Annotated in this window: 54 protein-coding genes and 7 pseudogenes (2 of these 61 cut by a window edge); 24 read left to right on the top strand and 37 right to left on the bottom strand. The window is 63.2% G+C overall.

Translation table 11 applies throughout. The features are described from left to right. Positions 1-614: the final stretch of a citrate synthase gene (gene gltA, locus LK03_RS13855; protein WP_028693897.1), read on the top strand. The gene continues 676 nt to the left of window position 1, outside the view; the window shows 614 of its 1,290 coding nt (coding positions 677-1,290); the start codon falls outside the window, past its left edge; the stop codon is at positions 612-614. 66 nt (positions 615-680) lie between these two features. Here the strand turns inward: gltA and LK03_RS13850 are convergent, their stop codons facing one another. The 4 genes from LK03_RS13850 to LK03_RS13835 all read right to left on the bottom strand — a co-directional run bounded on the left by LK03_RS13850 (position 681) and on the right by LK03_RS13835 (position 3,697). Continuing rightward, on the bottom strand, positions 681-1,289 hold the full coding sequence (locus tag LK03_RS13850) for an START domain-containing protein (protein WP_038412947.1): 609 nt from the start codon (positions 1,287-1,289) through the stop codon (positions 681-683). Between the two features lie 33 nt (positions 1,290-1,322). After that, entirely contained in the window at positions 1,323-1,577 is a 255-nt protein-coding gene (locus LK03_RS13845) for a YkgJ family cysteine cluster protein (RefSeq protein ID WP_038412946.1), read from the bottom strand. A 130-nt stretch (positions 1,578-1,707) separates the two neighbouring features. Continuing rightward, a complete protein-coding gene (locus LK03_RS13840) occupies positions 1,708-2,193 on the bottom strand; it encodes a hypothetical protein (RefSeq protein WP_038412945.1) in 486 nt (161 codons plus the stop codon). Between the two features lie 61 nt (positions 2,194-2,254). Continuing rightward, a complete protein-coding gene (locus tag LK03_RS13835) occupies positions 2,255-3,697 on the bottom strand; it encodes a PLP-dependent aminotransferase family protein (RefSeq protein ID WP_028693901.1) in 1,443 nt (480 codons plus the stop codon). Positions 3,698-3,926: 229 nt separating this feature from the next. Between LK03_RS13835 and LK03_RS22890 the strand changes: the two are divergent. The 5 genes and pseudogenes from LK03_RS22890 to LK03_RS22875 form a co-directional block, all read left to right on the top strand. Then, positions 3,927-5,006 (top strand): annotated as a pseudogene (locus tag LK03_RS22890) (HAMP domain-containing protein); the annotation flags it as partial. A gap of 117 nt (positions 5,007-5,123) precedes the next feature. Continuing rightward, positions 5,124-5,864 (top strand): methyl-accepting chemotaxis protein, encoded by a 741-nt coding sequence (locus LK03_RS22885; protein WP_430962082.1) that lies wholly within the window; start codon positions 5,124-5,126, stop codon positions 5,862-5,864. A 162-nt stretch (positions 5,865-6,026) separates the two neighbouring features. Further along, on the top strand, positions 6,027-6,812 hold the full coding sequence (locus tag LK03_RS13825; RefSeq protein WP_038412942.1) for a sulfite exporter TauE/SafE family protein: 786 nt from the start codon (positions 6,027-6,029) through the stop codon (positions 6,810-6,812). A 184-nt stretch (positions 6,813-6,996) separates the two neighbouring features. Next, positions 6,997-8,082: pseudogene (locus LK03_RS22880) on the top strand (cache domain-containing protein); the annotation flags it as partial. Between the two features lie 75 nt (positions 8,083-8,157). Then, positions 8,158-8,937 carry a methyl-accepting chemotaxis protein gene (locus LK03_RS22875; RefSeq protein WP_430962081.1) on the top strand — a complete coding sequence of 260 codons (780 nt, stop codon included), beginning with the start codon at positions 8,158-8,160 and terminating at the stop codon, positions 8,935-8,937. 54 nt (positions 8,938-8,991) lie between these two features. Here LK03_RS22875 and LK03_RS13815 read toward each other — a convergent pair whose 3' ends face one another. The 8 genes and pseudogenes from LK03_RS13815 to LK03_RS13780 form a co-directional block, all read right to left on the bottom strand. Continuing rightward, complete coding sequence (locus LK03_RS13815) at positions 8,992-9,204, bottom strand: formate dehydrogenase subunit delta (protein ID WP_038412940.1); 213 nt, start codon at positions 9,202-9,204, stop codon at positions 8,992-8,994. Beyond that, positions 9,201-12,086 (bottom strand): formate dehydrogenase subunit alpha, encoded by a 2,886-nt coding sequence (gene fdhF, locus LK03_RS13810; RefSeq protein ID WP_038412939.1) that lies wholly within the window; start codon positions 12,084-12,086, stop codon positions 9,201-9,203. Before fdhF ends, LK03_RS13815 begins: the two co-directional genes overlap by 4 nt. Further along, on the bottom strand, positions 12,083-13,633 hold the full coding sequence (locus LK03_RS13805) for a formate dehydrogenase beta subunit (RefSeq protein WP_038412938.1): 1,551 nt from the start codon (positions 13,631-13,633) through the stop codon (positions 12,083-12,085). The genes fdhF and LK03_RS13805 overlap by 4 nt, the downstream gene beginning before the upstream one ends. Then, positions 13,630-14,111: pseudogene (locus LK03_RS13800) on the bottom strand (formate dehydrogenase subunit gamma). Before LK03_RS13800 ends, LK03_RS13805 begins: the two are co-directional and overlap by 4 nt. Positions 14,112-14,541: 430 nt before the next feature. Next, positions 14,542-14,979 (bottom strand): GNAT family N-acetyltransferase, encoded by a 438-nt coding sequence (locus tag LK03_RS13795; RefSeq protein ID WP_038412937.1) that lies wholly within the window; start codon positions 14,977-14,979, stop codon positions 14,542-14,544. Between the two features lie 206 nt (positions 14,980-15,185). Continuing rightward, complete coding sequence (gene hchA / locus LK03_RS13790) at positions 15,186-16,064, bottom strand: glyoxalase III HchA (RefSeq protein ID WP_038412935.1); 879 nt, start codon at positions 16,062-16,064, stop codon at positions 15,186-15,188. Between the two features lie 111 nt (positions 16,065-16,175). Continuing rightward, a complete protein-coding gene (umuC, locus tag LK03_RS13785) occupies positions 16,176-17,447 on the bottom strand; it encodes a translesion error-prone DNA polymerase V subunit UmuC (RefSeq protein WP_038412933.1) in 1,272 nt (423 codons plus the stop codon). Then, complete coding sequence (locus LK03_RS13780; protein ID WP_038412932.1) at positions 17,437-17,865, bottom strand: LexA family protein; 429 nt, start codon at positions 17,863-17,865, stop codon at positions 17,437-17,439. Before LK03_RS13780 ends, umuC begins: the two co-directional genes overlap by 11 nt. A gap of 104 nt (positions 17,866-17,969) precedes the next feature. Between LK03_RS13780 and LK03_RS13775 the strand changes: the two genes are divergently transcribed. Further along, the gene (locus tag LK03_RS13775) at positions 17,970-18,665 is read left to right on the top strand and encodes an SOS response-associated peptidase family protein (protein ID WP_038412931.1); all 696 of its coding nucleotides are present in this window, start codon (positions 17,970-17,972) and stop codon (positions 18,663-18,665) included. 174 nt (positions 18,666-18,839) lie between these two features. Further along, positions 18,840-19,127 (top strand): hypothetical protein, encoded by a 288-nt coding sequence (locus LK03_RS13770; protein ID WP_049870489.1) that lies wholly within the window; start codon positions 18,840-18,842, stop codon positions 19,125-19,127. 75 nt (positions 19,128-19,202) lie between these two features. Here LK03_RS13770 and LK03_RS13765 read toward each other — a convergent pair whose 3' ends face one another. The 4 genes from LK03_RS13765 to LK03_RS22315 all read right to left on the bottom strand — a co-directional run bounded on the left by LK03_RS13765 (position 19,203) and on the right by LK03_RS22315 (position 21,250). After that, positions 19,203-20,000: an SDR family NAD(P)-dependent oxidoreductase gene (locus LK03_RS13765; RefSeq protein ID WP_038412930.1), complete on the bottom strand. Its 798-nt coding sequence runs from the start codon at positions 19,998-20,000 to the stop codon at positions 19,203-19,205. Beyond that, positions 20,000-20,776, bottom strand: coding sequence for an alpha/beta fold hydrolase (locus LK03_RS13760; protein ID WP_038412929.1), 777 nt, complete (start codon positions 20,774-20,776; stop codon positions 20,000-20,002). Before LK03_RS13760 ends, LK03_RS13765 begins: the two co-directional genes overlap by 1 nt. 154 nt (positions 20,777-20,930) lie before the next feature. Then, positions 20,931-21,071, bottom strand: a complete 141-nt coding sequence (locus LK03_RS21970) for a DUF2256 domain-containing protein (protein ID WP_081951602.1) — start codon at positions 21,069-21,071, stop codon at positions 20,931-20,933. A gap of 41 nt (positions 21,072-21,112) precedes the next feature. After that, positions 21,113-21,250: a hypothetical protein gene (locus LK03_RS22315; RefSeq protein ID WP_167334496.1), complete on the bottom strand. Its 138-nt coding sequence runs from the start codon at positions 21,248-21,250 to the stop codon at positions 21,113-21,115. A gap of 159 nt (positions 21,251-21,409) precedes the next feature. On the opposite strand from LK03_RS22315, the gene LK03_RS13755 reads away from it, so the two are divergent. Then, a complete protein-coding gene (locus LK03_RS13755) occupies positions 21,410-22,177 on the top strand; it encodes an SDR family oxidoreductase (protein WP_038412928.1) in 768 nt (255 codons plus the stop codon). A gap of 69 nt (positions 22,178-22,246) precedes the next feature. On the opposite strand, the gene LK03_RS13750 is transcribed toward LK03_RS13755, so the two are convergent. After that, a complete protein-coding gene (locus tag LK03_RS13750; protein WP_028693919.1) occupies positions 22,247-22,576 on the bottom strand; it encodes a hypothetical protein in 330 nt (109 codons plus the stop codon). A 347-nt stretch (positions 22,577-22,923) separates the two neighbouring features. Between LK03_RS13750 and LK03_RS13745 the strand changes: the two genes are divergently transcribed. From LK03_RS13745 to LK03_RS22865, 5 genes and pseudogenes are all read left to right on the top strand, one after another. After that, on the top strand, positions 22,924-24,474 hold the full coding sequence (locus LK03_RS13745; RefSeq protein WP_038412927.1) for a sensor histidine kinase: 1,551 nt from the start codon (positions 22,924-22,926) through the stop codon (positions 24,472-24,474). A 48-nt stretch (positions 24,475-24,522) separates the two neighbouring features. Then, complete coding sequence (locus LK03_RS13740; protein ID WP_038414725.1) at positions 24,523-25,026, top strand: GNAT family N-acetyltransferase; 504 nt, start codon at positions 24,523-24,525, stop codon at positions 25,024-25,026. Between the two features lie 143 nt (positions 25,027-25,169). Beyond that, positions 25,170-25,415, top strand: a complete 246-nt coding sequence (gene trbK, locus LK03_RS13735; protein WP_038412926.1) for an entry exclusion lipoprotein TrbK — start codon at positions 25,170-25,172, stop codon at positions 25,413-25,415. A 203-nt stretch (positions 25,416-25,618) separates the two neighbouring features. Next, positions 25,619-26,500 (top strand): annotated as a pseudogene (locus LK03_RS22870) (cache domain-containing protein); the annotation flags it as partial. Next, complete coding sequence (locus tag LK03_RS22865; RefSeq protein WP_430962080.1) at positions 26,486-27,619, top strand: methyl-accepting chemotaxis protein; 1,134 nt, start codon at positions 26,486-26,488, stop codon at positions 27,617-27,619. The pseudogene LK03_RS22870 and the gene LK03_RS22865, both read left to right, overlap by 15 nt. Positions 27,620-27,700: 81 nt before the next feature. Here the strand turns inward: LK03_RS22865 and LK03_RS13725 are convergent, their stop codons facing one another. Together LK03_RS13725 and LK03_RS22185 are read right to left on the bottom strand one after the other, a co-directional pair. Next, positions 27,701-28,129: an MAPEG family protein gene (locus LK03_RS13725; RefSeq protein WP_038412924.1), complete on the bottom strand. Its 429-nt coding sequence runs from the start codon at positions 28,127-28,129 to the stop codon at positions 27,701-27,703. 5 nt (positions 28,130-28,134) lie between these two features. Beyond that, positions 28,135-28,227: pseudogene (locus LK03_RS22185) on the bottom strand (DUF2834 domain-containing protein); the annotation flags it as partial. Positions 28,228-28,323: 96 nt separating this feature from the next. On the opposite strand from LK03_RS22185, the gene LK03_RS13720 reads away from it, so the two are divergent. Then, positions 28,324-29,145: a helix-turn-helix domain-containing protein gene (locus LK03_RS13720; RefSeq protein WP_038412923.1), complete on the top strand. Its 822-nt coding sequence runs from the start codon at positions 28,324-28,326 to the stop codon at positions 29,143-29,145. A gap of 10 nt (positions 29,146-29,155) precedes the next feature. On the opposite strand, the gene LK03_RS13715 is transcribed toward LK03_RS13720, so the two are convergent. After that, on the bottom strand, positions 29,156-30,025 hold the full coding sequence (locus tag LK03_RS13715) for a DMT family transporter (RefSeq protein WP_038412922.1): 870 nt from the start codon (positions 30,023-30,025) through the stop codon (positions 29,156-29,158). 121 nt (positions 30,026-30,146) lie between these two features. On the opposite strand from LK03_RS13715, the gene LK03_RS13710 reads away from it, so the two are divergent. Next, positions 30,147-31,541 carry a PLP-dependent aminotransferase family protein gene (locus LK03_RS13710; protein WP_038412921.1) on the top strand — a complete coding sequence of 465 codons (1,395 nt, stop codon included), beginning with the start codon at positions 30,147-30,149 and terminating at the stop codon, positions 31,539-31,541. Here the strand turns inward: LK03_RS13710 and LK03_RS13705 are convergent. Next, positions 31,531-32,091 (bottom strand): GNAT family N-acetyltransferase, encoded by a 561-nt coding sequence (locus LK03_RS13705; RefSeq protein WP_038412920.1) that lies wholly within the window; start codon positions 32,089-32,091, stop codon positions 31,531-31,533. The genes LK03_RS13710 and LK03_RS13705 overlap by 11 nt on opposite strands. 125 nt (positions 32,092-32,216) lie before the next feature. On the opposite strand from LK03_RS13705, the gene LK03_RS13700 reads away from it, so the two are divergent. Then, a complete protein-coding gene (locus LK03_RS13700) occupies positions 32,217-33,224 on the top strand; it encodes an alpha/beta hydrolase (RefSeq protein WP_038412919.1) in 1,008 nt (335 codons plus the stop codon). 38 nt (positions 33,225-33,262) lie between these two features. Here the strand turns inward: LK03_RS13700 and LK03_RS13695 are convergent, their stop codons facing one another. The 5 genes and pseudogenes from LK03_RS13695 to LK03_RS22860 all read right to left on the bottom strand — a co-directional run. Further along, entirely contained in the window at positions 33,263-34,291 is a 1,029-nt protein-coding gene (locus LK03_RS13695) for an alpha/beta fold hydrolase (RefSeq protein ID WP_038412918.1), read from the bottom strand. Positions 34,292-34,460: 169 nt separating this feature from the next. Next, complete coding sequence (locus LK03_RS13690) at positions 34,461-34,811, bottom strand: DUF596 domain-containing protein (RefSeq protein ID WP_049870488.1); 351 nt, start codon at positions 34,809-34,811, stop codon at positions 34,461-34,463. 1,024 nt (positions 34,812-35,835) lie between these two features. Beyond that, complete coding sequence (locus LK03_RS13685) at positions 35,836-36,237, bottom strand: type II toxin-antitoxin system PemK/MazF family toxin (RefSeq protein ID WP_038412917.1); 402 nt, start codon at positions 36,235-36,237, stop codon at positions 35,836-35,838. 3 nt (positions 36,238-36,240) lie between these two features. After that, positions 36,241-36,420 carry a hypothetical protein gene (locus tag LK03_RS13680; protein ID WP_240478613.1) on the bottom strand — a complete coding sequence of 60 codons (180 nt, stop codon included), beginning with the start codon at positions 36,418-36,420 and terminating at the stop codon, positions 36,241-36,243. A 290-nt stretch (positions 36,421-36,710) separates the two neighbouring features. Next, positions 36,711-36,792, bottom strand: a pseudogene (locus tag LK03_RS22860) (lysis protein); the annotation flags it as partial. A 140-nt stretch (positions 36,793-36,932) separates the two neighbouring features. Here LK03_RS22860 and LK03_RS13675 point away from each other — a divergent pair. From LK03_RS13675 to LK03_RS13655, 4 genes are all read left to right on the top strand, one after another. Continuing rightward, entirely contained in the window at positions 36,933-37,406 is a 474-nt protein-coding gene (locus LK03_RS13675; protein ID WP_240478612.1) for a hypothetical protein, read from the top strand. Further along, positions 37,403-39,232: a DNA cytosine methyltransferase gene (locus LK03_RS13670; RefSeq protein WP_049870487.1), complete on the top strand. Its 1,830-nt coding sequence runs from the start codon at positions 37,403-37,405 to the stop codon at positions 39,230-39,232. Before LK03_RS13675 ends, LK03_RS13670 begins: the two co-directional genes overlap by 4 nt. Next, entirely contained in the window at positions 39,229-39,525 is a 297-nt protein-coding gene (locus tag LK03_RS22530) for a hypothetical protein (protein ID WP_240478611.1), read from the top strand. The genes LK03_RS13670 and LK03_RS22530 overlap by 4 nt, the downstream gene beginning before the upstream one ends. A 374-nt stretch (positions 39,526-39,899) precedes the next feature. Then, entirely contained in the window at positions 39,900-40,175 is a 276-nt protein-coding gene (locus tag LK03_RS13655; protein ID WP_038412913.1) for a pyocin activator PrtN family protein, read from the top strand. A gap of 139 nt (positions 40,176-40,314) precedes the next feature. Here the strand turns inward: LK03_RS13655 and LK03_RS13650 are convergent, their stop codons facing one another. After that, the gene (locus LK03_RS13650; protein WP_038412912.1) at positions 40,315-41,307 is read right to left on the bottom strand and encodes a hypothetical protein; all 993 of its coding nucleotides are present in this window, start codon (positions 41,305-41,307) and stop codon (positions 40,315-40,317) included. Between the two features lie 91 nt (positions 41,308-41,398). Between LK03_RS13650 and LK03_RS13645 the strand changes: the two genes are divergently transcribed. Then, entirely contained in the window at positions 41,399-41,683 is a 285-nt protein-coding gene (locus LK03_RS13645) for a hypothetical protein (protein ID WP_049870486.1), read from the top strand. Positions 41,684-41,909: 226 nt separating this feature from the next. On the opposite strand, the gene LK03_RS13640 is transcribed toward LK03_RS13645, so the two are convergent. Then, a complete protein-coding gene (locus LK03_RS13640; RefSeq protein ID WP_038412911.1) occupies positions 41,910-43,031 on the bottom strand; it encodes a site-specific integrase in 1,122 nt (373 codons plus the stop codon). A gap of 104 nt (positions 43,032-43,135) precedes the next feature. Here LK03_RS13640 and dusA point away from each other — a divergent pair, with 104 nt between their 5' ends. Both dusA and tal read left to right on the top strand, forming a co-directional pair. After that, complete coding sequence (gene dusA, locus LK03_RS13635; RefSeq protein WP_038412910.1) at positions 43,136-44,146, top strand: tRNA dihydrouridine(20/20a) synthase DusA; 1,011 nt, start codon at positions 43,136-43,138, stop codon at positions 44,144-44,146. 121 nt (positions 44,147-44,267) lie between these two features. Further along, positions 44,268-45,188 carry a transaldolase gene (tal, locus tag LK03_RS13630; protein WP_038412909.1) on the top strand — a complete coding sequence of 307 codons (921 nt, stop codon included), beginning with the start codon at positions 44,268-44,270 and terminating at the stop codon, positions 45,186-45,188. 48 nt (positions 45,189-45,236) lie between these two features. Here tal and LK03_RS13625 read toward each other — a convergent pair whose 3' ends face one another. The 9 genes and pseudogenes from LK03_RS13625 to oxdA form a co-directional block, all read right to left on the bottom strand. Continuing rightward, on the bottom strand, positions 45,237-45,806 hold the full coding sequence (locus LK03_RS13625) for a TetR/AcrR family transcriptional regulator (protein ID WP_038412908.1): 570 nt from the start codon (positions 45,804-45,806) through the stop codon (positions 45,237-45,239). A 12-nt stretch (positions 45,807-45,818) separates the two neighbouring features. Further along, the gene (locus tag LK03_RS13620) at positions 45,819-47,459 is read right to left on the bottom strand and encodes an AMP-binding protein (RefSeq protein WP_038412907.1); all 1,641 of its coding nucleotides are present in this window, start codon (positions 47,457-47,459) and stop codon (positions 45,819-45,821) included. A 122-nt stretch (positions 47,460-47,581) separates the two neighbouring features. Continuing rightward, a pseudogene (locus LK03_RS22855) lies at positions 47,582-48,193 on the bottom strand (methyl-accepting chemotaxis protein); the annotation flags it as partial. Positions 48,194-48,959: 766 nt separating this feature from the next. After that, positions 48,960-50,192: a GTP-binding protein gene (locus LK03_RS13610; RefSeq protein ID WP_038412905.1), complete on the bottom strand. Its 1,233-nt coding sequence runs from the start codon at positions 50,190-50,192 to the stop codon at positions 48,960-48,962. Then, on the bottom strand, positions 50,189-50,848 hold the full coding sequence (gene nthB / locus LK03_RS13605) for a nitrile hydratase subunit beta (RefSeq protein ID WP_038412904.1): 660 nt from the start codon (positions 50,846-50,848) through the stop codon (positions 50,189-50,191). Before nthB ends, LK03_RS13610 begins: the two co-directional genes overlap by 4 nt. A gap of 35 nt (positions 50,849-50,883) precedes the next feature. After that, positions 50,884-51,483: a nitrile hydratase subunit alpha gene (nthA, locus tag LK03_RS13600; protein ID WP_038412903.1), complete on the bottom strand. Its 600-nt coding sequence runs from the start codon at positions 51,481-51,483 to the stop codon at positions 50,884-50,886. Between the two features lie 77 nt (positions 51,484-51,560). Continuing rightward, positions 51,561-53,075: an amidase gene (locus LK03_RS13595; protein WP_038412902.1), complete on the bottom strand. Its 1,515-nt coding sequence runs from the start codon at positions 53,073-53,075 to the stop codon at positions 51,561-51,563. A gap of 171 nt (positions 53,076-53,246) precedes the next feature. Continuing rightward, positions 53,247-54,116: a transporter gene (locus LK03_RS13590; RefSeq protein ID WP_038412901.1), complete on the bottom strand. Its 870-nt coding sequence runs from the start codon at positions 54,114-54,116 to the stop codon at positions 53,247-53,249. A gap of 92 nt (positions 54,117-54,208) precedes the next feature. Then, a protein-coding gene (gene oxdA, locus LK03_RS13585) for an aliphatic aldoxime dehydratase (protein ID WP_038412900.1) crosses the window boundary here: on the bottom strand, positions 54,209-55,226 show its 3' portion. Its footprint extends 41 nt past the window's final position; the window shows 1,018 of its 1,059 coding nt (coding positions 42-1,059); its start codon lies beyond the right edge, outside the window — the gene reads right to left on this strand; it ends in the stop codon at positions 54,209-54,211.

Genomic DNA, 55,226 nt, shown 5'->3' with positions numbered 1-55,226 from the left:
TCCACGCCGACCACGAGCAGAACGCCTCAACCTCCACCGTGCGTCTGGCGGGCTCCTCCGGCGCCAATCCGTTCGCCTGTATCGCCGCGGGCATCGCTGCCCTGTGGGGTCCGGCCCACGGCGGCGCCAACGAAGCCGTACTGACCATGCTCGATGAGATTGGCGACGTGTCGAACATCGACACCTACATCGCCAAGGCCAAGGACAAGAACGACCCGTTCAAGCTGATGGGCTTCGGTCACCGCGTCTACAAGAACCGCGACCCGCGCGCCACCGTGATGAAGCAGACCTGCGACGAAGTGCTCGCCGAGCTCGGCATCAAGAACGACCCGCAGCTGCAACTGGCCATGCGCCTGGAAGAGATCGCCCTCACCGATCCGTACTTCATCGAGCGCTCGCTGTACCCGAACGTCGACTTCTACTCGGGGATCATCCTCAAGGCCATCGGCATTCCGACCAGCATGTTCACCGTGATCTTCGCCCTGGCGCGTACCGTCGGCTGGATTTCGCACTGGAAGGAAATGCTCTCCAGCCCGTACAAGATCGGCCGTCCGCGCCAGCTGTACACCGGTGAGCAACAACGCGACATCACCGCACTCAAAGACCGCAAGTAAGCGCTTGTTCGAGACGCAAAAAACCGGCGCCCTGGAGCGCCGGTTTTTTTATGGGCAGTTCGCCGTTTATTTACCGCCTTCGACCTTGGCGCGCAGTTGCTTGAGGGTATTGAACGGCGCATCGACCACGAACTTGTTGGCCACCAGCGCCGGTACACTGCCGCCCGGCTCGGTGTGCACCTGGTAGATCACCTGGGTGTTATCGCCCTGCGGCGCGAACTTCCAGAACCCCTCGACCTCGGCGACACGCACGAAGCCCTTCTCTTCTGGCAGGTAGTCGGACGCTTCCTCGAAGGCGCGCGTGACGCTGCCATCAGCGGCGCGCGAGGTGGTGATGTGCAGCACCGAATCACGCGGGGTCACCGGCCATGGCGTGTTGAACTGGGTGTAGGTCCAGGCCTGATCGCCTTCGTGCTTGAGCAGCTTCTGCAATTTGCACTCGTGAATCCAGGTGCAGGCAGCGGTCACGTTCTCCTGCTCGGCGACGACCTTGGCCAATGGCGCCTTGATCAGCGTTTCGCCTCGATAGGCCTTGTACTTGGAGCCGGCGACATCACTGAGCGACACCTTGATGCCGTCCTCGTCCTTCTTCACCTCCCAGTTCTCGGCCTGGGCCAGGGGTGCCAGCAGTACGCTGACGCTCAGCAGCAGTGCAATGCGTTTCACTGATCTCATCGTGTTGTTCCTTGTTGTCGAAGATCTACCCGCTTACGCCGCGGTCATCCGCTCCAGCCAGCCAATGAGCCTGATCGCCTCGTCTCGATCGCTGCCGCATACGTCCACCTCAGCCTTGAAGCCGCCGCATACCGCCGGCCTTTGCGGCTGACCGAACAACTGACAGAGGTTCTGCGCCGAAAGGTGCAGGCAACGCTCCCCTGCCGGCTTGCCCTCGGGCATGCCGGGGATGGCGGAACTAATGGAAGGGGCGATGCAGCAGGCGCCACAGCCCTCACGGCATTTCATCGAAACCTGAACTCCTGGAGTGGAAACGGGACGTGCGTCCCCGGATAGTAGCTGGGCAAACAGCCGTTTGAAATCGCCTGGGGCAAATGACTGCCAAGTCAGTTCGGCGCCCTGACCTGCGGCCGGTCGATCATTGCTTGAATTCGAACTCGATGGCTGCGCCTTCCAGGTCGCGACGCGACTCGTTGCGCAACTGCAGCTGCATTTCGTTGCTGATCAGACGACCATTGAGCTGGAAGTTGCTGTCGCTGCCGCCCGGGGTATCGGGGAACATGGCAGGCAGCAGCGGGGTGTGCGCCACGGGCGAGGAGTCGAGCTCAGGCTTGAGGTCCTTGACCATGTCCTTGGGCAGGCTCAGGTCGATCTTGGTCGCCGGCACCGGCTGGGTGACCGCCTTGCTGACGGGCTTCTTGGCGACCGGCTTGCGCGAACTATTGCTCTTGCGGGCCGGCGTCTTGGCTGACGCCGCCGGCTTGGCCTTGGACATGCCCGTGGCTGGCGCAGACTGCACAGCCGCACTGCCCCGATCACTGGGCTGCGCGGCCTGCACGAGACCAGCCAGCGAGCTGAACGCCGAAAAACCCACCAGCAAGGCAATGCAACGTAGCGTTTTCATGGTCACCCGCAGCACGATAGCAAAGTGCCTATGCTCCATCTTCGCGCCTCCGCTGGCAAGCCTAGGCGACGGCGCCCGTCGTCTCCTTGCACAGCTGCAATGCAAGCAGCCCCAGCGTGATCAGCGCCCGCTCCGATTCCTTGTTCCACGGAATGCCGCAATTGATGCGAATACAGTGGTTGAACTGCTCGGTATTGCTGAAGATCAGCCCCGGCGCGATGCTGATGCCCTGTTCCAGCGCACGCACATGCAATTCCTGGGTATTGACCCGTCCCGGCAAACTCACCCACAGAATGAAACCGCCCGTTGGCCGGGTCATTTGCGTGCCTTCCGGGAAGTGCTGCTGCACCGCCAGTTGGTAGGCGCTGAGGTTCTTGCGGTATTCCTGGCGGATGTAGCGCAGGTGGCGGTCGTAGCCGCCGTTTTCCAGGTAAGAGGCCACCGCCATCTGCGTGACGCTGCAGGCCGAGTGGGTGGTGAAGGTTTGCAGGCGCTGCACTTCATCCTGATAGCGCCCGGGAATCATCCAGCCCACCCGCACCCCGGGCGACAAGGTCTTGGAGAAACTCGAGCAGTAGATCACCCGGTCGAGCCGGTCGAAGGCCTTGAGCGCCTTGCTGCGACCCTGCTCGAACATCAGCTCGCCGTAGATATCGTCCTCGACGATCTGGATGTCGAAATCCGAGGCCAGGCGCAGCAGCTGCTTCTGCCGCTCTTCCGGGATGGTGCCGCCCAGTGGGTTGCTCAGCCGCGCAGTCAGTACCAGCGCCTTGATCGACCACTGATTGGCCGCCAGCTGCAGCGCTTCCAGGCTGATGCCGGTGGAGGGGTCACTGGGGATTTCGATGACCTTGAGCCCCAGCAGATCGGCCAGTTGCAGCAACCCGTAGTAGGTCGGCGACTCGGCGGCGATCAGGTCGCCCGGACGGGTCAGCACGCGCAAGGCCATCTGCAGGGCGTCGACGCAACCATGGGTAACCACCACCTCGCGGGGGTCGACCAGCACGCCAGCGTCGCGCATGCGAATGGCGATCTGCCGCCGCAAGGGTTCGAACCCGGGGCTGAACATATAGCTGAAGGCCCGCGGACTGTGGAAGCGGGTGACCTTCGCCAACTGCTGGTGCAGTGCCCGCACCGGAAGATAATCGACATTCGGCACCGCCGCGCCGAAGGCATACACGCCGTCGCGCCGAGCTTCGGCCAACACCTGCTGGATAATGCTGGCACGGGTGACCAGGCCGGGGCGTTCGACCCGGGCGATGTCGGGGGTCTGTGCGGTCAGCGCCGGGGTCTGGTGGACGTAGTAGCCCGATTGCGGCCGCGCGCGAATCAGGCCTTGGTCTTCGAGGTTGGCGTAGGCCTGCAACACCGTGGCATGGCTGACATTGAGCTGGGCGCTCATCTTGCGCACTGAAGGCACGCGCTCGCCTGGCTGGTAGACGCCACGGCGAATGTCTTCGGCCAGTTGCTGGGCGATTTTCTGGTACAGCAGCAGGTTGGTCATGGCAGGTTCTCGAAGCGCAGGTGTCGTTGTTCTTGTGACGAAGAGCCTGGAAAGATTACCGGAACAGTTGCGAAGTGTACGGGAACAGATAGGAGATTACCTCTGCTTTGTACGGCATGCCCACCGCTGCTCGGGCGCAGACCGTTCGTCGTCCATTGGGAAAGATTAGTGCGCCAACCTTTTAAAGAAACCCGTCCGGTGCCGATACCTGTTCTGACAGGTTTCGTTCATGCGCCGCGGCGCATGGCAACCTCCCCTTCCCATGGCTAGGTCTGGAAACATGAACCTGAAGTTTCGCCACAAGATTCTCCTGAGCGCCTGCGCAGTGGTCGTGCTCGCATTCGCCTTGTTCACGCTCTACAACGACTACCTGCAACGCAGCACCATCACCCAGAACCTGGAGTCATCCATGCAGCAGTCTGGCGAGCTGACCGCCAGCAGCGTGCAGAACTGGATGAGCGGACGCATTCTGGTGCTGGAAAACCTCGCCCAGGACATCGCCCAGCAGAATGCTGGCGACACCCTGCCGGGCCTGGTCGATCAGCCTTCCTACACCAGCAACTTCCTGTTCACCTACTTTGGTCAGAACAACGGGGTGTTCACCCAGCGTCCCGACGTGTCGATGCCGTCTGACTACGATCCACGCAAGCGGCCGTGGTACAGCGCCGCCGCCAGTGCCGGGCAGACCGTGCTGACGCCGCCCTACATGGGCGCAGTCGGCGGGATGGTGGTGACCATCGCCACCCCGGTGAAGAGCCGCAGCAACGGCGAACTGCTCGGCGTGGTCGGTGGTGACCTGACCCTCGATACCCTGGTGGAAATCATCAATTCGGTGGACTTCGGCGGCATCGGCCACGCCTTCCTGGTCGACCGCGAAGGCCAGGTGATCGTCGCTCCGGACAAGACCCTGGTGATGAAGCAGCTCAAGGACATCTACGCCGGCCAGAACCTGGAACTGACCAGCCGCCTGCAGGACGTCACCCTCGATGGCAGCGAGCGATTGATGTCGTTCGCCCCGGTCAACGGCCTGCCATCGGCGCAGTGGTATATCGGTCTGTCGATCGACAAGGACAAGGCCTACGCTGCGCTGAGCAAGTTCCGCACTTCGGCGATCATTGCCATGCTCGTGGCCGTGGCCGCCATCGCCGCCCTGCTGAGCCTGCTGATTCCGCTGCTGATGCGCCCGCTGACGGTCATGGGCCGCGCCATGCGTGACATCGCCGACGGCGAAGGCGACCTGACCAAGCGCCTGGAAGTACAGCAGCAGGACGAGTTCGGCGAGGTGGCCAATGCCTTCAACCGCTTCGTCGAGCGTATCCACACCTCGATCCGCGAAGTCGCCTCGGCCACCCGCCAGGTGCATGACCTGTCCGAGCAAGTGGTGGGCGCCTCGAACGCCTCGATCACCGGCTCCGAAGAGCAGAGCATGCGCACCAACAGCGTCGCGGCGGCGATCAACCAGCTCGGCGCCGCCACCCAGGAAATCGCCCGCAACGCCGCCGACGCCTCGCAGCATGCCAGCGGTGCCAGCGAGCAGGCCAACGACGGCCGCAAGGTGGTCGACGACGCCATCGGCGCAATGACCAGCCTGTCGCAGAAGATCAGCGAATCGTGCCAGCAGATCGAAGTGCTCAACGCCAGCACCGACGAAATCGGCAAGATTCTCGACGTGATCAAGGGCATCTCCCAGCAGACCAACCTGCTGGCGCTCAACGCCGCCATCGAAGCCGCGCGCGCCGGGGAAGCCGGACGTGGTTTCGCCGTGGTCGCCGATGAAGTGCGCAACCTGGCCCACCGCACCCAGGAATCGGCCGAAGAAATCCACCGCATGATCACCAGCCTGCAAGTCGGCTCACGCGAGGCAGTGCACACCATGCATACCAGCCAAGTGTCCAGCGAGCAGACCGTGCAGGTCGCCAACCAGGCGGGCGAGCGCCTGGCCAGCGTGACCCAGCGCATCGGTGAAATCGACGGCATGAACCAGTCCGTGGCCACCGCCACCGAAGAGCAGACCGCCGTGGTCGAGAGCCTCAACCTGGACATCACCCAGATCAACGCCCTCAATCAGCAAGGGGTGGAAAACCTCAACGAAACCCTGCGCCATTGCGACGCGTTGAGCCAACAGGCGGGGCGCCTCAAGCAACTGGTCGGCAGCTTCGGCATCTGACCGACGACGGGGCTGGCCTGCCAGCCCCGCTTCGGCGGCCGACAAAGACCCCATGGAAAGTACCTGTTATAAGCTCATAACCAACAAGTCTATTTAGCTATAAAAAAATCTATATGCTGGCTGCCATCCGATAACGGGCACAGCTGGACGATTGAGTAGCGTATGGATGTAGGTTCTTTCGGTTTCACCATTGCAGGGCTGATCGTAGGTTTCATCGTCGGCATGACCGGCGTCGGCGGCGGTTCACTGATGACCCCGATCCTGCTCTGGTTCGGCATCAACCCCGCAACCGCAGTGGGCACTGACCTGCTCTACGCCGCCATCACCAAGGCCAGTGGCGTCTGGGTCCATGGCCGCAACAAGAACATCGACTGGAAGATCACCGGCTGGCTGAGCCTGGGCAGCGTGCCTGCCGCAGCCCTGACGCTGTGGTTCCTAAGTACCCTGCACGCCGACACCTCGGCGCTCAACGCCATCATCAAGCAAGGCCTGGCGGTGGTACTGATCCTCACCGCGCTGGCGATCCTGTTCAAATCCCGTCTGCAAGCCTTCGCCAATCGCCACGCCGGCGATCACTACCACCTGAGCGACCGCACCCTGAACATCCTCACCGTGATCACCGGTGTGGTGCTCGGCATCATGGTCACCCTGACCTCCATCGGCGCCGGCGCGCTGGGCACGGTGGCGCTGTTCCTGCTCTATCCATTCCTGGTCACCCGCCGCCTGGTGGGCACGGAAATCGCCCACGCCGTGCCGCTGACCCTGGTCGCAGGCCTAGGCCACGCCAGCATGGGCAACATGGACTGGTCGCTGCTCGGCTATCTGCTGCTCGGCTCGCTGCCGGGTATCTACCTGGGTAGCCACCTCACCGGGCGTATCTCTGACGCGGTGCTGCGCCCGTGCCTGGCCGGCATGCTGTTGCTGATCGGCTGCAAGCTGGCCTTCTGAAGCCGCTTTTGCACTACCCGGCTCGGCGCGGCCGGGTAGCTAGACCGCCCCATGCGCCACAATCGAAATTAAAGTTGTACACACATCCTCGCCTAATGTTTACCAACACGCCGCCGACACAGTGACGATGGCAACGAGCCATCACCCATGGCTCTTTCGCCCACTGCACGGATGACGTGTCACGATGAAAATAAAAAGCAAACTGATCCTCGCCTTCGTCCTTGTCGCCCTAATCCCCGTAAGCCTGGTGGCGGTGATCTCGGTGCTGAACATCCGTAACCAGGCAGTCGAGCAATTCATCGACGGCAGTACCCGCGAGATTCGCCAGATCGATGGCAACATGCGCCAGTTCTTCGACGCCACGGCGCAGAACGTCGAACAGATGGCGGCCGATCCCACCTACACTTCGGTCACCACGCTCAAGGACTACCGCAAGGCTGACGCTGCCAGCCAGCTCCTGCCCGCCGAGGCGCAGCGGGTGATCGAACAGTTCGCCCGCTACGGCGCCAGCCACCCGGCGGCGGCGATCATCTCCATCGGCCTGGAAGATGGCAGCTACGCCAAATGGCCGGACGACCCGCAACTGGCCAGCTACGATCCCCGTGCCCGGCCCTGGTACAAACAGGCCATGGCCAGCCCAGGCAAGACCGTGCGTACCCCGGCCTACTATTACGAGAAAGACGATGTCGCCCTGGTCGGTACCGCGCGCACCTTGCAGGACGCCAACGGCGCCCCCAAGGGCGTGTACGTGGTCAGCGTCTCGCTGAAAAACCTCAGCCAACTGGTCAGCAGCATCAAGCTGGGCGACAGCGGCTACGTCATGCTGATCGAGGACGGTGTGGTGCTGGTCGATCCGCGTGACCCCAGCCACAACTTCAAGCCGCTCAAAAGCCTGGGCGAGCCCTACGCGCAACTGGCCGCCACCGAGCAAGGCTCGACCCAGGTCGACATCGACGGTGTGCGCTACATGGCCAACGTCTGGACTTCGCCAGGCCTGGGCTGGCGCTTCGTCGGCCTGATCGAGGCCAGCGAGGTGATGAGCGCAGCCACCCGCATGACGTGGCTGACGGTGTTCATCGTCGGCGCCCTGGCGCTGTTGTTCGCCGTGCTGGCAGCCGCCTTCGCCCGACTGATCGTGCGGCCCATCGGCCAGGTCAGCAGCGGCCTGCAGGCGATTGCCGAGGGTGAAGGCGACTTGCGTCACGACCTGCACATTCAAGGCAAGGACGAAACTGCCGAACTGGCCGGCTGGTTCAACCAGTTCCTGGCCGCGATCCGCCAGTTGATCCAGCGCATCGGCGCGGCCTCGGACAATCTGCAGGACGCCTCGCGGCTCAACAGCGCAATGGCCGGCAACATGAACGATGCCGCCGGACGCCAGCGCGAGGCCGTCGAGCTGGTGTCCACCGCCTTCAACGAGATGGTCGCCACCGCCAATGAGGTGGCGCGCTCGTGCAGCAGCGCGGCCAATGCCGCAGAGAGCGGCCACCGCCGCGTCGCCGAGGGGCAGCAGCAGATCGATGTCACTACCGACAGCGTCAACCGCCTGGGCGAACGGCTCAGCGAGTCGTCTCAGGCCATGCTTGAGCTGGAAGAAGGCAGCCGCAGCATCAACCAGATACTCGGCACCATCCGTGCCATCGCCGAGCAGACCAACCTGCTCGCGCTGAATGCCGCCATCGAGGCCGCACGGGCCGGCGACCAGGGCCGGGGCTTTGCCGTGGTCGCCGATGAAGTGCGCGCGCTCGCCAAGCGCACGTCTGATTCCACCACTGAAATCGACCAGTTGCTCAACACCCTGGCGAGCAAGACCCACGAAGTATCGAGCAAGATGGACGGCTGCCTGGAGCTGTCGCGCAGCAGCGTCGCCTCCATCGAACGCACCCGCGGCAGTTTCGAGGGCATCCAGCAATCGGTGAACGAGATCCGCGACCAGAACCTGCAGATTTCCGCCGCCGCCGAGCAACAGCACAGCGTCGCCGAAGAGATCAACCGGCACATTCAACAGATCTACGACGAGGCGCAGCAGGTCGAACGCCTGGCCCATGGCGCGCAGAGCGATTCAGGCCGGCTTTCGCAACTGTCCGGCGAACTCGACACCCTGGTCGGGCGTTTCAAGTCCTGACCACGCACAGCACGGGGGCCGCATCAGCGGCCCCCGTGTCGTTCACTCTCCGCCTCAGGCGCTGTGCAGCGCCCTCAGTACCAGCGGATCGAGGTCATTGGCGGCCTCGCCCTTGGCCTTCTCGCTCAACTGCTTGAGCATCGCTGGCGTCCAGAAACTGCGCAGGTGCTGGTTCAGCCCCTGCACCGCCAGCTCGCGATCAGGCTCGCTGTCGAAGTAGTGGGCGATGTGGTTGGCCATCTTCACCAGGTTGTCATGCGTACTCATCGGCGTACCTCGGCTTTTTCCTTGCCTTCGTGTTGACGGCGCTCCTTGAGCAGACGGCGCTGTTCATCGCTGAAGTCCTGATAGCGCTTCTGCCATTCGGAGGGGTGGAAGACTTTCGCCACCTCAACCGCCGTGACTTTGTATTCCGGGCAGTTGGTCGCCCAGTCGGAGTTGTCGGTGGTGATCACGTTAGCCCCTGATTCAGGGAAGTGGAACGTGGTGTAGACCACCCCCGGTGCCACCCGCGGACTGACCATCGCACGCAGCACGGTCTGGCCCGAACGGCTGCCGATGCCCACCCAGTCACCATCATTGATGCCGCGGCTTTCGGCATCGCTTGGGTGGATTTCCAGGCGGTCTTCGGCGTGCCAGGCGTTGTTGCCGGTGCGCCGGGTCTGCGCGCCAACGTTGTACTGGCTCAGAATTCGCCCGGTGGTCAGCAGCAACGGATAGCGGCTGTTGACCTTCTCGTCGGTGGGCACGTAGCCGGTGAGCATGAAGCGGCCCTTGCCGCGCACGAAGTGGTCGATGTGCATGGTCGGGGTGCCGTCCGGCGCCGCCTCGTTGCACGGCCATTGCAGGCTGCCATGGCGCTCCAGCTCGGCATAGCTGACGTTGTGGAAGCTCGGTGTCAGGCGTGCGATCTCATCCATGATTTCAGAGGGATGGCGGTAGTCCATCTTGTAGCCCAGGGCATTGGCCAGGGCCATAGTGCCTTCCCAGTCGGCCTTGCCGGCCATCGGGTCCATCACCTTGCGCACCCGCGAAATGCGCCGCTCGGCGTTGGTGAAGGTGCCGTCCTTCTCGAGGAACGAGCTGCCCGGCAGGAATACGTGGGCGAACTTGGCGGTTTCGTTGAGGAAGATGTCCTGAACGATCACGCACTCCATGGCCAGCAGCGCTGCGGTAACGTGCTGGGTGTTGGGGTCGCTCTGGGCGATGTCCTCACCTTGGCAGTACAGCGCCTTGAAGCTGCCATCGAGGGCCGCCTCGAACATGTTGGGAATGCGCAGGCCCGGATCAGGTTGCAGGGTCACGCCCCAGGCCTGTTCGAACTCGGCGCGCACGCCTTCGTTGGAGATATGCCGGTAGCCTGGCAGTTCATGGGGGAACGAGCCCATGTCGCAGGAACCCTGCACGTTGTTCTGCCCGCGCAGCGGGTTGACCCCTACCCCTTCGCGGCCGATGTTGCCGGTAGCCATGGCCAGGTTGGCGATGCCCATTACCGAGGTACTGCCCTGGCTGTGCTCGGTGACGCCCAGGCCGTAGTAGATCGCCGCGTTGCCACCGGTGGCGTACAGCCGGGCGGCGGCGCGAATTTGCTCGGCCGGCACGCCGCAAGTCGGGCCAAGCACTTCCGGCGCATGCTCAGGCAGCGCAACGAACTCGCGCCAGCGGTCGAAGGCCTCGGTTTCGCAGCGCTGGTCGACGAAGTCCTGGCGCACCAGGCCCTCGGTGACGATGACGTGGGCCAGGGCATTGAGCATGGCCACGTTGGTGCCCGGACGCAGTTGCAGGTGCAGTTCGGCGCGGGCGTGGGGCGAATCGACCAGGTCGATGCGTCGTGGGTCGATGACGATCAGCCGCGCACCCTGACGCAGGCGGCGCTTGAGCTGCGAGCCGAACACCGGGTGGGCGTCGGTGGGGTTGGCGCCGATCACCAGGATCACGTCGGCCTTCATCACCGAGTCGAAGCTCTGGGTGCCAGCCGACTCGCCTAGGGTCTGCTTGAGGCCATAGCCGGTCGGCGAGTGGCACACGCGGGCGCAGGTGTCGACGTTGTTGTTGCCGAAGGCGGTGCGCACCAGCTTCTGCACCAGGTAGGCCTCTTCGTTGGTGCAACGGCTGGAGGTGATGCCGCCGATCGAATCACGCCCGTACTTGAGCTGGATGCGCCGCAGTTCGCTGGCGGCATAGGTCACCGCCTCGTCCCAGCTGACTTCCTGCCATGGGTCTTCCAGGCGCTTGCGGATCATTGGCTTGGTGATGCGGTCGGGGTGGGTGGCGTAGCCCCAGGCGAAACGGCCCTTGACGCAAGCGTGGCCGTGGTTGGCGCCGCCGTTCTTGTCCGGGACCATGCGCACCAGTTGGTCGCCCTTCATCTCGGCGCGGAACGAGCAGCCAACGCCGCAATAGGCGCAGGTGGTGATCACCGCACGCTCGGGTTGGCCCAGTTGCACCAGGCTCTTTTCGGTCAGGGTGGCGGTTGGGCAGGCCTGCACGCAGGCGCCGCAGGACACGCACTCGGAGCTGAGGAAATCGTCACCACCGGCAGGCGCAACGCGCGATTCGAAGCCGCGACCACTGATGGTCAGGGCGAACGTGCCCTGGATGTCTTCGCAGGCGCGCACGCAGCGGCTGCAGACAATGCACTTGCTCGGCTCGTAGTCGAAGTACGGGTTGGAAACGTCCTTGGCCTCGCTCAGGTGGTTCTCACCCTCGTAGCCGTAACGCACCTCACGCAGGCCGACCTGGCCGGCCACGGTCTGCAGTTCACAATTGCCGTTGGCCGAGCAGGTCAGGCAGTCCAGTGGGTGGTCGGAGATGTACAGCTCCATGACGTTGCGACGCAAGTCGGCCAGGCGGCTGGTTTGCGTGCGCACCACCATGCCCTCGTTGACCGGCGTGGTGCACGAGGCCGGATAGCCGCGCATTCCGTCGATTTCGACCATGCACATGCGGCACGAGCCAAAGGCTTCCAGGCTGTCGGTGGCGCACAGTTTGGGAATGGTGGTGCCCATCAGCGCAGCGGCGCGCATCACCGAGGTGCCGGCCGGTACGCTGATGCTGCGACCGTCGATAACCAAAGTGACCTGCACGGCGTTGTCGCGTGCCGGGGTGCCCAGGTCGATATCACTCGCGGGATCGAAGTGGTTGATCATTGCGCGGCCTCCTGAGTGGCCAGACCGAAGTCAGCGGGGAAATGCTTGAGGGCGCTGGCGACCGGGTAGGCGGTCATGCCGCCCATGGCGCACAGCGAGCCGTACTGCATGGTGTCGCACAGATCGCGCAGCAGGTTGGCGTGGTCTTCACGCTCACCGGCATCGGTACTGGCGATGATGCGGTCGACCACCTCGATGCCGCGGGTCGAACCGATCCGGCACGGGGTGCACTTGCCGCAGGATTCCTCGGCGCAGAACTGCATGGCAAAGCGCGCCATGCCCGCCAGGTTGAGGGTGTCGTCCGCCACCACCACCCCGCCGTGCCCCAGCATCGCGCCAATCGCGGCAAAGGCTTCGTAATCGAGCGGGGTGTCGAAGTGTTCCGGCGGCACCCAGGCGCCGAGCGGGCCGCCCACCTGCGCGGCCTTCAGCGGCCGGCCACTGGCGGTGCCGCCGCCATAGCCTTCCACCAGCTCGCGCAGGGTCAGGCCGAAGGCGCGCTCGACCAGCCCGCCCTGGCGCACGTTGCCGGCCAGCTGGAACGGCAAGGTGCCGAGCGAACGGCCCATGCCGAAGTCGCGGTAGTACTGCGCGCCGCGGGCCATGATGATCGGCACCGAGGCCAGGGTGAGCACGTTGTGCACCAGCGTCGGCAGGCCGAACAGGCCCTCCAGCGCTGGCAGCGGCGGCTTGGCGCGAACGATGCCGCGCTTGCCCTCCAGTGATTCGAGCAGTGCGGTTTCTTCACCGCAGATGTAGGCGCCGGCACCGACCCGCACCTCCAGGTCGAAGGCCACGCCACTGCCGGTGCTGTCCAGGTAGCCGGCTTCGCGGGCGATGATGATCGCCTCGTTCAGCGCGGCGATGGCGTCCGGGTACTCCGAGCGCACATAGATGTAGCCCATGCTGGCACCGACGGCCAGGCCGGCGATGAGCATGCCTTCGATCAGCAGGAACGGGTCGCCTTCCATCAGCATGCGGTCGGCGAAGGTGCCGGAGTCGCCTTCATCGGCATTGCAGACGATGTACTTCTGCGCAGCTTGCGCTTCGCGCACGGTGCGCCACTTGATGCCGGCCGGGAACGCCGCGCCGCCACGGCCACGCAGCCCGGAATCGAGCACCTCGGTGACCACCTGCTCGGTGGGCATCAACGCGGCTTTGGCCAGGCCCTCGAAGCCGCCGTTGGCGCGGTAATCGTCCAGCGAAGTGGGCCGGGTGATGCCTGCGCGGGCGAACAGCAGGCGCTGCTGGCTTTTCAGGTAGGGCATTTCTTCGACCAGGCCCAGGGCCTGGGGATGCTCGTTGCCGGCGGCGCCCAAGGCATCGAGCAGGCCGGCAGCATCGCGCGAATCGATCGGACCGAAGCCCAGCCGGCCCTGCTCGCTGTCGATTTCCACCAGCGGCTCGAGCCAGTACAGGCCACGCGAGCTGGTGCGCTGGATGTCCAGCGTCACCTGACGGCGCTCGGCTTCACGCAGCAGCGCCTCGACCAGATCGTCGGCGCCCACCGCGCGGGCCAGGGAATCACAGGAAATGAACAGTTTCATGCCGTCACCTCCGTCATGCAGCCAGCGACCAGCTCGCGCAGGCGCTCGGGGGTCAGCCGCGCATGCAGCTTGCCGTCCAGCTCCAGCGCCGGCGAGCAGGCGCAGGCGCCCAGGCAGTACACCGGACGCAGGCTCAGCGCCCCGTCGGCGGTGGTGCCGTGGTCGTCCACCCCCAACTGCTCGCGCACCTGCGCGGCCAGCGCCTCGGCGCCGCGGCTGCGGCACGATTCGGCCTGGCACAGGCGCAGGGTGTGGCGTGCCGGGGGGTGGTGCGGAAATCGTGATAGAAGCTGATCACCCCACGCACCTCGGCCAGGCTCAGGTTCAGCGCATGGGCGATTTCTGGTACGGCGGTGTCAGGCACATAGCCCAGGCCATTCTGAATGGCATGGAGAATGGGCAGCAGCGCGCCAGGCTTGTGGCGTTCGTGCTCCAGGACTTGATGGATCAACGGCAGGTGGTGCAGTTCATCAGGCATACAGCGGACCTCGGCAACCCAGGCGCGTCCACCTCCCGATGGCCGCACACCTGGCGGTGTTCAGCTGCGGCGTACCGGCCCCGTCACGGTCACGTGGATCACGGTCGCCCTCCGTGCCAGCGGCCGGACATCTTGGCGCGCCCAGTCCGATGGCATCCTGAAAGCATGGCACCTTTCTGCGATTACGGTTGTTCGGTGGCGACCAGAGGTGCACCGAAAGCGACCAGATCCGCCTCCTTCGGCTGAAAGTTTTGTGAGAAAAACCTTCATCGCCCTCGCCAGCAGCCACGCCACTCTGTGGGAGCGGACGGTCCGCCGCTGCGGTTCAGCCGCGATGGCCGGCCCCGCCGGCCCACTGCAGTCCACCGACGCCCTTGGCCATCACACCACCCTGACTTGCGCGAAACCTGCGCCAATCCCAGGCAAACCGCTAGCAGCGCACCTTCTCCAACCGCACATCGCCTTGCGCCAACTGCTCGACCACCTGCCACCCAAGCCGACGGTACACCGCACAGGCACGGCTGTCGGCAGCGGTTTCCAGCCAGATGCGCGCATGACGCTGGAACAACTGCTGCTCGGCGGCAGCGATCAGACAGCGACCCAAGCCCTGGCCTTCATACTCAGGCAGCACGAACGCGGCGAACAGGCAGGCCTCTTCATCGTCGACCATGGAGAACCCCACTGGCACCCCCGACACCTCGGCGACCCAGGCACAGGGCCCGGCTTCGATGGCCTCGGCAATGGCAGCCGGGGTGATACCCATTTGCTCCAGCTCGGCCATGGACAGGTGGTTTTCCACCACCCCGGTGCGGATGGCGAAAATCGCTGCAATATCGTCAAGGCGGGCAAGGCGGATCAGCGCTTCCATGCAAGGTCTCGGCAGAGTACGGAAGCCCGGCACACTACCATCCGCCGCGGCAGCCGTCGCGGCACAGTCCCGAGCGCAAAGGGTGGTACAGGGCCGAGGCATGCCGCGACCTGGATCGCACCCGCCTCTGCACCCTTGAAAGGAGCGGCACCTGCGCGGCACCGCTCTCGAACAGGCCAGTGTGGAGCGTGCTTCAGACCACGACCTCAGGCACTCTTGGCGGCCTCGAGCAATGCCTTGGCGGCCAACTTGCCCAGGTTGTTGCCGGCCAGCGGGCTATCGCCGGTCAGCAGCTTGCGGTCCTGGAGCGTGGCGCCGGAAATGTCTTGATTGACGATCTCCACCCCCAGCGCTTGCAGGCGCTCACCAAACTTCCAGGTCAGATGCCCAGGCATATAACCGATGTCCGGAGTCTGCGCGTCCATGGCGTCGGGGAAGGCGCACAGCTTGTAGCCACTGAACGGGAAGCTGGCGCGATCCTTGCCAATGCCAGCGGCCAGCAGCGCAGCCGGGCCATGGCAAAGGGAAATGATGAACTTGTCGTGGGCCATGGCCCAGTCCAGTACGGCCTTGACCGCTTCGCTTTCCGGCAGGCCGATCAATGCGCCATGGCCGCCGGGAATGAACACGCCGATGTAGTCGGAGTCATCGCCCAGCGCCTTGGCCACCACATCGGCCAGTTTGTGCGGCTGGGCGAACTGCGCCCGATACTGCTCGAAAAAGCCTTTGACCTCAGCATCTTCACTGGGCATGGCCCAGTACTCGAACTTCACCGGATTGCCCGATACCGTCGCCACATCGAGGGCAAAACCAGCCCTGTCGAGGTGATATATCGGCAGCAGGGTTTCCACCGGGTGATTGCCGGTGGAGAACAGCGTGCCGTTGTCGGTCGGCAGATACCGCTCGTCAGCGCCGATCACCAACACCTTCCAACGGCCCCCGGTGTAGGGCGCGGGGTAGTCGGCGCCGCCGAGGTCGGATTTGGGCGAGGTGAACTGACTGAGCGAATACGGAGAAGGGAAAAAGGCGTTGTGCTCTGCCGGATCGGGGGTTGGGCGTTTGTCGTCGCTGCGTGAAGTGCTCATGGGGATCTCCAGTGCGAGGGGACGGTGCCGGGTTCGGGCGCCCAGGCGCAATCGAACACGGCAAGGTGCTTTCGACCTGCGCACGACGATACGCGTTCCCGCCCGTGGGTCTCAGCGCACCCGCCACAACTGATCCATGCGCGTGGTGTACGCCTGGCTCATCAGTTCGCGGCGCATCGCCCAATCGGCCACCTGGGGCACGCTGGCGCTGCGCAGTGTTTCGCGACCATAGCGCGCGTTGACCTGGTCGAGCACCGCCATCAGTTGCTCGCTTCTGGCCGACTGCGCAGGCGCGAACAGATCGCCGCTGAACTGCCCAGCAGGGCACAGATCGAGCAACAGCACCTCGGCCTTGCTGTAGCGAAAGCCCGGACGGTAAAGCCGAGTCAGGGCCTGGGTGGCAGCGCGGGTGAGCAGCAGGGTGTCGTTGGTCGGGTACGGCAGCTCGACCAGAGCCGCCTGGGCGTGGTGTTGCTCGTGGGGATTGAAAATGCCGGTGCGGATGCTCACCCGCAGGCGTTTGCACCACGAACCCTGGGCCCGCAGCTTCTGCGCCGCACGGCCGGTGTAGCTGGCCACCGCCTCGCGAATCGGCGCCAGGTGCTCCAGACGCATGCCGAACATTCGGCTGCAGCAGATCTCCTGTTTCGGCGCCTGGGCATCATCCAGCTCCAGGCACGACAGGCCGGCCAGCTCGCGAGCAGTCTTTTCCACCACCACACTGAACTGCTGGCGTAGCAAGCGTGGCTCGGCCAGGGACAGGTCCATGGCAGTGTGAATGCCGAGCACGCGCAGGTGCCGGGAGAGGCGCTTGCCGATACCCCAGACCTCCTCGACCGGTGTCTTGCGCAGGGCCCACTCGCGCTTGAGCGGGTCGGCCAGGTCGACCACGCCGCCGGTACGCTCCTGATGCTGCTTGGCGACATGATTGGCCAGCTTGGCCAGGGTCTTGGTGCTGGCGATGCCGACCCCGACCGGAATGCCGGTGCAGCGCAGCACCTTGGTGCGGATGTGTCGACCCAGCTCGAGCAGATCGCCCGGTACGCCGGTGAGCTCGGCGAAACACTCGTCGATGGAGTACACCTCGCAGGCCGGCACCATCGATTCGATCAGGGTCATCACCCGCTCGCTCATGTCGCCGTACAGGCCGTAGTTCGAGGAAAACGCCACCACGCCATGGCGTTGCAGACGCTCACGGGCCTGGAAGTACGGCTCGCCCATCTTCACGTAAGGCTTGGCGTCGTAGGAGCGGGCGATGATGCAGCCATCGTTGTTGCTCAGCACCACGATCGGCGTGTTGGCAAGGTCGGGGCGAAACACCCGCTCGCAACTGGCATAGAACGAATTGCAGTCGATCAGCGCGAACACGCGTTCACTGGGCATGGTCACGCACGCTGTAGCGCACCACACCCCAGATCACCAGATCATCGCCCTCGCCCACCCGGCGCGGCACGAACGCCGGGTTTTCCGAGTGCAGGCTCAGTTCGTCGGCGCACTGATGCAGGCGTTTGCACATCGGTTCGCCGTTGATCGCGGCGATGACGATATCGCCATGCCTGGCCTGCTTGTCGCGGTCGACGATCAGCAGGTCACCGGAGTGGATACCCGCCCCGCGCATGCTGTCGCCGTCGACCTTGACCAGATACACATGCGGCGCACGCAGGCTGAACAGTTCATCGAGGGAGATTGGCCGGTCGAGGTGGTCGGCGGCCGGCGACGGAAAGCCGGCTGGAATGTGAAAGGCATAGACGGGCAAACGCAGGCGGCCGCCCGTCGGTGGGCCGATGAAGGTGATGGTCATGACGCGAATTCCAGCAGAAACTGTATATGCGTACAGTTAACTGTGCGCACCGCTGCGCCGTCAATCCCGCCGGGCCGCCAGCCGACCAACGCACGAGGTGATGCATGTGTGGCCGCTACTCGCTGTACGAAAGCATGGACTTCTACCTGCGCCAGCTGGCACTGGACCTGGTGGTGATCAACGGCTACGACGATGCGCAGATCAACCGCTACAACGTCGCCCCGCGTAGCCGTGTCGAGGTGATCCGCCAGGTGCCTGGTGGGCTGAGCGTCGATCGCCTGCGCTGGGGCTGGGCGCCGGCCTGGACCACTGGCAAGGGGCCGTTACCCATCAACGCCCGCGCCGAAACGGTGAGCAGCGCGCGTTTTTTCCAGGCCCTATGGCCCCACGGGCGGGCGCTGGCGCCGGCCAATGGCTGGTTCGAGTGGGTGGCTGGGGCTGACGGCAGCGCGCGCAAGCAGCCCTATTTCATCCACGGTGCCGAGGACGAGCCGCTGTTCTTCGCCACGCTGGCAGAGGCGCCCTCCTCGGCCAGCGATACCGAGCGTGACGGCTTCGTCATTCTCACCGCCGCCGCCGACCAGGGGCTGCTGGACATCCACGACCGCAAGCCGCTGGTGCTCGGCCCGGCCCTGGCACGGGAATGGCTCGATCCCAGCACCTCGGCCCAGCGCGCCGAAGCCATCGCCCGCGACGGCTGCCGCGCAGCGGCGGATTTTCGCTGGCATGCCGTAGGTGCGGCGGTGGGCAATGTGCGCAATGAGGGTGAAACGCTGATCGAGCCTGTAGTACTGGCGTAGACCCTGGCAGGCGTGGCCCTGCGCTGGGGCCTCACCCACCTCGGACGCTTCAGCGACGAGTACAAGCAGCGCTTCGGGGAAACCCCGAGCCAGGCCCTGAGACGTCACTGAAACCCGGCAAGGATAACCGACCGTGACCCACGCCCTTTTACTGCGCCGCACACAGGCCGGACCGTGCCTGACCTGCCTACCGCCATCACCTGGTACAGCGACCCCGTGGGCGAAACCTTCACCTACTGGAAAACGGTCTTCCACCCTATCGGCCTGACCGCCCCTGATATCCACCAGACCGTCGCCCGCCTGCAAGCGGCCGGCGGCAAGGCGCGCACCGAGGTATTGACCATCGACCCGGCCAAGGGCTACCAGATCGCCTATTGCCAGGCCCCCTGGGGCAACACCATCGAGTTCTGCAGCCATCCCTACGTGAGCATGTGGGAGGGAGTCGGGCGGGAGGCTGGCTGAGCAATGAAAAGGCCAGTGACTCAATCACTGGCCCATTGAAGGCTGCAAAGCATCACTCGGCTGTTGCTAGCGGCCTCAGTTCTGCACACTCTGCACCGACCCGCCATCGACGCGCAAGTTGCTGCCGTTGATGAACGAAGCACGCTCGGAGACCAGCAGCGCGATGGCGGCAGCGACTTCCTCGGGTTGGCCGCGGCGCTCCTGCACGATGCCCGGACGTTCTTCTTTGAGGAAGCTCTTGATCGCATCCTCGAAGCTCACGCCCAATTCTTCAGCGCGCTTTTTCATCATGCCGTCGGTCATGCCGGTTTCGATGAAGGCTGGCGATACCGTGTTGCACAGCACGCCCTTGGCCGCTTCCTTGTACGACAGGTTCTTGATGAACGCGGCCAGTGCCGCCTTGGCAACGTTGTATACGGCCTCTTCCCAATACGGCTGCACCGCGTTTTCCGAGGTGATGCACACCAGCCGACCCCAGCGGCGCTTGCGCATGGCGGGCACGGTGGCGCGAGCCACGCGCACGGCGCTGAAGAAGTCGGTGTCCCAGGCCTCTTGATAGTCGGCATCGGCCAGCTCAAGAGGGTCGCCCTTGGCCCCGGTGACGCCTGCGGTGTGCACGACGATGTCGACCTGGCCAAAGCGCAATTCGGCCTGGCGCACCAAGTCATCGACTTGTGCTTGATCGGTCATGTCAGCGGCGACCAGCAGCGGATCGCCGCCCAGGTCTTTCGCCGATTCCTCCAGCTTCTGCTGATCCATGTCGGTCAGCACCAGCTTTACTCCTTCCTCGGCCAGCAGGCGTGCGGTGGCCAGGCCAATCCCGCCCGCAGCGCCGCTGATCAATGCCACACGGTTGTTCAAGCCCAAGTCCATCAACGTTCTCCTTCAGGGATAGTCACAGCGATACGGTCAGCGAATTCGAGCATCACCTTGGCCAGGGCCTGGGGTGTTTGCAGCGGCATCAAATGCCCGGCAGCGGGCAGGGTCAACAAGGTGCCGTCTGGGAATGGCGCGAGGGTGGTGCGTCGCTGTTCTTCGGCAGCGGGCACCTGTGCATCGTCGGCGCCGCACACCAGCAGCGCCGGATACGGCAGCGTGCCGATGCGCGCCTGCCAGTCTTCACGGCTGCCGTGGTCGACCCAGGCGCGCCAGGCCTCAAGATTGACGGCCTGGGCATCGCCGATGGCCACTTCGCGCAACGGTTCGGGCAGCCGGTGAAAGCTCGAGTCGTCGACGAAGGCTTCGGCTTCTGCGCGCGTGGCGCCGTACTGGCGCTGCTGGTCACGATCTTCCTCGCTCATCGGCTGTGGCCCGGGTGGCGACGGCGCCACCAGTACCAGACCTTGCAGGTAGTCGGGGCGACGCGCGGCCAGCACCACGGCGACCTTGCCGGTCATGGAATGGCCGACCAGGATGCAGCGCTTGAGGTTGAGTTGGCCAATGGTGCGGTCGATATGATCGGCCATTTCACTGACCGAATAGCCCGGCACATCGTGGGCATCGCCGAAGCCTGGGGTGTTCAGGGCTACGCAGTGGTGCGTGCGGTCGAGGAAGGGAATGGTCGGCCCCCAGGTGCGGTGCGAACCGCCGAGGAAGTGCATCAACACGAAGGTGATCGGCCCTTGGCCTTGTTCGCTGTGTGGGAGCATCGCATGCCTGTCTCGGGAGATTTCTCAGTTGAGCGAGCGGGCAAATCAGGAGTTCATTTATTCTCCAGAAGCCAGGCCCAACACGGTGCAGTGCCGAAGCAGAACGAAGCGCGCAGCGCCATACAGGGAGTCGCCCGTGACTGCGGGCAGGCGCCTAGGCGATTACCCCGCGCTGACGCCGGCAGCGCTCCGAGCAGTAGCGCACCTCGTGCCAGCAGCGCTCCCATTTCTTGCGCCAGGTGAAGGGACGGCCACACACCGGACACTGCTTTTGCGGCAGGTCACGCTTGTGCATGGCAGCCTTTCCGAGGCGGTAGCAGCCTAGGTGCACGCATCCTATTCAGGCTCCACCTCGGGGTCTTCGTCTTCAGCTTCGACGGGCTTTACATTTTGGTTGGCGGGCTTGAGCGGGTCGTTGACGAACGGCACCTGGCTTGGGCCCTGCTCTTCCTGGCCTGCGGTTTGCGGTTGCATGGCGGGTGTCTCCTGGTGGGGTTGCACATTGGAGGCGCGCCATCGCGGCGATGTTCCCTGGCCGTTGTGGATACGCAGCCGTGCAGTCATCGAAGGCCGGCTGTAGTCAGACCTTCGTACCCCAGCCCGAACACCCCACATGCAGCAGAGGACTCGAGCATGCACACCAAAGACAACACCCTTCTGGTCACCGGCGGCGGCAGCGGTATCGGCCTGGAGCTGGCCAAGGCCTTCCTGGCCCTGGGTAACCAGGTGATCATCGCCGGACGCCGCGAAGACGTCCTGCAACAGGCCGTCGCCGCCAGCCCCGGCCTGCATTACCAGGTGATGGACGTCAGCGATGCGGCCGATAGCGAACGTGCTGTGCAGCGGCTGCTGGCCGAGTACCCAACGCTCAATGCGGTGATCCACGCCGCCGGCATCATGCGCGGCGAATCCCTGCGCGAAGGCGCCACCGAACTGGAGGCGACCATCGCCACCAACCTGCTCGGGCCGATTCGTCTGGATGGCTGGCTGGTGCCGCACTTTCTCAGGCAGCCCCATGCGGCGGTGGTCACGGTGTCGTCAGGCCTTGCGTTCCTGCCCCTGGCGCTGACCCCAAGCTACAGCGCCAGCAAGGCGGCGATTCACTCCTACACGCAATCGTTGCGCTACCAGCTCAAGGACACTGCGATACGGGTTCACGAACTGGCCCCGCCCTACGTGCAGACCCACTTGATGGGCGAACGCCAGGCGAACGATCCCCATGCCATGCCGTTGCAGGCCTTCATCGATGAGGTCATGGACATCTTCCAGCACACGCCGGAGGCAGACGAGATTCTGGTGGAGCGGGTCAAGCCGCTGCGCTTCGCTGAGCGCGGGGAGGATTACGCGGAGTTCTTCAATAACTTCAACGACCAGATGGCGGCGGCACGCGAAGGCGAGTGAGGCAGGTGGGTCTGGCGTTGACAGGTGAAATCGGGACTGCGTCGCAGCCCCGATCGCTGAGCGGCTGAATCAGTCGACGCGCACGAAGATGTTCTTCGCCATCTCGTTGCCGCCGACGGTTTCCAGACGCTTGCCGCCGTCCAGCACACGCACGTTGATCAGCGCCTGGCCGTCCTTGTTGCGGGCGGTGACGATATCGTCCTTGCGCTCCCACTCATCGACCTTGAGCTTGCTGCCATTGACGGTGATGTAGTCCTTGGAGAACTCCCAGGTCTGCTTGGGCGATTCGAAGCCCATGACCTTGGTGGTCTGTTCATAGGTGCCATCCAGGGCATCGTTGCCGCAGCCGGCGAGAACGAAGAAAGGCAAGGCCGCCAGAGCCAGTTTGAGAGTGCGCATAAGATCTCCTTATCGAGGTCGGATGGTTGCGGCGGTCGTCGGCGCGGGACGGACCTGCCGGGCGCCGTGCCCGGCCGTGCCCGGCGCCACCGTGATAACGGAGGTGCCAGCACAGTGCTCAGTGGGCAGAGGCTCAATGGTGCGGCGCGAGGATAAATTCGAGGCGCCCTTCATCGACCAGTAACGGTTTGAAACATTCCCATGGCACAGGTTTTTTTTGCGTCGTGCTTCACAGTCTTGTTGTCGCAACATCGAAATGGATCGCCTGGCGGGAAAACCTATTCCCGCGCCAGCATTAGGTGTAGATTCCCGGCGTTTGCGCCCTCTCCTTCATCTCGGATATGCCCATGCCTGCTCTGTCACCTGACGAATTCGTTCGCGCCGCTCTACAGGTTTCACACAGTCGTTTGCGCAGACAGCATGAGCTGGTGGTGAACTTCGCGGTAGAGTCACTGACGATCATCGACACCGACGATCTGCTGACCCAAGCGTGCCAGATCGCAGCCAAGGGCATGGACACGCCGTTCGCCAAAGTGCTGCAGCCGGTTGTCGATAGCGCATTGCTTCGTCTGGGCCACGGCGTGGGATGGGATGCCAGCGATATCGGCTCAGCCACCGTCGGCGGCGATGACGCAAGCCCTGCTGGCTACGCCTTCACCAGCAACCGCCCGGTCATTTCCAACCATCTAGGCGAGGAACTGCGCTTCCGCACGCCGAGTCTGCTGCGCGACTACGGCATCAAACGCGCGATCAACGTGCCGGTTCGAGGCGTCAGCGGCACGTTTGGCGTGTTGGAAGTAGACAGTCGTGACGGCGAAGACTTCATCGAAAGTGATCTGGTGTTCCTCGAAGGGCTGGCCACGATCATCTCCATGACCCTCGAACGCCTGAGCGCCAAGCTGGAAAGCAGGAGTGCGCACCCCTACTCGGAGAGCATCCTCAACGCCAGCCCGGACTGCGTGAAGATCCTGTCGTGCCAAGGTGAGGTCGAGTTTTTCAACGAAGCGGGCTTGTGCCGGATGCAGATCGCCGATTTCACCGAGGTTGCCGGCAAGCCTTGGGTCGACCTGTGGCCCGATGTCTCCAAGCATGCGGTCATCGACGCACTCAGCCAGGTGAAAAAAGGCGATTCAGTGCGTTTCGAATCGTTCTGCCCCACTCTCAAGGGCGAGCCGCGCTGGTGGGACGTCACGGCGGCGCCGATCTATGACGAAACAGGTGAACTGGACAAGATCATCGCGGTATCGCGGGACATCACCGAGCGTCACGAGCAGGAGCTGCGTCTGGCCGCCTTGGTGGATGCGCAAAGTACCAAACTCAGCGAAACCGGTTTGCACCTCGAGGAAATTCACCACCGGGTGAAGAACAGCCTGCACCTGGTCAATACCCTGCTGCTGTTGCAAGCCAACCTGTCTAACGAAGAAAGCGTCAAGGCGCAGCTGCAGATTGCCGCCAACCGGGTGCTGACCATTGCTGCCGTGCATGAGCGCCTGTACCGGGATGCCAATGAGCAAGGCGTCAGCGTGTCCGAATATGTAAGTGACTTGCTCGGCGATATGAAAAAAGCCTTCGGCGACCCGCGTATCGAACACACCGTGGATGCCTTCTTACTGCCCGCCGAACGCATGGCGCCCCTGGGCCTGGTGATCTGCGAACTGGTCACCAACGCCTTGAAGTACGGCCGCGGCACGATCTGCGTCAAGGTAGTGAAGGACGGCGACGACGCGCTGATATTGGTCAGCGATGAGGGCGATGGCTTTCCCGAGCACTACCCCAAACCCAGCGGCACCGGGCTAGGCATGCGGCTGGTCAAGAGTTACTCAGGGTACGGCGAACAGTGCATTTCGCTGGATACTTCCTCGGGCCTGAGCACGATTCAGGTGCGTTTCAAGCTGTAGGAATGTGGCATGCTCCGCTGTTCATTTGCGAACGAGGGCAAGCAGTCCATGGCAGCGTCGTGCATCACTTACTACCTGGAAATGACCTCAGCCTCCGAGCTGCAGGCCAAACCGCCGCGTGATGATCTGCAGATCGTCGAGTGTGAAGTTCCGCAGCCCGCGTTGAACCGCTTCCTCTACCAGTTGGTCGGCGGCTCATGGGGCTGGGGCGATCTGCTGGCGTGGAGCGACGCCCAGTGGCAGGCCCTCGTCGAGCAGCCCTGCCATCGCACCTGGGTGGCCTATCACCGCGGCGCCATTGCCGGTTATTACGAGCTGCACCGCCCCGACCAGTGTAATGCCGAGATCCGCTACTTCGGCCTGGCCCCGCAGTTTCTCGGCTGTGGCTTCGGCGGCGCCCTGCTCAGCCACGCCCTCGAATCGGCCTGGCAATGGCCGGGCACCGAGCGGGTCTGGGTACACACCTGCAGCCTCGATCACCCGGCGGCGCTGGCCAACTATCAGGCTCGGGGCTTGCGCGTCTATAAGCAGGAGGCGGACGAGCAGGCTTGAACTAGCACTAGGGTTGCGGAACTAATCACCCGCGCAATCGACAAACACCACGTGTCACCCATCGCACACGAGAAACGATGAAAAGCACCGCGCCGATCAGCCGCCGTGGTGCGTACCAAAAATGATCGATCAAGGAAGAATCCATGCGTAATCGCTTCGCCACTCTCGCAGCAACAATGAGCGTTGTTGCAATCCTGGCAGGCTGCACAGAAGAAAAAGTGCCCGAGCCAACCGCGGAAAACTGCGGCCCCGAGTTGTACGAGAAGAACCTCGCCAGCCTGTCGAAGGAAGCGAACCGCCACGAATTCATCGCCGCCTGTAAAAGCTTCCTGGCGTCGAAGAAGATGACCGAGTGGAAGTTCGAGAAAAGCCCCAAGGGCAAGTATTGAGGCAGACGGTATGGCGCGCTTGACCCTTTGACCGGTTCAATTACGCCCTGCCCTGCTGGGCGCCCCACCGTCATTGGGTGCATCACGTGTAATCGTCAGCGTCGAGCCTCCTAGGCTCGGAAATATAAACGCCCACCGCTCTTCAGCTTTGCCCCAGCCCCGCCGACACAAGGTCAACAGACCGTGGTTTTCGGAGCCTTTCGATGTCATTGATTCCCGCACGTATTTCGCAGCGCATGACGCTGGCCATTCTGGGGCTGCTGGTTCTGACGGCGGTGGCGATCTTTGCCGTGATTACCCTGGGCGGCAAGCCGCGGCTGCTGGCCGCTGGCACCGAGGCGGCCGAGCAGTCGGCCAAGGCGCTGACCAATGAACTGGCCTTGCCGCTCAACCGCATCGAAGGCACGGCTTCGGCCATGGCCCTTCTGGCGCAGACCCTGCCGCGCGATGTGGCACTGTTCCAGGACAACCTGGCGGGCATCATCGATAGCCATGGCGATGCAGCCATCGCAGGGGGCGGCGTCTGGCCCGAGCCCAACGCCTTCATCCCAGGGACTGAACGACGCAGCTTCTTCTGGGCCCGTGGCGCCGACAATAAACTGAGCTTTTCCAATGAATACAACGACGCCAGTACCTCGCCCTACCAGGCCGAGTCCTGGTACACCGGGGTCAAGTCCACAGCGCCGGGCCGTTGCGTCTGGTCCGATGCCTACCAAGACCCGGTCAGCGGCGTAGCCATGACCACCTGCAGCGTGCCGTACCAGCGTGCGGGCGCGTTCGCAGGTGTGGCGACTATCGACCTCAAATTGGACGGCCTGGCGACCTTCCTCCAGGAAAAAGGCGGCATCACCGGCGGCTATGCGTTCGCGGTCGATGCCGCAGGAAACGTGCTGTTCTTTCCCGACAACAAAGCCGGCAAGGCCCTGTTGACCGTGGCCGCGCTGAGCAAGGAGCAATCCTGGCTGCAGCCTGTGGCCGATCGCCTTGCCGACACGTTGCCGGCCATCTCGACCTTCCGACTCGACCACGATGCCAGGCTCGATACGCCGGCCTATGTGACGCTGGCGACCATGGAAAACACCGGCTGGCGGATCGGCCTGGTAACGCCTGAGTCGCGCGTGGTCGGCCTGGCGAATCATCTGACCGGGCAAATATTGCTGTTCCTCCTGCCGCTGATGGGCCTGCTGCTGGGTCTGGCCTGGCTGGCCGGCAAACGCCTGCTGGTACAGCTCGAAGAAACCACCCGGCAAATCGACAGCCTGGGCCAGGGCGGTCAGGCCGGCGCCCGCCTGGAGATCCTGCGTGCCGATGAAATTGGCGCACTGCGTGAATCGGTCAACCGCTACGCTGGTTCACTGCGCGAGATGCTCAATCGTATTGCCGAAGAGTCTGTTTCCCTCGAGCGTCAGGCCAACGACCTGGCGCAGTTGTCCCACGGTCTGGCCGAGCGGGCTGAGTCGCAACGCCAGGACAACACCTTGCTGGCGACCGCCATCACCGAGATGTCGGCCAGCGCCAGCGAAGTTGCGCACAATACCTCTGACTGTTCCGACACTGCCCAACGCTCGCTGGATGAGGCACAACACAGTCAGAATCAGGTCAACGACAACAGCCAGTTCATCGAAGTGCTGGCCACGGACATTGCCGGTGCGGCCGACGCCATCACCCAGCTGGGCGCGGACATCGAGCGGGTCGGCAGCGTGCTGGAGGTGATCAAGTCCATCTCGCAACAAACCAACCTGCTGGCACTCAACGCGGCCATCGAAGCCGCACGTGCCGGCGAACAGGGCCGCGGCTTCGCGGTGGTGGCCGACGAAGTCAGAACCCTGGCCGGCCGCACGCAAACCTCTGCCAACGAGATTCAGGAAATGATTTCGCAACTTCGCCAGGCGTCGAGCGCGGCGGTTGCCACGATGCAAAACGGCGCCGAGCGCACACGCGCCTCGGTGCAGCAGGCGGTTGGCGTCGCATCCACCCTCGGCACCACGGTGGGCAGCTTCGACGATATCGTACGGCGCGCGCAGCAAATTGCCGTGGCAGCCCAGGAGCAAAGCCACGTCACCCACGAAATCAATGAACTGGCGGTGCGTATCCACTCCGCCAGCGAGCAAGGTGCACGGGACGCCAACGCATTGCGCGAACTGGGCAAGGGTATGCAGTCGATCTCTGGGCGACTGGGTGAACTGAGCCGGGGTGGGCGGTAACCGATTGCCTGGGGCTGCCTTGCAGCCCCTCGCGGCCCAAGCCAAAGACAACCACCGTCAGCTATGGCCGATGACGTCCGATCAACCTGTGATAGTCACCCACGTAATGGCCGCACATAACCCTGCCAAACAGACAATCCCGACCCCATAACACAGCGTACGCCAAGGCTGCACGCCGCTCAGATACGCGACGGTATGCAGCACCCTCGCCAGCGTGAACACCACGCTCAGCCATACCGTGAGCATGACCGGTACAGTCAAGGCCACTGCCAACCCGCCCAGGGCAAAGAATGCCGGAATGTTCTCCAGATCGTTCGCCCACGCCCTGCTCGCTCGAATCACTGGTGCAAGTTCCTGGTCCCTGGCAGCGCGTTTGAAAACAGCGGCATCCTCGATGTTGGTGAACGCTTTATGCCGCAGGCGGTAGAAGCCCTGGTAGCACGACAAGGCAAACATCTTGAGAAACAGCACCACCACACAACCGGCATATACGGCCAGAGCGCTGTTCATCGCAGTGCGATCATCGATTGTTCGGCCATCAGCATCGTCCAGCCGGTATACAGCGAAAACAACGCCAGCGCTGCCAGCGCAATCATGCTAAGTACCATGCTCGTTTCCTCGGTAGGGTTTGCCGGCACAGTAGTGATAGGGTTGGCGGCGCTCAATGACCTGTGAGGTCATCAACACCCAAGGAAGATCCCGGCATGGATGACCCGTCGCCACACCGCAAAGCCCCCGCCCCGGCCATGACCGCCGGCCAGCAGCTGCGCCACTTGCGCCGACAGGCCGGGCTCAGCCAGCTCGACCTGGCGCTGATCGCCGGGGTTTCGCAGCGCCACCTCAGTTGCATCGAGACCGCGCGTGCCAAACCCAGCCCGAGCACCTTGCACGCATTACTGTCAGCACTCGGTGCCGCGCTGGAGCAATGCAACGAGGTGTTTCTCGCCGCAGGCTACGCGCCGCGCTACGCCGCAACGCCGCTTCAAGCCCCTGCCCTGGAGGTGGTGCATGGGGCCATCGCGCACATCCTGCAAGCCAACGATCCAGCACCCGCCATCGTCATCGACAGCAACTGGGACATCATTGCCGCCAACGTCAGCACCGGGCTGCTACTGGCGATGGCCGGTGTACCGCACGATGCGGCGTCGGGCCTGAACCTGCTGCAAACCTTGCTCGCCCCTGGGGGGCTGGGTGATCGCCTGGTCAATGCCCAGGAGATCCGCGCCACGGCCTGGCAACGCGCCTCGCGGGAAGCGCTTGGCAACCCCACCCTCGCCCAGCGGCTGAGCACCTTGCCTCGCCCGCAGCACGACGTGCCAGGACAAAGCGCCAGCCCCGTGCTGCTGACTCGCGTGCACAGCGCAGAGGGCGAGTTGAGTTTTCTGTCCACCTTCACCACCTTCGGCATGCCGCTGGACATCACCGTCGCCTCGCTGCGCATCGAGCATCTGATACCGGCCGATGCCTCGACGTCGCGACGGATGAAGGCTGCGTTCGAGCGCTGGAATACCGATAACCCTCGATAGCGCCGCCCCCCTATCGCGCATACCGTTTAGCCCCCACCACACACACCACCGCCCCCAGGGTGACCATCAGCATCATCCAACTGACCTGCTCGTGGAGCAGCAACGCCGCCAGTGCCAGGCCCAGGAACGGTTGCACCAGTTGCAGTTGCCCCACCGCCGCGATGCCGCCCTGAACCAGCCCGCGGTACCAGAACACGAAGCCGAGCAGCATGCTGAACAGTGACACGTAACCGAGGCTGAACCAGGCCGGCGCGCTGACCTTGGCCAATGCCTGCGCTGCGGGGAAGGTGAGCAAGGTCAGCAGCAGCATCAACGGCAAAGCCAGCAGCAGCGCCCAACTGATCACCTGCCAGCCGCCCAGGGTCCGCGACAGCCGCGCCCCTTCGGCATAGCCCAGGCCGCACACCACCACCGCCGCGACCATCAGCGCATCGCCCAGGGCTGACCCCGCTCCCCCGGCCAGCCACGCATAGCCCGCGACCAACCCTGCGCCGATCAGCGAGAACACCCAAAACAATGGCCGAGGCCGCTCACCACCGCGCAGCACGGCAAACCCTGCGGTGCACAACGGCAACAGTCCGACGAAGACGATCGAGTGCGCGGACGTCACGTGCTGCAGCGCCAATGCGGTCAGCAGCGGGAAACCGACGACCACCCCCAGCGCGGTGATCGCCAGGGACGCCAGCTCACGTTTGGCCGGACGTGGTTGTCGCAGGATGATCAGCAGCAGCGCGCCCAACAGCGCAGCGATCGTCGCCCGGGCGCAGGTCAGGAAGGTCGGCTCGAAGTCCGCCACCGCCACCCGGGTCGCCGGTAACGAGCCGGCGAAGATCGCCACGCCGATAAAGCCGTTGATCCATCCGCGGGTTGTGTTTTGCATTGCTCAGTCCTCGCCAAATCAGCGCCGAGTAAAGCACTGACAGCGTTGGCGAAGCCATGTACAGTCCCCAACAGTTTGACCGAACTGTTATGCCCACAATGCCCGCACAGTCGAGGAAACCATGAAGCGCAGCACCACGCGAATCGCAGCGGTCATGGGGGAGGTCCACGCAAGAATTGCCGCTCGTTCCTACAGGGCTGGGACGAAAATCCCCTCGGTTCGAGCCATGGCGCAAACCCTGCAGGTGTCGGTGTCCACGGTGCTGGAAGCCTATGAACGGCTGGTCGCCGAGGGCGTACTCTATGCTCGTCCGGGCTCGGGCTTCTACGTCGAAGGGCCCGTGGCGCCCCTGGCGCTCACCGAACTCGGGCCAAAGCTCGATCGCGAAGTCGACCCGTTGTGGATCTCGCGCCAGTCGCTGGACACTGCCACCGATGCGTTGAAACCAGGCTGCGGCTGGCTGCCGCCCGCCTGGCTGTACGAAGCGGGGGTGCGCAAAGCCCTGCGCAACGTCGCCCGCGCCAGTGCTGCGCAGCTGACCGAATATGCCTCACCCCATGGCCACGGCCCGCTCAGGCAATTTCTGTCGCGACGCCTGGCCGCCAGCGGCATCGACGCTGCGCCTGAGCAGATCATGCTCACCGAATCCGGCACCCAAGCCATCGACCTGATCTGCCGTTTCCTCCTCGAACCGGGCGACACCGTGCTGGTGGACGACCCCTGCTACTTCAACTTCCAGGCCCTGCTCAAAGCCCACCGGGTCAACGTCGTCGGCGTGCCTTACCGCACAACGGGCGCAGATATCGAGGCTTTCGGCGCTGCACTTGCCGCGCATTCACCAAGGCTCTATATCACCAACTCCGGCATCCACAACCCCACCGGCGCAACACTGTCCCCGGTGACGGCGCACCGACTTTTGAAGTTGGCCGACGCCTGCAACCTGGTCATCGTCGAAGACGATATCTTCGCCGACTTCGAAACCACCCCAGCACCCCGCCTCGCCGCCTTCGATGGCTTGTCTCGGGTCATCCAGATCGGCAGTTTCTCCAAAACCGTCTCCGCTTCGATTCGTTGCGGCTACGTCGCCGCCAGAGGTGACTGGATCGAGCGCCTGGTCGACCTGAAGATCGCCACCTCATTCGGCGGCGGGCGCCTGGCGGCCGATATCATCCACCAGGCGATTACCGACAGCGGCTATCGAAAACACATGGAACGTGTCCGCCGCCGGCTCAACGACGAACGGGAAAGAACCGTCCCGAAACTAAGCGCCCTCGGCATCGAGCCGTGGACCATACCCAGGGCCGGCATGTTCCTCTGGTGCCAACTACCCGAGCGCATGGATGCCGCTGTATTGGCCAGAACTTGCCTGAAAGACGGTGTAGTACTGGCACCAGGCAATGCATTCAGCCAGTCGCTCACGGCGGGGGACTATCTGCGTTTCAATGTCGCCCAGGCAGGCGACGGTAAACTCTATGAAGTGCTGGCGCGAGCGATGAACCTTTGCGCTAGCCGCTAGCAGCAACGCTGCTCAGCCACTCAGCCCGGGTCATCTCCCAGATCTCGACACTCATCGACCCGGCAACGAACTCGCCTTCCTGCACCGCCACCCTGCGCATGCCCTCATGTTCCGAGACCTTGCGCGACCCAATGTTGGCCACCGCCTTGGGTACCTGCATCACAGGCCTCGCCAGCGTCTCGAACCAATACCGGTTCACCACCCGGCACGCCTCACGCATATACCCCCGGCCCCACCACTGCGGCGCCAGCCAGAAGCCGCGATTGTTGCCCGGCTCGTCGTACAGGCTGATGCTGCCGACCACACATTCGACATCGTCACGCAGACGCATCATCCAATGCCACTCCCGCCCCTCAGCCATGGCCGGCAAGGCCAGATCGCGCACATACACCAGCGCCCCGTCGTCGGGGTACGGCCAGGGGATACGGCTATTGAGGTAGCGCACCACCTCCCACTGGGGGAACAGCGCCTGGATGGTGGGGGCGTCCGAGCGTTGCAGCGGGGTGAGGATGAGGCGGTCGGTGCGCAAGGTGGGGAGGCTGCTGTCCATTGCGGGGAGTCCTTTGGTACAAGACTTTCAATACGGAGCGCAGGCGTGGAAGCTCGTTTGAACATGGCCTGCATTTATCAAGCGGAACATACTGGCGGACACATGATCTCGCCTGCGGATACAGCATGATCAATACAGTACGTGCAGTCACCTTCTGCCTGGGATTGGTCCTTACAACTGATGCCTTGCCCAACGATGGCTCAAAGCACACTACCAACGTGCACATAGTCAAAAATCGGCTGGCGATCGTCAGGAACGGGCTCACCGGCACTGCGGTGTACGAGTCAACGAGCCCCCTGGACGCTCAACATGCTTCCACACAAAGCGCGATACTCATCGTCCACGGGCATCTACGCAATGCCCACACCTATTTCAAAACTGCGGTTAGAGCACTGTCCAAATCCCCCCGCCAGGAGCAAGTTTTTCTTATAGCGCCGCAATTCCTGACGCCGCAGGATATCCAGCGCAACGCTCTGGGGTCGGATATTCTCAGATGGACGGCTCAAGGCTGGATGGCAGGAGACAACGCAGTAGGGCCAGCGGCGCTAGGCAGCTTTGATGTCTTCGATGAAATTCTCGACAAACTGAATGACAGATCCAGGTTTCCTGACCTGAAAGAAATCGTCATCGCGGGCCATTCCGGCGGAGGCCAGGTCGTACAGCGTTACGCGATACTGCGACACCTACCCAACGCAGATGACTCGGTGCCGGTACGCTTCGTGGTCGCCAATCCCTCGTCCTACGCGTACTTCGACGCCTGGCGTCCAGAGCCGGTGAACAGCGCAGATTGCCCTGCCTATAACACCTGGAAGTACGGCCTCGATGACCTGCCCAGTTACGCCTCGAGCAAAGACGCGTCGACCTTGCTGCACCGCTATACCCAACAGGATGTGACCTATCTATTGGGCGAGAACGACACCGACCCCAACCACCCGGCCCTGGACAAAAGCTGCGCGGCGCAAGCACAAGGCCCGTTCAGACTGGCCAGAGGGTTGAGTTATTACAGCCACTTGGTCGAGCAGCAGCCCGATGTGGTCAACAGGCAGAGGCTGCTGATCGTTCCGGGGGTAGGCCACAGCGCCGATGGCATATTCAATTCAGATGCCGGCCAGAAAGCACTGTTTGGTGGCTGACATTGCTCTGGCCCGACTGACCGAAATCCTGGCCTGATCTATGGCTGCGGTGTGTGCAATTCGTCCACCAATGTGCGGTTGAACTGCGCGACATCCTCCATCTGCGGAGCATGCCCTCGCCCGGGGAATTCAACGAGTCGTGCATGGGGAATCATCTGCGCCGCTCTTTTTCCCAGCACCTTGTAATTGCCCAGCGTCTTTTTGACCTCGGCAGGCGCGATATCGCTGCCAATGGCCGTGGTGTCGGCATCCCCAATCAGCAGCAGCGTCGGAACCTTCAGGTTCGGCAGTTCGTAGTAGACCGGCTGGTTGAAAATCATGTCGTAGATCAGCGCCGAATTCCACGCCACACGCTTTTTCCCCGGGCCATTATTCAGCCCGGCGAGCATATCCACCCAGCGGTCGTACTCAGGCTTCCAACGCCCGGCGTAATAGGTGTTTTGCTCGTAGGTCCGAATGCCTTGCGCCGAAACCTTGAGTTCGCGCGCATACCATTGATCGACACTGCGCCAAGGCACACCCAGCGCCTTCCAATCCTCGAGACCAATAGGATTGACCATCACCAACCGCTCGGTCTGCTGCGGGTACATCAACGCATACCGAGCCGCCAACATCCCCCCTGTCGAGTGCCCCATGACGACAGCGTTATCTACGCCCAGGCTGTTCAACAGCTCATGCGTATTCGAGGCAAGCTGCTGGAACGAGTACTGATAAGCCTCAGGTTTGGTCGACGTACAAAAGCCCACCTGGTCAGGCGCGATGACACGATAACCCGCCGCCGACAACGACTTTATCGTGTCCTCCCACGTCGCCCCGCAGAAGTTTTTCCCGTGCAACAGCACCACCGAACGGCCATTGGACTTGCCCGCTGCTGGCACGTCCATGTAGCCCATCTTCAAGGGCTGGCCCTGGGACATGAACTCGAAATGATGCAAGGGAAATGGGTATGTGAAGCCTTGGAGCTCTTGGCCATACACAGCTTGAACACCCGGCACGGCATCGGCCGCCAGCGTGACGGTCGAGCATGTGCTGGCGAGTAGAACGGAACCTGCTAGTAGTGCCTTCATCACTGCATTACACCACGCTGGGTCAAAGCCTAAGGACTGTATTGGAAGCGTTCACACGCTAAGGTGTTGGGTTCGAAGTTACCTGATTCGTTCAGGTGAGATCAGCTCGCCGGCTGGATGCACCGATGCAGAGGAACTGGCTCAAGCCTCCTTGTTCCATCCCATCGCCTCACGTCCACACTTCGCGACCGTCCTCGAAGCACCAGACCAAACCTCCCGGCACCCAGCATTCACCTTTGCTGTTCAGCCAAAAAACGTCTTCATCCAGCTGACCCTCATCAGGAAAGGCTTGAAGGTAGGCGTCAACCTGTTCCTCAACGCTGCCGGTCAAAAATGAATCAGCCGCCAGCTTGACCCGCCCCTCGGTGAGCAGCCTGCGCAAGAGCTGTAGGAAAAGCGTTTTGCGCTCTTCGAAACCTGACTGAGATAACGCTTGGGCCAAGTTGAGCCACAGGGCATTCACATCGAACCCTTCGCCCAGTTCCGCAATTTGGCGATAGGTCTCGTCACTGATTTTCATAGGACTCATATGAATTCAAGCTCCACTTGGCCAGCTTTTGTTCCAGATACACATTCTTTGGAAACACAAATAGTCTGATACTTCATTTTCGTAGCGCTTCCTGACCGCTGACCTGCTTCGCTTGCTGGAGTTGACAACTTTTCTACGGCGCAACCAGCGAGTGCAAGCGAACAACCGGAAAATTTACCAGATCGACGCAGATCCTTGAACAACACCTCGGCCTTGCTGTAGCGAATACCCTTCGAAAGAGACGTAGGGTCATGAGTAATGTATCGCAGGTCGGATGATGCATTTCTATCAGTGCGCCTTGGACACGTTACGCCTCGTGCGAACTGAACGATTAGATCCGAATACTCATGCAGGCGCTTGCACACCGATCCTGCGGAGCGGCGCTAGCATGTACCACCCAGACTTTTTAACTAGAGAATACAGCGCTCGAACTAACCAACTATTTAACTGACACTGCCAGACTACGCGAAGATCAACAAACCAACAAATCAACAAATCAACAAATCAACAAATCAACAAATCAACATTCGGAAGCAGATATCGCCAATCAGGACAACAGCTTTGAACATCGTAATGAGAGCAAGAAAATATTGACACACAAACAACTCTCCCGATTAAATCATCCCAACCCTAACCACCTATCCACTCAACGAAGCGTCGAGCGGGAAAATCCAATCCGGAGAAAGTCATGCTCACTGCCAACCTAATAATTGTCCTTTGCATCGAAGTTTTGCGATGGCTGCAGTGCCTCCAGTTAGCAAGCCTGCTGCGATTCTGAAAGTTGCACTTCATCGCCGCTCACCTGATGATCGTGTCCCAGAAAGTGGTGTAACTGAACCAGCCGAAGGCGCCCTGTGGGGGAACGAGAGCGGTCACCGTGGTTCTTGGCTAACGTTGAGTTTTTGAAGGCCTGAGAATCACCAGGGAAATCACGATGACCAAGCCCACTATCGCACTGCCCGAGCTGAAAGCGAAAACCGGCCGAGGCCGGTTGTTCCATTTGCAGTCATTTAGATCACTCGCGTCCCAGCGCCTTTCTGATCGCCTGCATGAAGCTGGGATGCAAGGTTCCCATCTTGGGCGGTGGGACAGGCAATGTGGTTGCACGGTGGGGATGGAACCATCGGTCAGTGAACGGCAGATCGAACGTGTTATTCAGATCGAACTTGGTTCGAGGGCCTAATCCGCTGATTTCGAACCCATCGTCCTGGGGGTCCATGACGAACTCTCCCGAAAAGATTTCTTCCGGGCCGGTTTTCCGGCTGGTGCCATAGCAGACGCGGACCCTATGATCGTCATCGAAAACGCCCAGGATCAGGCAGGGACGACGCTTGGGGCCTGGAGTGCCGACAGTTTCCGGAAACTTGCACCACACGATATCACCTGGCGCGGGTAGCGGTATGAAACGCTTCGCCATTGTCTAGAACAGCCTTCTGGTCAGACGTTCCTCTGGCTGCTCCGGGCACTCTTCACGGATCGCGGCCATCTGCGTGTCAGTCAACGGTCCGTCATCCAGCTCGTACTTGGGCAGGAAGCGATCAGCCATCTGCCGCAAGGCGTAATGGATGACCTCAGTCTTGTTCAAGCCGGTGTGCGACATCAGTTGCTCGAATGTCGAGCCGCTTATTCCCGTTGGGGTGTCTTGGGGTCTCAACCGCAGCAAGACGGTTTCTGATCTTTCGGCATGTGGCATGGTATGGCTGCTCCGATCACTGGCTGTGTGTTGATGGACAGGTGACACGTCCGCCCAATTGCTAGCAATTCTATAGCACCGAAAATTGATTTGTCGATGATCGCCGCATGGAGCTCCCACGCGCTCGTCCAAACTGCGGTTCAAGTGAACGAGACCCGCTGGGCTGAGGTTGACTCATCTGCGCAGCTCGCTTTTTTCTATCGAGTGTTCTCGTTCACGTAAGCCTGGGCAGGCCTTGAGTGCAATAAGTCCTTGATCCCCGTCATCGGTTATGCCGACGGCAGCGTGCTGGCGGCCCCGGCCATCAGGGGCATCGCATCCAGCACCTGGCCATCACCACACCACCGGCCGGTGCTGGGCACTTTGGAGCACAGCACATGCAACCACATCAGTACGCACTTGCAGCTGGTATCGCCTGGATGGTGACCCTGATCATCCTTCCCTTCCTGATTGCCAAAGCACGCCGCCTTGCCTATGCCCGAGGTTTTAACGAAGGCAAAGCCTTCCACGACCAGAGCCTTACCCTGCAGCTCAGGGAAGCGAAGCAAGCCCAAGACGATCTGCGCACGGAATTGCAGCGCGCTCAGCAAACCTGCGAACTGGAGCTGGCCGCACGCCACACCAAGATCGTTGCGCTCCAAGCCAGCATCAGTGAGCTTGACGCACGGATCATGTCGTACACCGGCCTCGCAGTGACCAAGGCGGACTATGACAAGTTGGTCAGCGCCTCGTCCACGATGCGCCTGGCTCAGCGCACCTTCAAAGCCCTGCAAACCGAAGCCGAGGCAGCCCGAGCGGGAACCCAGGCTGACGTCATCGACGAGCTGGCCAAACGTATCCACCTCCAACTGAGCAGCACTCCGAGCGCCACAACTGCAGGAGCCGCAGCATGACAGCCGCCCTGCAGATCGATATCCAGGGTGCGCAGCAGCAAGCCCTGCCCTTCCAGCGCGAACTGTACGTTGACCTGTTTGCCGGTGCCGGTGGGGCAAGCAGCGGCGGCGCCCGCGTATACCGCGACCCTGACATCGCCATCAACCACAACCCTATCGCAATCGCGGTACACCGCGCGAACCACCGCAACACCCGCCACTACATCAGCGACATCTACGAAGTCGACCCACTGCAGGCCACCGGCGGCCAGCCCGTGGGGATTTTGTGGGCGTCCCCTGACTGCCGCCACTTCTCCAAGGCCAAAGGCGGCGCCCCAAGAAGCAAGGCTGTGCGCTCGCTGCCATGGGTCGTGGTTCGCTGGGTCTTTGCCACCCGCCCACGCCTGCTGTTAATGGAGAACGTTGAAGAGTTCCAAGCCTGGGGGCCGCTGGACGACGCAGGCAGGCCGATCAAGTCGGAAACGGGTCGCACCTTCAAGGCATTCGTCGCCTGCCTCACCACTGGCCTGGCTGCCGATCATCCGGACATGGGCGAGATCATGGATTGCATCGGCCAGTGGGTACCGATGGACGCACTAGTGCGGGGCCTGGGCTGCAACGTAGAGTGGCGTGAGCGCCGCGCTTCGAACGCCGGCTCCCCAACTATCCGCAAGCGCCTGTTCCTAATCGGCCGTACGGATGGCCGCCCGATCGTCTGGACGAAGCCGAAGCGACACGAGAACCCGAAACCGGGCCAACTGCCTTGGCGCACCGCCGCCGAGTGCATCGATTTTTCCGACCTGGGCAAGAGCCTGTTCGCACGCAAACGCCCACTGGTGGACAACACCTGCCGGCGCGTGGCGAAAGGTGTCTGGCGCCACACCGTCATGGCCGAGCAGCCTTTCGTGCTCCAGCTGGACGAGCAACAGCTAGCCGCCGCAAGCCTCACCGAGTTCGCCAACGCGAGCACGCAGCGCACCTTCAGCGCAGGCGAGCCGCTTCGCACTCAGGTGGCCCAGATCAAGGGTGGCCATTTCGCCTTGGCCGCAGCCCACCTGACCCACCTCACACATCATGGGGACCGTTCGGGATACCCCGTTTCCGAGTCCATCCGGACGATCACCGGGGCGAACAGAGGCGAGCAAGCACTGGTCACCGCGTCGATGATCACCCTGCGCAAAGGCTCTACTGGTAGCGGCATGGACCACCCTATAAACACCCTGACTACCGGCAGCGGCCACCACGCGTTCGCCGCATGCCACTTCGAGCAAGCCAACGGCGGTTTCTACAAGGGCGACGGACGAGCAGCCAAGGTGCCTCTGAGCACGATTCTCGGGCGCGGCACCAACCAGCGACTGGCGAGTGCGTACCTGGTGAAGTACTACGGCACCGGCGGGCAGTGGCAAGACATGGGCGAACCGATGCACACCCTGCCGACCAAGGAACGCATGGCGCTGGTCACCGTTGTCCAGGTGCCTAATGCGCTTCTGCCGCCAGAGCTGCTGGCGAAGGCCCGCAAGTGCGCTCACTTCCTGCACAAGTACCTGCCGGAACACTTTCCCGATCTGGTCGACCTGGTGCTACTCGGCGATTACGCACTGGTCGACTTCACCCTGCGCATGATCAAGGCTCCCGAATTGAAACTTGCCCAGGGTTTCAGCCCCGACTACATCCTTGATCGCGGCCTGTTCGAGAACAAAGAAACCGGCCTGCTGGAGTGGCGCCCGATCAAGAACACCGACCAGATCCGCCTGATCGGCAACAGCGTCTGCCCTGACGAAGCGGAAGACTTGATCGCCGCCAACGCGAAAGACCTGATCGACTTGTACCAGCAGGAGGCCGCATGAGCACGCACCGCCATGATTGGTACATGAGCGAGGCCGACGACGGCGGCCTGTATCACTGCAGGAAGTGCAGGCGCACCCACGAAGGCACTGTCCCTGAAGCCCACGGCTGCCCAATGTCCAACGCCGAACACAACGCCGTCGCTTGGCTCGGCCAGGCCGGGCTGTACCGCACTAGGTTTGACGCCGTGCGCAACTGCGAGCAGTCCGTCACGCCGGTATCCGCCGACGAACTGTTTGAGTTGGCCGGAAAGCAAGTGCTTTGCCAGATCAATGGGGGCAGCCCACATGCCTAAACCAACACGCATCTGGCAGTTGATCAGCCTCTTGCTCGCCTTGGCACTAATCACCGCATTGGTCGAGTTGCATCGCAGCAGCATCGACCGAAGCTCAGCGACAGGCACGTTACCGACTGTAAACAGCGCCACGAACCTTGAGCATCTCGCCCTCAGTCCGAATGCTCGCCGAGTGCATGAGAGGTATTCGCTGTGATCGACACATCGACATACACCCCAACCACCCGCACGCCCAAGGGCATGCAGCCAACGCTTCGGCCAGCCATGTCGTTCATTTGCGACATCTGCGGTAAGGCTCGCGTGAAGGGCAATCACGACCAATGTTCCAAAACCCGTCAAGCAGCTGGCTTCATCATCATGCGAGGGCGCAAGCCATGAACACTGCATTCATGCTAATGGCGCAATACAACGGACTCGCCATCATCCCAATCGACCAGGTGTGCACCGACTACTTCACCCACCTGACCCCTGACATGTTTCAGCGGAAGGTTTTTGCCGGACAAATCAAGCTTCCTATCACTAGGCTCGAGGCAAGCCAGAAGAGCGCACGGGGCATTCATATTGCCGACCTGGCGCATTACTTGGATCAGCAGCGGGAGGCTGCCCGCAAGGAGTGTGCGCAATTGAACAAGACACTGAGGGCCGGCTAACCAGGAGATTGCACCTCGCCTGGCCAGGTGCCGGTGCCGGTGCCGGTCGACATCGTCGACGATCAACCCGGACCGGCATTTGGCGAGGGCAGCTAACGACCCATTGCGGATACTGCGGACCGCCTCAGTTCATTGAGCCTCAGCGCACTATGATTTCGTCAGGGAAATAAACACCCATAGAGCGGTTGGTACGGACTCCTAGTACCTCACCAGCCATGCTCTGCACCACGGTCTGCCCGCCTTCTATGGGCATTCCAGTACGTCGATCCTCGGCTTGTGCGTCCGGTGGCAGGCTGAATTGCATCTGGCCTTGATAACGGCTGACTTGGATGTCGGCAGGATAGTGAACAGGGCCGAAGTCGAAAGGTTGGTTCGAGTAACCTTCCCATGAGCGACCTTCCCCATAAGGCCGATCCAGAATCATGATCAGTGAGCGCAGTTCGATCCCCAGTAGCTTGACCGGGCTTTCCTCGGACCTGGCCAGCCAACCCGTGGTGTTGGTGGATACCCTCACCGGCCCAGGCCAGACGATGCCGCCCAGGTCTGTACCTGGCGCCAGCGTGCATCGACTCATCTTCCATTCGGAAAACTTGAAATGAGCACCAAACGGAAAATCGAACTCGATCTCCCCAGGTGCACATTTCCATCCTGCCAGGTCATGGGCCGACAGGGTCTCGACCGTCGCGAATCCATGGCCCTGCGCCAGTTTCAGACGACGCACAGGCATGCCCATGATGTGACCAGGCGTGCGGTCGAAATCAGCATGATCTAGGCTCTGCATGCCATAGGGCACGGGGTCGCCGGACAGGTCGTTGAAAGGCTCCAGGTTTTGCAGGTGGACTCGCGTCCCGGCTGGAAGCACCAAATCACCGAGCACTTCCTCGTGTTCGAGGCGGGGATTGTGCGCACGCCAATCCTGCCAGAGACTGTTGGTGGACTCGATGTATGGCACACTGCCGGCTGCAAGCAACACCAGCAACAAGCCGAACCTCCAGCGCCGCGCCACCATGTAACGACGGCTTCGCGGAATCAGCAAGGCGATCAGGCCGGCGATGAAAAGCCAGAGAAAAACCTCGGAAAAAATGTAGATCATGTAGCCGAGCAGCATGAGCGGCATATCGACAGGAATCATGGACGTCCTTGTGAACCCTTTTGTGCACGTTGCAGAATAGGCCAGATGGCAGTGATGCCCCAAGCCCGGTCATAGAAGGACATCTCAAGGCATGACGCCTGACGAAGCTTTGCGATTTACCCGCACGGTCGCTGGCCTTTCGATCACAACAGTGATTCTGGGCCCGATCCTGGCGCTCTACGTGTTGCAATCGCCCACCACTTCCCCTGTCAAGATCTCGGGCATCCTTGCATTCGCCGTCCTGGGGCTCACCAACCTGATTTCAATGATATTGAACGCGGTTTACTGGTTTATCCGGCGGGAGCCAAAATGGCTCTCGGTAATGCTCTTGGTTCAAGCCGGTGCGGCAGTTGCCACGTTAATTCCATTCTTCTAATTGGTTCAGTTCTTCGGCTGAGCAGCCTCAACACGGAGCGAACCCTTAGCGCCACACTGCCAAGGAGGCAATCTGCATGACACCGGCAGCCGCTCCTCGCCGATTACTGCACTTCGTGAACGGCAGCTTCGGGTCGAGAGCAGCCGTTCGCGACTGACCGCAATCGACCCACAGCCGATGCCTGCCACCAGTAAGCGCTTATAGAAGTAGCATCTTTACCCATCCGCTACTCAGCCCGGGCGCCGAGTTTAACGGGTGCCAGAATGATCCGATCCAGCCACGCCCAGCCTTTATACCCATCCCCTCGCCCACGCAAATGGGTATACCGCCGCAGCGAGTTCCAATCGCGGTGACCAGATACGCTTGAGACCCTCGGTATGTCCCAGTCCATTTCAAACAACCGACTCACCCCTTCGTGACGCAAGTCGTGGAAATGCAGATCCTCTATCCCTTTCATCTTGCATGCCTTCGACCAGGCTGTGCCGATTGAATCCGTGTTGTACGGGAATATCTCGCGACACGCTCTGGGCATGCTCTGCACGATGATCCACGCTTCATCCGGCAAGTAACACCAGACATCGTTGCCAATCTTCTGACCAGGGTTTTTCATGTCCCGCACCTTCACTGCCTGCCGGTGCTCATCCAGATCTTCCCACCTTATGCGGGTGATCTCGTCCATTCGGCGGGTCGAAAAAATCGCGAACGCTACTACCTTGGGCATGTGGATGACGCTCGGACGCCGCTGCAACATCTCGAAGAAGTGCTCCATCACCTTATCGATCTCATCCAGCGTAGGACGCCGATCCCGCTCTCGGCTCTTCAGGTTGTAGCCGAACTTCTTCAGCACGAGGCGCGCATCTGGCATGGCTTGCGCGTCAATCTCATACCCCCACGCCGCCCTGGCCAGGGACAGCACCGATCCCAAGTGCGCCAGGTCATTACCGGCCGTCTGCGGTTTAATGCCGCCACCTTCAGGACTCATGCGCCACAGCGCGTAGTCCACCAGCACCTGCTGGGTGAGGTCGGAATCCACTTTCTCACCCAGGTAGCTGTTCTTGATGGCATTCAACGTTCGCCGCTTCGTCTCACCCAGCGGCCGGGCTTTCTCGGCTTCGACCAGGTAGCGCTCGATCATCTCCTTGACCGTCTGCCCCTTGCGACTGGCCCGCTCGATAGCGCCAGGGACCGCCAATTCGGTCTCCCGTCGCTTCGCCCAGGCTTGGGCGGCCTGCTTGCGGGCGAATGTCTGGGCTTCTTGATAAACTAAGACACCCTTTTTCTTGAGGCGGATCTGGACGGTGTAACTGACCGTCCCATCGGCCTTTTTCCTTGCTCTGATCGTTGCCATGGTTTTCGGTGGTACAAGCGTGATTGGCGGTGGTACATCGTACCACTGTCACACTAAAAACGCCCGAAAACCCCCAAAAACGGCACAATAATGCGTAGACCTGAATGCCACTAGAATTAGCCTCAAAGCCACAAGCCACGCGCCCTGAGCCGTCCCGCCGCTTCAGCGTTGCCCCTATGATGGACTGGACCGACCGCCACTGCCGCTACTTCCTGCGCCTGCTCTCGCGCCACACGCTTCTGTACACGGAAATGGTCACCACCGGCGCGCTGCTGCACGGTGACGCGCAACGTTTCCTGCGCCATGACGAGGCGGAGCATCCGTTGGCGTTGCAGTTGGGTGGGAGTGTGCCGGGGGATTTGGCGGGGTGTGCGCGGTTGGCGGAGGGTGCGGGGTATGACGAGGTCAACCTGAACGTTGGCTGTCCGAGTGATCGGGTGCAGAACAATATGATCGGCGCGTGCCTGATGGGGCATCCGGGGTTGGTGGCCGATTGTGTCAAGGCGATGCGCGATGCGGTGGGGATTGCGGTGACGGTCAAGCACCGCATCGGCATCAATGGCCGTGACAGTTATGCCGAGCTGTGCGATTTCGTCGGGCAGGTGCGCGACGCAGGGTGCCGGAGTTTCACCGTGCATGCGCGGATCGCCATTCTCGAGGGGCTGTCGCCGAAGGAGAACCGTGACATTCCGCCGTTGCGCTACGACGTGGCGGCGCAGTTGAAGGCAGATTTTCCCGATCTTGAAATCGTCCTCAACGGCGGCATCAAGACCCTGGAGGAATGCGAGCAGCACTTGCAGACCTTCGATGGGGTGATGCTGGGGCGGGAGGCGTACCACAATCCTTACCTGCTGGCAGAGGTCGATCAGCGCGTGTTCGGCAGTTCGGCGCCGGTGATCAGCCGGGCCGAGACCATTGCCAGGCTGCGGCCGTACATCGTCGCGCATTTGCAAAGCGGCGGCGCGTTGCACCATGTGACGCGGCACATTCTGGGGCTGGGTCAGGGTTTTGCCGGGGCGCGGCGGTTCCGTCAGCTGCTGTCGTCGGACATTCACAAGCATCCCGAGCCACTGGCGGTGTTCGATCAGGCCGCTGAGCTGTTGCAGGGCCGATGAACTGAACCCTGGCGTGCAGCGCCGACTCGAAACTGACAACCCTATCCGACTTGTCCTGCCATCCTTGAGCGGCTGGTGGGGCTCGGGTAATGTCGAGTCCTCGCACAGGAAAGAGCACGCCATGACCTCCAAGCTGGAACAACTCAAGCAGTTCACCACCGTGGTCGCCGACACCGGTGACCTGGATGCCATTACCCGTCTCAAACCGGTCGATGCCACCACCAACCCTTCGTTGCTGCTCAAGGCCGCCGCCATACCCGGTTATGCCGACCTGCTGAGCAAGGTCAAGGCCGAGGCCAAAGGCGATGTCGACCTGGCTTGCGATCACTTTGCGGTGGCGGTGGGCAGCGGCATTCTCAAAGCGATTCCGGGGCGCATTTCCACGGAAGTCGATGCACGGCTGTCGTTCGATGAAGCAGCGCTGCTGAACAAGGCCCGTCATCTGATCAAACTGTACGATCAATCGGGCGTCGGCAGAGACCGCGTGCTGATCAAGCTGGCCTCCACCTGGGAAGGTATCCGCGCCGCCGAGAAGCTGGAAAAGGAAGGTATCCAGACCAACCTGACCCTGCTGTTCTCCTTCGGCCAGGCCCAAGCCTGCGCCGATGCCGGGGTGTTTCTGATTTCGCCGTTCGTGGGGCGTATCTACGACTGGTACAAGAAGAGCACCGGCAAGGAATACACCGGCGCCGATGATCCGGGGGTGCAATCGGTCACGCGCATCTACGACTATTACAAAACCAACGGCTACGACACCGTGGTCATGGGCGCGAGCTTTCGCAACGTCAACCAGATCGAGCAACTGGCAGGCTGCGACCGCCTGACCATCAGCCCGGAACTGCTGCAACAATTGAGCGACGACCACGGTGAGCTGCCGCGCAAGCTCAAGCCAGGCAACCACGGTGAGGCGCGCCAGCAACTCAACGAGAGCCAGTTCCGCTGGGGCATGAACGAAGATGCCATGGCCACCGAGAAGCTGGCAGAAGGCATCCGCCAGTTCGCCCGTGACCAGGAAAAGCTCGAAGTCTTGATGGCCGAGTAACCCCCTCCACCCGGGGTCGCTTGCCGACCTCGGGTCTTCCCCCCTTCCCTACGCCAACGACCGCGCACCTTGCAGCGCACCGCCGAGCATGCTGCGGGCGAGCTGCCGGCGCTGCATGCCGTCCAACTGTGGGTCGAGCCAGCCGGGCAATGCGTGCAGCATGGCGAACAGCGCCAGCAACCCCGCGTCCCCCAGCTGGCCTTCGCCGGCAGTCGCCTCGCTGCGAAACAGTTGGAGCATTTGTTGCTCATAGCGGCTGCGCAGCAGCGCGATGTCGGCGGCCAGTGGCGGGCTGAGCTGGCCGTGCTCCATGTTGGCCAGGCGGAAATGCCCCGGCATGCGCTCGTACAGGTCGAGGTGGCCGTCGATGACCTGCGACAGCGCCTTGGCCGTAGCCAGACGGCGGCGCTTGACCGTGCGCAGTTGGGCATTGAGCGCCTGATAGAGCTCGAACAACAGCTCGTAGAGCAAGGTTTCCTTGTTCTCGATGTGGTGATAGATCGAGCCGGGGCTGATGCCGACATGGGCGGCCAGCTCGCGCATGCTCACCGAACTGAAGCCACGCTGCTGGAACAGCTCGACCGCCTTGCGCTGAAACTCCACTCGACTCAACACCATCGGTCTCCCCGCTCAAGCATCGACTGCGCGTTGCTTGGCGATTTCCTGATTGCGCAGGATGAAGCGCTGCAGCTTGCCGCTGGGAGTCTTGGGCAGTTGCTCGACGAACTCGATCTCGCGCGGGTAGGCATGCGCGGCCAGGCGGTGGCGCACGTGCAGGCGCAAGGCTTCGGCAAGCTCCGGGCTGGGCGGCTGCTGGCTGTTGAGCACGACGAAGGCCTTGATCAGCTCGGTGCGCTGCGGGTCGGGCTTGCCGACCACGGCGGCTTCGATCACCGCCGGGTGTTCGATCAGCGCGCTTTCGACATCGAACGGCCCCACGCGATAACCCGAGGTGGTGATGACGTCGTCGTCGCGGCCAACGAAGGCGATACTGCCGTCGTCGTTGAGCTCGACCACATCGCCGCTCAGGTAATAACGGCCGACGAAGGCCTTGGTTTTCATGCCGAAGTAGCCGCCGAACCAGCACAGCGGCGAGCGCTCGCGGTCGATGGCAAGGATGCCAGGCTGGCCCGGCGACAGTTCGCGCTGGGCCGGGTCGAGCACCACCACCCGGTAGCCTGGCACGGCATAGCCGGCCGAGCCTTCGCGCACGCTGTGCTGCAAGCCGTGGTGATTGCACAGCACCATGCCGACCTCGGTCTGCCCGTAGTGGTCGTGGATGACCACGCCGAGGTTGTCGGCGAACCAGCGGATCACTTGCGGGTTGAGCGGCTCGCCGGCACTGCTGACCGCGCGCAGGTGGCCGCGCACGCCGTCTGCGAACTGCTGCTCAGCGGCGATCAGCAGGCGGTAGGCGGTGGGTGAGCCAGCCAGGTTGGTGATGGCGTACTTGGCAATGACCCGACAGGTGCTTTCCACCGAGAACGGCCCATCGAAGAACAACGTGGCATGGCCGCAGGCCAGCGGCCCGGTGACGGCGTAGTACAGGCCGTAGGCCCAGCCGGGGTCGGCGAGGTTCCAGAAGCGGTCATCCGCGCGCAGGCCGATGGCATCGCGCATGTAGCCCTTGAAGGCAAGGATCGCCGCCAGTGGCACTTCCAGTGGCTTGGCCGGGCCGGTGGTGCCGGAGGTGCACATCAGCAGGAACGGCGCGCTGGCTGGCTGCAGCAGCGGTTCGCAGTCAGTGCTCTGGCGCTGAACCTGGCTCCAGAAATCGAGGTCGTGGGCGTGCTCGGCATGGGCGTCGACCAACAGCACGGTCGGGCACGGCGACACGTCGTCGAGCTTGCTGCGGTTGAGCCGGTCGGTGACGATCCAGCGCGCACCGGAACAGCCCAGACGCTGCTCGATGGCCTTGGGACCGAAGGCGGTGAACAGTGGCTGATACACCGCGCCGACGCGCCAGGTGCCGAGAATCACCACCATCAGTTCGACGGTGCGCGGCAGCAGCCCGGCCACGCGGTCGCCGGGCTGTACGCCCTGCTCGCGCAGGAAGTTGCCAAAGCGCGCGGCCTGCGCTTGCAGGTGCTCGAAGCTGTACTGCGAGGCGCGGCCGTCCTGGGTTTCGCAGTAAAGGGCGATGGCGTCGCTGCCGACATGGCGGTCGCAGCATTCGACGCAGGCGTTGAGGGCTTCGAGACTGCCGTGCAGGTCGGCCTGGGCAGTGTGCAGATAGTCGAACGACGCAGCAGCTGACTGATGATCACGCATAGCGGTACCTGTTGTTATTGTTGCGCTGGTGAGGATGAATACTCGGCGGCGCCCGCCGCCGGAACAATGGCAAAACACATCAATGGCGGTGAACGGCTTTGCCAATCGGCGGCCTAGCCTTCGATCATGTTGGCCGCCTGTTGCGTGGCCTGGCTGGTGCGGGTGGCCAGCTTGCGCACCTCGTCGGCCACCACGGCAAAACCTCGCCCAGCCTCACCGGCACGGGCGGCCTCGATGGCCGCATTGAGCGCCAGCAGGTTGGTCTGGCTGGCGATGCCCTGGATGCTGGCGACGATCTGCGTCAGCTTGCCCAAGGTCTCCTGCATCACCCGATGCTGCTGGGCCTGGGCCTGGCGCATTTGCTCCTGCTCGTGGCTGGCGTGGATGTCGGTGATGGCGCCGACCACCCGCAGCGGCGCGCCGTCGGCGCTGCGCCGGGTCTGGCCGCGACCACGGAACCAGCGGTAGGCGCCGTCGCGGTGGCGCAGGCGATAGTCGACGTCGAAGGGCGTGCGACCGCTGCGGTCTTCGACGTGGGCGACGAAGGCAGCAATCGCCCGGGCGCTGTCCTCCGGGTGCAGCCGCGAGGTCCAGCTTTCCAGGGTGTTGGGGAAGGCCTCTTCGCTGTCGTAGCCGAGCAGCCGGCGCATCTGCGACGACCACCAGATGGTGTTGCGCGGGTTGGCCGGATCGCCCGCCACCACCTCGATATCCCACAGGCCGTCGTGGAGCATTTCCCGGGCAATGTCGAAACGGATGGCGGCCAGGTGCAGTTGTTCCTCGTGGGTCGATTGCTCATGGACATCGCGCAGCGTGCCGCCCAAGGCGACGGCGGAGCCCTCGGCATCGCGTTGGCAGACTGCGCTCAATTGGCACTGGCGATACTCACCGTTGGCCGTCAGGCGCACGCGCAGGCGGGTGCGCCAGGGTGGGCCGTCCGCCGCGTGTGCCAGGCAGGCGCGCAGGCCGTGCAGGAGGCGCTGGCGATCGTCCGGGTGCAGGGATTGGCTGAACGCGTGCAGGTAGTCGAGGCCTGGCAGTGCGCCGGCCAGCCAGCGCAGTGGGGTCTGCGCCTCGAGGCTGTTGCCGGCACTGAGGTCCAGTTGCCAGAGGTGTTGCTCGGGGTCGCTGGCCAGCAGCGTCCAGCGCGCCTGCTGCTGGTGCAGTTCGGTGGCGCTAGCCTGCACCTGCTCGGTCAGCGCCTGATGGGCCTGCTCAAGCAGTTGTACCTGGGCCTTGAGCGCGCGGCGTTCGTCGAGCAGGCGGCTGACCCCGGCAAGAATGCGCCGCAGCAGCGGATGGCGCGATGACAACGGCGCACGTGCGTGGTCCGGATCGTCCAGATGCTCGGCCAACGGTGCCAGCACCCAGCGGCTGGTTCGGGTGAACAGGAACATGCGATACCTCCTTGGATCGATGGGGACTGGGGCTGCTTTGCAGCCCTTCGCGGCTGGACCGGAGCGCCGGCCTGGCCGCTCCTATGACAACCGCGCCTGATGCTCACTGCGCCGCTAAAGCCGCCTGATCGAAGGCCTGGGCGTCGGGCAGTGCGCTCCAGTCGCTGGGGCCTTGCAGAATCTCTTCGGTGCTGAGCAGGCAGGCATCGAGTTGCGCCTGCAAGTGCGTGGTATCCAGGCCTTGGCCGATGAACACCAGTTCCTGCCGGCAGTCGCCGACGACGTCATCCCATTTGCCCAGCACGCCCTGCAGGCGGTAGTCGTCCTGCGGCCACTGCGTCTGATCGATGAAGGTCCACCAGTGGCCGACGAAGTCCCACTGGAACTGCCCGCCGCTCTGCACCAGCAGGCCGATTTCGCGGTGGCGGTGGGCGACCCAGAAGTAGCCTTTGCTGCGCAGCAGGCGGCCGTTGCGCCACGGCGTGCGCAACCAGGCGAGCAGGCGCTGAGGGTGGAACGGGGCGCGCTGGCGGTAGGTCCAGGCGCTGATGCCGTAGGTGTCGGACTCCGAGGCGGGCTGCTGGTCCGCGGCCATGGCGCGCATCCAGCCAGGGGCACGGGCCAGGCTTGGCAGGTCGAACAGGCCGGTGCCCATGATCCGCGCTGGCGGCACATGGCCGTGCCGCATCGGCAGAATCTGCGCACTGGGGTTGAGCCCGGCGAGCAGCGCGCGCAAGGCGGCGTAGCCTTCATCGCCAAGCAGGTCGAGCTTGTTCACCAGAATCACATTGGCGTATTCCACCTGCTCGATCAGCAGGTCGGCCAGCGGCCGCAGGCCCTCCCCTCCGGCACTGGCACGGGTGACCTGCTCGCGGCTGCCGAGCAGCTCGACGAACTGGCTGGCGTCGACCACCGTCACCAGGGTATCCAGCCGCGCCAGTTCGCTGAGGCTGAAACCCTGGGTGTCGAGAAAGGCGAAGGTTTCGGCCACCGGCATCGGCTCGGAAATGCCGGCGGACTCGATCAGCAGGTAGTCGAACCGCTGCTGCCGGGCCAGGGCGCTGATCTGCTCAAGCAGGTCGGCGCGCAGGGTGCAGCAGATGCAGCCGTTGCTCATCTCGATCAACTCGTCCTGGCCGCGCTGCAGGCTGACTTCGCGCTGCACCTGCTGCACGTCGATGTTGATGTCGCTCATGTCGTTGACGATCACCGCCACGCGCAGGCCTTCGCGGTTACGCAGCACATGGTTGAGCACGCTGGTTTTGCCGGCGCCGAGAAACCCCGACAGCACGGTCACCGGCAGGCGGCCTGCATCCTCGGCCAGTGCCAGGTTCATGGGCGCACCGCGGTGGCATCGAGCTTGTCGAGGTAGCTCTCGAACAGGTCGACCACCACCAGCCCATCGTCAGTGGCATCGCCCCACAGGTCCTTGACGCGGAACTCGACGTGATAAGTCGGCTGCAAGGCTGCGCTCTGGTCGCCATGGCCGATGGCATCGGGGAACGGCCACTGTTCGCGGGTGCGGTGGCGCACGATGCCCTGCTTGCCGCGCACATAGGCCGGCAGGCGGATATGTCCGGCAACGTATTCGTCACGCACGCGAACGTGGTCACCGACCTCGAACGGCGCGCGCCCGGTGAGCGCCGGACGGCCCTTGGCGTGGGCCGGATTGGCCAGTTTGAACGGCTGGCCGAGGGCCTCGTCCAGTTCGGCCTGGGTGATGACCCCGGTTTCCACCAGCAAGGTGGCGGTGGCGATGACGTAACGCTCGTAGTACTGGGTACCGACATGCTGGCGAACGTCGATGCGCTCGACGGCATGGCGCACTTCATCGACGCTGAATTTCTTCAGCTGATCGACGCCGATGAACATCAGGCTGTAGGCCAGGTGCTCCCAGTCCTGTTTGAACACCTTCTTGTAGTCGAGACTGTTGATGGCGTGGGGCACTTTGCCAAAGCCCTGGAAGCCGCCCAGATCATGAAAACCGTCCATTGGAGAACTCCTGCACAGGTTGAGGGTGGGCCGGCTCAGGCCAGCTGTGGCAAGGCCACGCCGATCAGCACGTCTTTGGTGACCAGTTGGCGCAGTTGCTCCTCGCTGAGGTGCTCGGAACCGGCCGGGCGCAGCGGCAGCACCAGGTAGCGGCTTTCGGCGGTGGTGTCCCAGACCTTGACCTGCACGTCGGCAGGCAGCTCGGTGCCCAGTTCGCGCAACACCGTGCGGCCCTCGCGAACCAGGCGGGCGCGGAATTCGAAGCCCTTGTACCACTCCGGTGGCAGGCCCAGCACTGGCCAGTTGGTGCACGAACACAGGCTGCAGACGATGACGTTCTTCAGCGTCGGGGTGTCTTCCAGGGCGACGATGTACTCACCCTGCGGGCCGGTGTAGCCGAACTGCGCACAGGCGGCCGTGGCGTCTTCGAGCAGCAGCGCGCGATAGGCCGGATCGACCCAGGCCTTGGCCACCACACGGGCGCCGTTTTCCGGGGTCCAGTCGTGGGCCATCAGTTGCGTCAGTTGCTCGATGTAGCCAGCGGGGATCAGTTCCTTGCGCTTGAGCACCTCGAACAGCGCCCAGGCGCGTTCGCCTGGGGTCGAGGGGTTGGCGCTGGGGTCGGTGTGGCTCATCAGGTATCTCCTCGCGTCTTGGCGTTGTTGTTGTTCGGGCCACGGTGTTTCGATCGACAGGTCAGTTCGCTCGGCGCCTACAGCGCCCGCCAGTCATGGGCCGCTTCAAAGGCTGCGGCGGCCTGGTAGAGCGTGCCCTCGCGGTGGTGGCCGGCGACCAGCATCAGGCCCACCGGTAAGCCATCGACCAGGCCGCAGGGAATCGACATGGCCGGGTGGCCGGTGATGTCCTGGGCCGAGGTGTTGCCGATCATCTCCAGGGCGCGGCCGACGTATTCGCTGATCGAGCAGCCGGCCGGGGGGTGCGGCTGGGCGATGATCGGCGTGGTCGGCAACACCAGCAGGTCGAAGCGCTGCAGCGCATTGTCGTAGGCGCGGCGGGCCAAGCGGGCGAGGTTCTGCGCTTTGGCGTAGTAGCGCCCGTGGTAGTGATTCAGGCCGAACTGGCCGACCAGCATGCACAGCTTGAGCGAGGCCGACAGCTGCTCGGCGTGCTGGCGCCAGCCGGCCTGTTTGTCGAGCAGGCCGACGTCGTACAGGCCCTTCCAGTTAAACCCTGCGCCATTGCCATGCATCATCTGCATGATCAGCCCTTCGCAGCCGATCGGGTGCCACAGCGCCCCGGCCAGGCCGTGCTCGGGTACCGACACCGGCTCGACCTGCGCACCGAGCGCCTGCAAGCGGGCAATGGCCTGGTTGACGCTGTCGCTGACCCGTGGGTCCTGGTTGGGCAGGCTGAAGCCCTCTTGCAACACGCCGATGCGCAAGCCGGCGACGCCGCGGTCGAGGTAGCTGCAGTAGTCATCGACCTGCGGCGCGCTTTGCCGCGGATCGAGGCCATCGGCGCCCGCCATCACCTGCAGCATCAGCGCGTTGTCACGCACGTTGCGGGTGATCGGGCCGACGTGGTCGAGGGTCGCCTCGATGGCCATGATGCCGCTGTACGGCACCAGGCCATGGGTCGGCTTCATGCCGTAGGTGCCGCAGAACGACGACGGTATGCGGATCGAACCGCCCTGGTCGCCGCCCACTGCCAGGTCGACTTCACCGACCGCCACCAGCGCGGCGCTGCCGGACGACGAGCCGCCGGCGGCGTAGCCGTGGCGGTGCGGATTGTGCACCGGCGCGGGGTCGGAGGTATGGCTGCCGCCCGACAGGCAGTAGTGCTCGCAGGTGGCCTTGCCGAGAATGGTCGCGCCGGCATCGAGCAGGCGGCTGACCACGGTGGCATCGAAGGCTGGCACAAAACCTTCCAGGGGCGCGGCGCCATTCATCATCGCCACGCCGGCCAGGGCGATGTTGTCTTTGAGCGCCACGCTGCGCCCGGCCAGCGGACCTTCGCTGGCACCTTGCACCTCGGCACGTTGATACCAGGCGCCGAGCGGGTTCTCGGCGGCTGTCGGGCGATGCCCGGCGCTGCGCGGGTAGCGCACCGGCGGGGTGAAATCGGGCAATTCGTCGACCAGGTCGTAAGCCTCGAAACTGGCCTGCATCAGCGCCAGGTACTCGCCGACGTGCTCGGCGCTCAAAGGCATGTTCAGCTCGGTGGCGATGGCCGACAGCTCGGCTGGAGTAGGACGTTTAATGGCCATGGTGATCCTGTCTGGTAGCGAGGAACGGCGCCTGCCGGGCAGGCGGTTCGGGCCGGTCTTGCGCCGTGCGGCCGCAGGGTCGCGGCCGGGCGCTGTGGTTCAAATTAGGCAGCGCCAGGCGCGGGTGCTTGGTGCAGCGTGACATCCACTTGGCTGAGCAGGACAACCCGCTCAGAACACCTTGAGGATGCGCAGGTTGAGCCGCGCGCGTTCCTTGAAGCCTTCCTCGACTTCAAAATCCTGGCCCAGCTGCGCCTGCACTTGCAGGGTCGGCTCGATGAAATGGCTGACCGTCAGGCGGCCGTAGGAGGTCGACAGGCGGTTGTGCTGATCGACGCCATCGACCGTGGTCGCAGCGCCGGTGACGTAGCCGCCGCCCAGCGCGACGCTGGTCTTTTCCGTGAGGGCGTAGCGCAGTGCCATCTGGTACTCGTAGCGGGTGTCTTCTTCGAGCTTGACCCCGGCCGGGCCGAAGTCGTTGTTGCTCGACACCCATGACGCTTCGGCCACCGTGTCCAGCGCCAGACGCGGGGTGAAGCGGTGGATGTAGGCAGCCTGAAGGGTTGCCCGCCAGCGGTTTTCACCCAGATTCAGGGCGTCGTCCTTGTCATAACTGCCCACCGGTACGAACAGGTACGGCGCCAGCGAGAAAATGTCGCCGTGGGTGGTGGGCAAGGTCCACTTCAACGGCGCGGCAAGAATCGGGTCACCGATGCCGTGGGTATCGCCCAGCGCGCCGACATCGCCGGAGGCATTGAGGTAGCCGAACGGCAACAGCACCTGCGGTTCCCACACCAGGTTTTCGGCCAGGCCCACGGCGTGGATGTAACGCAGGATGCCGACGTCGCTCTTGAGCCGGGCATTGTCCGAGACCCGGTCGCCGTCGGCATACAGCGCCTTGCGCTCGGCGTGCTGGTAGTACAGCGCCACAGCGTCGGCGCCGGCCGGAAGCGGCTCGTAGTCGCCGGGTGCGACTTCGATGGCCTGGCTGTGCGCCCACGGCAAGGTGGCGAGCAGCGGAACGATTCGAATTATTTTCATGGTTCACTTCCCATCGGCAAGGTCATGCCCTGCCCTGCGCCAACGCGGCGCGGGCCAGGCAAGCAAAAAGACTGAGGGTGGTTGGCGCCGGTCTAGGCGGCGGCCTGCTGGGCGTCGCGCAACATGCCGGTCTGCGGGTGGCAGTTGATGTACTCGAAGACCTGGCTGCTGGCGTCCGACACCGACACTTCGTGGTACAGGCGCAGTTTTTCCAGGCCCGCGGCGACGCGGAAGAAGGTCACGAAGATGCGCAGATGGGTGGGGTGCGATTCGGCCCAGCGCTCGAGCTTTTCCAGCGAGCGCCAGTGGCCGATGTTGTAGCTCATGTCGAGCAGGTTGCCCTGCAGGTCGATGTTGCGCACGAAGCGGTTGCTGTAGCAGCCCAGTGCTGCGCCCTGGTCGCGCAGAAAGTCCATGCCGTCCTGCAAGGTCGGGAGGATTTCATCGAGGTACAGCGAGCGTTCCTTGGCCTCGGCCGAGGCCCAGTCCTGGCCCGAGCGAATCAACGCGATGTTGTCGTGCCCCAGCACCAGCACCCGCCCGCCCTTGCTCGGGTCGCCGGCCACCACCTGAAGTGTGCCGTTGGGGTGCATCCAGTCGGTTTGCGACACCGGGAAGCGGTCGCGCATCGAGCCCCAGTAACCGTGCTCTTCGATCTCGCCGCTGGTGCTGCCCATCACTTCACCCACGCCCGGCAATTGCTCGCGGAAGGCATACAGGGTTTCGAACTGCTCGGCGCGCGGCGCGCTGATCTCCTGGAAGTAGCCCAGGCCATCGTTGGCCTGCTCCAGCCCGCTCCACCACTGCTGCACCTCGGCCGAGCGCCACCAGCGGCAGTAGGCACCAGGGTCAGGCCAGTAGCCGACCACCATCAGATTCTGGTAGCCGCTGTTGTCTTCATGCTGGGTCAGGTCGTGGGACTGCGGACCATCGGCCAAGGCGAAGCGGCCAACGATGTCGCGCAGCGCCTGCAAGGCCTGCTCGCGCTGCCCGGGGTCACGGTACTGCACGCCCAGATACGCCATCACCACCTGCTTGAGCTGCTCGTCGGCGCGTCCGACCCACATCGGGAACGGCGGCTGATAGTCGTCGGGCACTCGGCGCGACAGG

Origin of the sequence: Pseudomonas cremoricolorata, assembly GCF_000759535.1 — a bacterium.
In the GTDB taxonomy this organism is placed as follows: Bacteria; Pseudomonadota; Gammaproteobacteria; order Pseudomonadales; family Pseudomonadaceae; genus Aquipseudomonas; species Aquipseudomonas cremoricolorata_A.
Note: the sequence above shows the minus strand (reverse complement) of the source record. Positions and strands in the feature narration are given on the sequence as shown.

Excerpts from the sequence above, each read along its gene's own strand:
- LK03_RS13850 (WP_038412947.1), bottom strand. The coding sequence starts at position 1,289 with ATGAGATCAGTGAAACGCATTGCACTGCTGCTGAGCGTCAGCGTACTG.
- LK03_RS13845 (WP_038412946.1), bottom strand. The coding sequence starts at position 1,577 with ATGAAATGCCGTGAGGGCTGTGGCGCCTGCTGCATCGCCCCTTCCATT.
- LK03_RS13840 (WP_038412945.1), bottom strand. The coding sequence starts at position 2,193 with ATGAAAACGCTACGTTGCATTGCCTTGCTGGTGGGTTTTTCGGCGTTC.
- LK03_RS13835 (WP_028693901.1), bottom strand. The coding sequence starts at position 3,697 with ATGACCAACCTGCTGCTGTACCAGAAAATCGCCCAGCAACTGGCCGAA.
- LK03_RS22885 (WP_430962082.1), top strand. The coding sequence starts at position 5,124 with ATGCGCACCAACAGCGTCGCGGCGGCGATCAACCAGCTCGGCGCCGCC.
- LK03_RS13825 (WP_038412942.1), top strand. The coding sequence starts at position 6,027 with ATGGATGTAGGTTCTTTCGGTTTCACCATTGCAGGGCTGATCGTAGGT.
- LK03_RS22875 (WP_430962081.1), top strand. The coding sequence starts at position 8,158 with ATGGCCGGCAACATGAACGATGCCGCCGGACGCCAGCGCGAGGCCGTC.
- LK03_RS13815 (WP_038412940.1), bottom strand. The coding sequence starts at position 9,204 with ATGAGTACGCATGACAACCTGGTGAAGATGGCCAACCACATCGCCCAC.
- fdhF (WP_038412939.1), bottom strand. The coding sequence starts at position 12,086 with ATGATCAACCACTTCGATCCCGCGAGTGATATCGACCTGGGCACCCCG.
- LK03_RS13805 (WP_038412938.1), bottom strand. The coding sequence starts at position 13,633 with ATGAAACTGTTCATTTCCTGTGATTCCCTGGCCCGCGCGGTGGGCGCC.
- LK03_RS13795 (WP_038412937.1), bottom strand. The coding sequence starts at position 14,979 with ATGGAAGCGCTGATCCGCCTTGCCCGCCTTGACGATATTGCAGCGATT.
- hchA (WP_038412935.1), bottom strand. The coding sequence starts at position 16,064 with ATGAGCACTTCACGCAGCGACGACAAACGCCCAACCCCCGATCCGGCA.
- umuC (WP_038412933.1), bottom strand. The coding sequence starts at position 17,447 with ATGCCCAGTGAACGCGTGTTCGCGCTGATCGACTGCAATTCGTTCTAT.
- LK03_RS13780 (WP_038412932.1), bottom strand. The coding sequence starts at position 17,865 with ATGACCATCACCTTCATCGGCCCACCGACGGGCGGCCGCCTGCGTTTG.
- LK03_RS13775 (WP_038412931.1), top strand. The coding sequence starts at position 17,970 with ATGTGTGGCCGCTACTCGCTGTACGAAAGCATGGACTTCTACCTGCGC.
- LK03_RS13765 (WP_038412930.1), bottom strand. The coding sequence starts at position 20,000 with ATGGACTTGGGCTTGAACAACCGTGTGGCATTGATCAGCGGCGCTGCG.
- LK03_RS13760 (WP_038412929.1), bottom strand. The coding sequence starts at position 20,776 with ATGCTCCCACACAGCGAACAAGGCCAAGGGCCGATCACCTTCGTGTTG.
- LK03_RS21970 (WP_081951602.1), bottom strand. The coding sequence starts at position 21,071 with ATGCACAAGCGTGACCTGCCGCAAAAGCAGTGTCCGGTGTGTGGCCGT.
- LK03_RS22315 (WP_167334496.1), bottom strand. The coding sequence starts at position 21,250 with ATGCAACCGCAAACCGCAGGCCAGGAAGAGCAGGGCCCAAGCCAGGTG.
- LK03_RS13755 (WP_038412928.1), top strand. The coding sequence starts at position 21,410 with ATGCACACCAAAGACAACACCCTTCTGGTCACCGGCGGCGGCAGCGGT.
- LK03_RS13750 (WP_028693919.1), bottom strand. The coding sequence starts at position 22,576 with ATGCGCACTCTCAAACTGGCTCTGGCGGCCTTGCCTTTCTTCGTTCTC.
- LK03_RS13745 (WP_038412927.1), top strand. The coding sequence starts at position 22,924 with ATGCCTGCTCTGTCACCTGACGAATTCGTTCGCGCCGCTCTACAGGTT.
- LK03_RS13740 (WP_038414725.1), top strand. The coding sequence starts at position 24,523 with ATGGCAGCGTCGTGCATCACTTACTACCTGGAAATGACCTCAGCCTCC.
- trbK (WP_038412926.1), top strand. The coding sequence starts at position 25,170 with ATGCGTAATCGCTTCGCCACTCTCGCAGCAACAATGAGCGTTGTTGCA.
- LK03_RS22865 (WP_430962080.1), top strand. The coding sequence starts at position 26,486 with ATGGAAAACACCGGCTGGCGGATCGGCCTGGTAACGCCTGAGTCGCGC.
- LK03_RS13725 (WP_038412924.1), bottom strand. The coding sequence starts at position 28,129 with ATGAACAGCGCTCTGGCCGTATATGCCGGTTGTGTGGTGGTGCTGTTT.
- LK03_RS13720 (WP_038412923.1), top strand. The coding sequence starts at position 28,324 with ATGGATGACCCGTCGCCACACCGCAAAGCCCCCGCCCCGGCCATGACC.
- LK03_RS13715 (WP_038412922.1), bottom strand. The coding sequence starts at position 30,025 with ATGCAAAACACAACCCGCGGATGGATCAACGGCTTTATCGGCGTGGCG.
- LK03_RS13710 (WP_038412921.1), top strand. The coding sequence starts at position 30,147 with ATGAAGCGCAGCACCACGCGAATCGCAGCGGTCATGGGGGAGGTCCAC.
- LK03_RS13705 (WP_038412920.1), bottom strand. The coding sequence starts at position 32,091 with ATGGACAGCAGCCTCCCCACCTTGCGCACCGACCGCCTCATCCTCACC.
- LK03_RS13700 (WP_038412919.1), top strand. The coding sequence starts at position 32,217 with ATGATCAATACAGTACGTGCAGTCACCTTCTGCCTGGGATTGGTCCTT.
- LK03_RS13695 (WP_038412918.1), bottom strand. The coding sequence starts at position 34,291 with ATGAAGGCACTACTAGCAGGTTCCGTTCTACTCGCCAGCACATGCTCG.
- LK03_RS13690 (WP_049870488.1), bottom strand. The coding sequence starts at position 34,811 with ATGAAAATCAGTGACGAGACCTATCGCCAAATTGCGGAACTGGGCGAA.
- LK03_RS13685 (WP_038412917.1), bottom strand. The coding sequence starts at position 36,237 with ATGGCGAAGCGTTTCATACCGCTACCCGCGCCAGGTGATATCGTGTGG.
- LK03_RS13680 (WP_240478613.1), bottom strand. The coding sequence starts at position 36,420 with ATGTCGCACACCGGCTTGAACAAGACTGAGGTCATCCATTACGCCTTG.
- LK03_RS13675 (WP_240478612.1), top strand. The coding sequence starts at position 36,933 with ATGGTGACCCTGATCATCCTTCCCTTCCTGATTGCCAAAGCACGCCGC.
- LK03_RS13670 (WP_049870487.1), top strand. The coding sequence starts at position 37,403 with ATGACAGCCGCCCTGCAGATCGATATCCAGGGTGCGCAGCAGCAAGCC.
- LK03_RS22530 (WP_240478611.1), top strand. The coding sequence starts at position 39,229 with ATGAGCACGCACCGCCATGATTGGTACATGAGCGAGGCCGACGACGGC.
- LK03_RS13655 (WP_038412913.1), top strand. The coding sequence starts at position 39,900 with ATGAACACTGCATTCATGCTAATGGCGCAATACAACGGACTCGCCATC.
- LK03_RS13650 (WP_038412912.1), bottom strand. The coding sequence starts at position 41,307 with ATGATTCCTGTCGATATGCCGCTCATGCTGCTCGGCTACATGATCTAC.
- LK03_RS13645 (WP_049870486.1), top strand. The coding sequence starts at position 41,399 with ATGACGCCTGACGAAGCTTTGCGATTTACCCGCACGGTCGCTGGCCTT.
- LK03_RS13640 (WP_038412911.1), bottom strand. The coding sequence starts at position 43,031 with ATGGCAACGATCAGAGCAAGGAAAAAGGCCGATGGGACGGTCAGTTAC.
- dusA (WP_038412910.1), top strand. The coding sequence starts at position 43,136 with ATGCCACTAGAATTAGCCTCAAAGCCACAAGCCACGCGCCCTGAGCCG.
- tal (WP_038412909.1), top strand. The coding sequence starts at position 44,268 with ATGACCTCCAAGCTGGAACAACTCAAGCAGTTCACCACCGTGGTCGCC.
- LK03_RS13625 (WP_038412908.1), bottom strand. The coding sequence starts at position 45,806 with ATGGTGTTGAGTCGAGTGGAGTTTCAGCGCAAGGCGGTCGAGCTGTTC.
- LK03_RS13620 (WP_038412907.1), bottom strand. The coding sequence starts at position 47,459 with ATGCGTGATCATCAGTCAGCTGCTGCGTCGTTCGACTATCTGCACACT.
- LK03_RS13610 (WP_038412905.1), bottom strand. The coding sequence starts at position 50,192 with ATGAACCTGGCACTGGCCGAGGATGCAGGCCGCCTGCCGGTGACCGTG.
- nthB (WP_038412904.1), bottom strand. The coding sequence starts at position 50,848 with ATGGACGGTTTTCATGATCTGGGCGGCTTCCAGGGCTTTGGCAAAGTG.
- nthA (WP_038412903.1), bottom strand. The coding sequence starts at position 51,483 with ATGAGCCACACCGACCCCAGCGCCAACCCCTCGACCCCAGGCGAACGC.
- LK03_RS13595 (WP_038412902.1), bottom strand. The coding sequence starts at position 53,075 with ATGGCCATTAAACGTCCTACTCCAGCCGAGCTGTCGGCCATCGCCACC.
- LK03_RS13590 (WP_038412901.1), bottom strand. The coding sequence starts at position 54,116 with ATGAAAATAATTCGAATCGTTCCGCTGCTCGCCACCTTGCCGTGGGCG.